The sequence below is a fragment of the Porphyromonas endodontalis genome (assembly GCF_052173515.1).
GTDB lineage: Bacteria > Bacteroidota > Bacteroidia > Bacteroidales > Porphyromonadaceae > Porphyromonas > Porphyromonas endodontalis_A.
The window spans coordinates 1-55,115 of record NZ_JBQMYL010000014.1 but is presented as its reverse complement, the minus strand read 5'-3'; the positions used below and the strand labels follow the sequence as shown (position 1 = coordinate 55,115).

Genomic DNA, 55,115 nt, shown 5'->3' with positions numbered 1-55,115 from the left:
TGTCGGCCTCTTTGGGGCTATTCTCCATTCTCTGCATTCTTTCGAGCTTGCCGCTTCGTGCGCAGCAGCTTTCGGACTTCGAGCTCACCACTACCGTTACCAATGGGGTCTGCACCAATGATGGAAAAATAAAAGCAGAGGTAATTTCGAAGAATTCGAATTATACGATTCAATCGGTTGCCTACAACTTTATCAATCAGAAAACAGGGGCACTCGTTGCTCCTGCACAGACAGTAACCCCTGAGGCTACCGGCTTAGAGGCTGGAACCTATAAAGTCGAGGCTACGATTATCATTAACCCGGGAGCCTCTACGTTGAAATTGACAAAGCAGAATATAAAAGTAACCTCTTCGTATAAAATTCCTACCATCGCTTTTGCGAGATATCGCCCCTCTTTTAAGAATAGCGCTACGGGAATGATCTCCGTGCGGGTAACCAATGGTAGTGCTAGTCAGTACACAGTAAAGCTAACGACAGTTCCTGCCGGATATACGGGATATCGGGAGTTTACTTTTGCTGCAACAACCGAAACAAAGTATTTCTACAATCTACCTGCAGGGGGATACAAGGTGCAACTCTCAGACGGGTGTAATACCTACCAAGAGCAAGACGTATATGTATCCGATGATGGATTGCCTCCTAGTGTGGAGAAGCCTTTGCCAGAACCTATTAAAGAGCATTGCGGTTGGTATAGCTTCCAGAGACCTCTTAAGGAGAATAATCCCTATATGAATAATATCGATACTCTGAAAAAGTATTTGGAGATCGGATTCGATAAAAAAGCAAATATAAACTCAGGCAATACCTCTTGGAAGACTTTTGAGAACTTACCCGCTACATTAGACGATGCTCAAGGTATTGCGTTTGACTGGTCCAAGTACCCCGGTAATACTCCTCTCTCTCTCAGACTAAAGAATGGGGATACATGGTATAAGATGGCACATGCCGCTGAAGCAGATCGCTATGTGCTCGCATATCGAGTTCGAGGGACGAATGAGATTAAAACATATGATTTGACTTTCTATGATAAAGCTCCATGGGTTTCTTCTTCTATAAATTTCGCAGGATTCCCTTGCAACGGAGAAAAATATTCGAGGAAGACTTGGCTTTCTGGACGTGAGGACGTTGCTTACTGTGCTCCTGTTACAGTTACCATAGCGGAGAAAGATAATCCGGGAGTAGAGGTTACCGCCCCTCTTACCCTTACAGCCAATAATATTGGTTGGCAGAATTGGGCCCTATATAAGGATAAAAATGATCCTTCTAAGCCCTATATGTTCGACCCTCAAAAGGAGTATATCATTACTGTAAAAGACGCAAACAATGATGTGCAGAAAATGGAGATGGGGAAAATGAATCCCAACTTGAAGTATTTTCGAAAATACAGGGTGGTGGATTATTGTAGAGGAGTAAATGAGACCAATTTTTATTTTGGTTATGGTATCCCGATCGCTAAAGTTATCCCTAACCCCGGAGATCACAATGCATACTCCGAAAGTACGGACATTATATCCCTCGCGGGTTATACAATTACCTTGATAGAAGTTCCTGCTGGTTTTACCCCTGTAGCACACTTCCTTCTTAAGTTGAATGTTCCCTATAAGGTGCCTGATAACTTTGGGAAAGAATGGTTTACCCCCTTTGGGAAAGAGGGGCTGACTGGCTATTATAATCAATTTGAATATGCCATGCTTGCTCCCGGAGATTACAAAATTAAGGTTAAGGATAAATGTGGTAATGAACGGATAGAGACGTTCAAGATTGAGCCGCCTGTTGAGGTCTTTTCACTTGGTTCGCAGTCTCCTGCTCCTAAGATTGAGGTGAAAGAATGTGGGCGTATGCGTATTTATCCTTTCTCTAAGGGGATAGAAAATCTTCTCCTTAAGAATGGTCTCTCCTATACCGAAGATGATCTCTATATACAGATAACCGAGTTGCCGGTAGGGGTGAATGCAGCCGACGTAAAGGTGGGTACCGGAGGGAATTCGCTGTGGCTACAAGCTAAAGCTGCTTCGGATAAGCTCTATTTCGACTTGCCTAGGACCAACGGCACAATGAAGATGAGTCTTAAGATAAAGAGAATAGAAAAGGGGAAAGATGTAGTGATTTACCCGGATTGTATCCAGAATGAGACCTCCGTAGACTTAGCCAATGCCGGCCTTGGCTACGATCGAGATACGTATGTAGGATACAAGTGCCCTTCCGGCAAGAGTGGCTATATCTCTTTTATGCCCATCAATTATGTGGGGAAACTAGATGTTGCCATTCGTAAGGCAGATGGTAGTGGGGCTGTTGTAATGGAGCAGAAGAATGTAACAGTGGATCCCACTAAGGGTATTGAATTTGTTTTAACGAGTACCACATCCTTAGACGATAATTATCTCCTCTATATCAAGGACCTTAAGTGTAACAACGATAATGATAAGGGCGCGCCTATTATCCTGTACGATGTTGTTTCTAAAAGTATAGTGCGTACCACTCGTATTAAGTCTAAGTATTGCGAGGGAGATCCTATTCGCCTAGAAGCTCTCACATTGGGAGGAAAGGTTGAGTACCAGTGGATCCTGCCCGATGGCACTAGATATCCATCTTCCGGTCCTTCTAAGGATGCAAGGATTTATGAAATCCCTTCTGCCACTAATGCTCATCACTCCGGGAAGTATACTTTGGTAGCGAAGAATGTATTTTGTGAAGGCGCTCCTACGACCTATACCATAGAATTTACTCTATCTGTAGCCCCCATCGAACTTTGGTGGGCGAGTGATGCCGAAGATGCCAATTGGTTCAACGTTAAGAATTGGCGCAGTAAGGATGGTGTAATGGTAAATGCGATCCCGGCTCTCTGTACCACGGTGCATATACCCTCTGAGGTAGACAATTTCTTCCCCAATTTGGATCCTGCTGTTTCGAAGTATGATCCTTCGGAGGTGACCTATGGAGAGTCTGAGTGTAACGATGTCTACTTCCACTACGGAAGCCAAATGGGGCGTCCTCAGATGCTGCGCTATAGCCACGCCTATGTGGATTACAACTTTGGGAAGGTGCAAACTGATGGCTCTCTTACACATCATGCCGAACCTCATTTCGCCCGAAGCGATAAGCGTTTGATGGCACGCGACCGCTGGTACATGCTAGCGACTCCGCTCAAGAATATCCTCTCAGGAGACTTTGGCTTGGCAGGTTATCCTATGACCTTCCAGCGCCACTTTAAGTCGGGGCTTACCGCTGCTTCGGGGCTTACAGAGGGGTCTTTTGAGAAGCCTGTGAATACGTTGAAGGAAAATATGGATTCATTTAACCATGCTATTGCCCTCAAGGTGGCAGGTTATAATACAGGTAAGGTTGGGTACAAGGACCACAAGAACCTTAATGGACTCAATGGTATTATCCGTATTCCCTTCTATCTGAATAGAACTGTGGATACCCATTATCCCCTCCATAAGTACGATAGTGGATCTACGACTTCGAAGTTCCGATACTATAGTATGAGGACCCTCGCTCCCATGACTAAGTTCGATAGTTATGTTCGTAAGCCTCAGGAGGATTTCCGTTTTGTCTTTGAGTCCGGCGTTACGAAAAAGATTGGAACTATTATGGTGGCTGGAACTTCTGTACAGGGCTATGCTTTCCAGCTTTCGGGAGATACCAATTCCGAGTTGCGCATGGTGGGTAATCCTTTTATGAGTGCGATTGACTTCGATAAGCTGGTAGATGTAAATAATACCCTCATTGAGCCCTACTACTACATCTTTACGGATAATACGTGGAAGACTTATTACAAGGGGGTTACTTCTCCGGCTAGCACCTTGCAGAAAGAGATCCTTCCGCTTCAAGCCGTTGTGATCAAGAAAAAAGCAACCGGAGCTCTTCTCTTCCCGACTGAGGGCGATAAGAATGTACTCCTCGCTCCTAATAAGGATTGGACTCTAAAAAGCCTCACGACGAACTCAAGCGACCCCGTGCGCAGGGTATCCGTAGTGGCAACGAATAGTGCAGGACAGGGTGGAGAATCTATTTTGCTCCCCGACACGGAGCTATCACCGGCACCGGCACTCTTCTATCCGACCATTGACGAAGTGCCTACGGTTTACTTTGTGGATACCGAAGTAGGTACCCCCAACATAATCCAATCGGGAGCTTCTCTCAGTGTTGTACCTATGGGGGTACATAGCTCACTGATGGGCACTATCGAATTAGACTTCTCCTCTATCACGAGCAACCTATTTACCCGCGTCTCTCTCTACGACCGCGCCACGCGTCGTGAGCATGACCTCATCGCGGATCCGCATTACACCTATCAGAATGGTGCAAACGAAGGTACTCGCTTCGAGCTTCGCATGGAGTACCCCGGGGTGAAGTCGGTAACCTCTCCTCATACAGCAGGCGATCTACTTCGCGTTATCCCCGGTGAGGAAGGCTATCGAGTAGAGAGTGCCGTAAGCGTACAGGGCTATACTCTGTATGGAGTAGATGGGAAACAGCTTACGATGGACGAAGGGGTAAATGCTCTAGAGTTCGTTGTGGATCGTGTTCATTGTCAGTCTGTAACGCTGATTAGAGTGCATTTGGCAGATGGCTCTACTCTCACACGTAAGCTCCCGGCTCTCTAAGGTTAGAAACGCCTAAACCCATATACTTTTTCTCCGCCACCTTCGCTTCTCCGAGGGTGGCGGAGATTTTTTGTACTTGTCTCTGAACTCGCCTTATCGCCTATTCAGTGAGAAACTCGTAACTTTACCGCTTGATAACAAAGTGATTAGATAATGCATAAAGACGATATAAAGTACATTGGTTCGGCTCAGATAGACTCAGCGGGTTGCAAAGGGTGTGGCAAACAGCCCCTTAATAGCTACGACTGGCTCTCGGGTTATGCCGATGATATAGACCGCAATAAATATGTGGAGGTTCAGTTTAAGAATACCCGCAAAGTAGTCTTTACGAACCCTCTAGGGCTGGAGGTACACAAAGATGATATAGTGGCGGTAGAGGGGTCTCCCGGAGTGGATATAGGGCGAGTGGTACTCACAGGCACACTGGCGGCTCTCCGATTCCGCCGCCAAGAAGCCCATAGTCGTGAGCCCATCCGCCAGCTTTTCCGCCTAGCTACCCAGAGCGACCTTGATCGTTGCGAGGAGGCAAAGCGCCGAGAGCATGGTACCATGATTGAGGCACGCCAGATAGCCGAGACGCTGGGTTTGGAGATGAAAATAGGCGATGTAGAGTACCAAGGTGATGGGAGCAAAGCCATCTTCTACTATATAGCCGATGGGCGTGTAGACTTCCGTAAACTCATCCGCGTGCTGGCAGAAACCTTTCATGTGCGCATCGAAATGAAACAGATTGGGGCGCGTCAGGAGGCCGGGCGTATCGGGGGAATTGGGCCATGTGGCCGTCCGCTCTGCTGTGCTCAGTGGATGACCACCTTCAAGAGCGTTAATACGGCTGCGGCTCGTTACCAAGATCTTACGCTCAATCCCGAGAAGCTCACGGGGCAATGTGCCAAGCTCAAGTGTTGTACCAACTTTGAGGTCAATGCCTATGTGGAGGCTCAAAAGCGGATGCCACCGCGTGATGTGGTGCTAGAGACGGAGGAGGGAAGTTTCTATTTCTTCAAATGGGATCTCCTCAAAGGGGAGGTGACCTACACTGCAGAGAAGAATCGTTCTACCAATGCATGTACGATTACAACCCGACGTGCTCGGGAGGTGATTGAGATGAATCGCCGAGGAGAGAAACCTGCAACTCTACTTGAGGAGCGGTATATAAAGAAACCTGTTTCGCTGGATATTCTAGACGAAAATCTCCTTACTCGCTTCGACGATAAGGGGCGTAAGCGTCGCAAGGGCAATGGTAGCAATAATCGAGGTGATCGTACTTCTCGCTCCCGTAATGAGGGGACAAAAGAGACTATAGAAAAGACAAATCCCGAACGTAATACGCACTCAAATCCCAAGAGAGAGACGGATACTCCCTTAGTCGAGGGGGGCGTCTCTGAACGTAATTTGCCTAGAGAAGAGGGGGCAGAAGAGGGGCGCGTAAGCAATCGTCGTCGCCTCCCCGGGGATCGTTATTCCAATTCTCGCCGTCGTTCTCCACAAGAGTCTCGCGAGGGTGAGGGCTCACACCTTGAGATTGAGGGTGGAGCTCGTAGAGAGAGGCGTACTCCAAGGATGAGTGGTAACCGCCCCGTAGGCGATAGACCGATAAACTCGGAGGGAGAATCTACAGCTCGCCGAGAGCATCGTTCGCAGCGCGATAGGCGTCCCTTCCGCCCGGGAGGGGAAGCTCGCCCTATGAGCAAAGAAGCAGATTTTAACCCGGAGTAATTGGCCTAGAGGGAGAGTTCCATACTATGTCTCAAAGGTTCTATCGGGGGATTCTGGCTCTACTTAGCCTATTTTTTCTTCTTCCGCTATTGGGTGTAGTGGGGTGCCGTCCTACACGCGAAGCCTTTATTGTGTACGAAAAAGTACCCAAGGCGAAGTGGGATCGTGGGCAACAACTTTCATATCGCTTCTTGATAACGGAGGCGCATCATCCCTACTATTTTGACCTTCTTATTCGGCATAATAACAATGTAGAGTACTGCGACTTTGAGGTGTTGGCAACGCTCAGTAATGGGGCTTTCTATGAGCGACGAGATACGTTGCACCTTCTTCTTTCGGAGCAGGAAGGCCTTTGGAGAGGATCGGGAGTCGCTCTTACTGAGCTTTCTTTTCCCTATCTACATGGGGTCCAGTTCCCAATATCAGGTATATATACCTTGACTTTAGAACCATGTAGTTTGCGCCCCTCAATCCGAGGAATCGAGAATGTAGGGGTTGCCTTTTGTAACCGAGCCAAAGTTTGTTGGTAAGGGAGGAGAGGAAAATTCCCAGCTGTTTTTCCTCTCGGAAACCAGTTGGTTTATTTCAATTTTTCACTCAGAAAGGTAGAGGTATTCTGCCTGAAAAATATTTCATTTTAGCCCTGCACTTTTCGGAGTGTAGGGCTGTTTTTTGAGAACCCTCATGGGAGGGGGTTAGGAAGCTAGGTTTTCGCCTATTTCCCATTCATGAGAGGAGGAAAGAAGAGAGGAGTGTTCGGAGATCCCGAATGACCCAAAAAGGGAGGCTTCGCTAATTGGTGCGAGGGGAAATGTTTTGTCAGAATGGGAAAAGATGTGAGACCTTAAGTGTGATCGGTCGCTAGAGAGAGAGGGGATTGGGGTTTTAAGTCACCCTAGCCTAAAGGCGGATAGCCCCCCTGGTCTATTTCTCGGCAAGGGAGAAGAGGAGTTGCCAGAGTTTGTCGTGGGGCGGTGTGGCGTGAAGTTCGATCTTTTGGTGGCTTACGGGGTGCTCAAAGACCATAGAGTAGCTTAGGAGGGAGATGCTTCCGTCGGGGTTAGAGCGCGGTGCTCCGTATTTAAGGTCACCCTTGATCGGGCAACCCATACCTGCAAGTTGAGCGCGTATTTGGTGGTGTCTCCCCGTCAGTAGCTCTATCTCCAGCATTTGGTAGCGCTCTGCCGTGGCAATTCGTCGCCAGCGAAGGTGTGCTCGCTTGGCATCGGGGTGATTCTCTTTTACGATGTAGGTTTTGTTTTGTTTGGCATTGCGCCAGAGCCAATCTATACACTCTCCTTGTGTGCCTTTGGGGCTGTTTTGTACCACAGCGCGGTAGGTTTTGTGTACTCCGCCCTCGGCAAAGAGTTTATTCATGCGTGCAAGAGCCTTGCTGGTTTTGGCAAAAAGGACCAATCCGCCCACCGGTCTATCGAGCCGGTGTACCACGCCCACGAATACATTCCCCGGCTTATTGTATTTCTTTTTAAGGTAGAGGGCGACCATGTCCTCTAGGGAAGGGTCGCCCGTCTTATCTGCGTGAACAATCTCGCCCGGCAGTTTGCTTACGACGAGAAGGTGATTGTCTTCGTATACGACTTTCATTAGCAATTCATGCCGCCACAGCAATGAATAACTTGCCCCGAAACGTAGGCGGAGAGGTCGCTTGCAAGGAATGTTGCCACCCCTGCCACGTCTTCCGGCGTACCACCACGGCGTAGAGGGATCTGCGCAGCCCACTGCTTCTTTACATCTTCTGAGAGTGCATTGGTCATATCGGTGATGATGAAACCGGGGGCAATGGCGTTGGCGCGGATGCCACGAGACCCGAGTTCCTTAGCGGTACTTTTGGCGAGACCAATCATACCGGCCTTGGAGGCGGAGTAGTTGGCTTGCCCTGCATTACCGCTCACCCCTACTACTGAGGCCATATTTATAATGCTACCGCTACGTTGGCGCATCATAATGGGAGTTACAGCATGGGTTAGGTTGAATGCGGATTTGAGGTTGACGTTAATCACCATATCCCATTGCTCCTCGGTCATGCGCATGAGTAGCCCATCGCGAGTAATCCCCGCATTGTTTACCAGAATATCGATAGCGCCAAAGTCAGCAGCTACGGCCTCTACCGTCTTGTGAGCATCGTCAAAATCGGCAGCGTTGGAGGTGTATGCCTTGGCTTTTACGCCCATAGCATTGAGTTGAGCGATGAACTCTTCTACCTCGTCTGTGATCCGAATATCTGTAATGGCTACGTTTGCTCCCTCTTGGGCAAAGCGGAGTGCAATAGCGCGACCGATACCGCGACCTGCGCCCGTTATAAGGGCAGTTTTTCCTGCTAATAAGTTCATGATTTCTCTGTATTATCGTTGTTTTGATCTTGTTTTTGTGTGGGGTAGTGGTGTATCTCTCCTCTGTAGCCAACGCCTCGGAATACTAAATACTCGGCAGCTCGGCGTAAGGAGTCGAACTCTTGGCTCCCCATGCGGCGCGTTTGCCGGTGTATGTAGGGAACTTCCAGCCCCTTGAAAGCGTGTTGTAGGATATTGGCAGTCATCTTGACATCGCGCACCGAGAAAATGCCATCTCGGTTGCCCTCCTCCAAAATGGAGGCAATAATATCCTGCTCGCGGAGGTCAAACTTATAGCGAACCCGCTCCACACGGCTTATATCGTTGAAGAATTGAGCCTTGAGAGAGCCGTTGCGCATGACTACTTGCAAGATGGTATCCATGTGGGTATAGATGAGGCTCATCAATTTCTCGGGGGCAGACCCCTTGGACTCTGCCACAGCCTCAAGCCGCTTGCAGAGGAGATCCAACTCTCGCCCTACTACGGCATAGAAGACATCGCTCTTGCTATTGAAATACATATAGACGGTACGCCTACCCCGTTTGGAGGCCTCGGCAATATCGTTCATGGTGGTTTTTTCTACCCCAAAGCGTGCGAAGAGCTGACGAGCTACGTCAATAAGCAACTCGCGAGTGCGTAGGCTCGATTGCCTTATCTTGTTCTTACTCGGCGTCTTCATCCTCTACAAAGTTATACATTATACATCATAGAGCCTAATTTTTGCCTGCAAAGTCTGAGAAAAGTCCCCTTTTATGTATGCTTTTCTCCCTATTTCTCGGGTGGCTATTACTGAGTAATTTACCTAGGGGTAGCCTCCACACAATTGGGGATTGCGTAGAAAAGAGAAGGGGAGTACCTTTGCCTTGGAGAAAAAAGTGTGCAGGAGAAGCTTTTGGGGGGTAGTAGGGAACCCAATCTCTCTTTCTCCTGTTATACACAGATATATAAAACGCATAATATGAATAGGTACATTTTACTTCTGATTTCGTTGCTGATATGTTTTGAGGCAACAGCTGTTACCCCTACTCCTCCGCCCAGTGATGCGAATATCATCGGGCACGTTGTAGATCAAGCAACCGGAGAGCATCTGCCCGGTATCTCTGTCTTTGTTAAGGGGACTAACATCGGTACTGCCACGGATGCTTCCGGGCATTATTTCCTTCGCCACCTACACCCCGGGGAGGTTACCCTTGTGATGCGAGGCATGGGCTACCTTACGCAAGAGAAAAAGGTAACCGTGGTGCGAAACAAAATTGTGGAGGTCAATTTCGAAGCTCAGGAAGATGCCGTCGCCATTGACGAAGTGGTAGTCTCCGCCAACCGCCAAACCACGCTCCGCCGTTTGGCTCCTACTGTCGTAACGATTGTGGATGAGAAGGTTTTTGGCAAAGTGAACGCGAATAATCTACTCCAAGGCCTTGTGTTTCAGCCCGGGGTGCGCGTGGAGAACAATTGCCAAAACTGTGGATTCAATCAGGTGCGTATCAATGGCTTGGATGGACGTTACTCACAGATCCTTATCGATAGCCGCCCTATCTTTAGTGCCCTAGCCGGCGTGTACGGTATTGAGCAGATTCCCACCAACATGGTAGACCGCGTGGAGGTGGTACGTGGTGGAGGTTCGGCTCTTTTTGGCTCTTCGGCTATTGGCGGTGTGGTCAATATTATTACCAAGGAGCCTAATGGCAATAGTTTTTCCATCAATGAGTCCGTATCGTTTACCGGTATGAGTAGCCCTGACAATAACCTTGGTATGAATGCCTCCCTCGTCTCCCCCGACAATAGAATGGGAGCCATGCTCTATGGTCAGGCTCGCTACCGAACGCCTTGGGATGCCAATGGCGACGGCTTTAGCGAACTTGGCAAACTTAATGCACGTACCGTGGGAGCTCATTTCTACCTCAAGCCCAGTGATTACAGCAAAATATCGGCGGATATTCATACCATTCAAGAGGATCGTCGAGGGGGAGATCACTTCGATTTGCCCGATCATGTCGCTGCCGTCTCGGAGCATCTCGGGCACAGTATCTACAGTGGCAACCTCAAGTACGACCTTTTCTCTCGCAACCTCAAGCACCACTTTCAGGCTTTTGCCTCGGGGCAATCTGTGGACCGTAATAGTTACTATGGGGGGCTCGCAGATCGTGCGGATGAGCTAGGGAAGGAGTTCGGTAAACTCGGAGCTCCCGTACCTAAAGAGCTGTATGGCGATAATTACGGAGTTACTCGCGGACGTACCTACATGGGAGGAGTGCAGTACAATTATAGTGCAGATCGTCTGCTCTTTATGCCTGCTGAGATCCTGTTGGGTGCGGAGTATGTGTATGACTTCCTCGATGACAAAATGCCCATCCGCTCGTGGCAGCAACGGAAAGACGACAAGGGAAACGACATCCTCGAAGGGGGCAAACTCCTCTCGGCATTCCCCGGTATTCATCAGCATGTGCACAATGCAAGTCAGTTTGCTCAGGTGGAATGGAAAAATCAGCACCTCTCCATCCTCTTGGGTACGCGCCTCGATGAGCATTCGATTGTGGGCAAGCCGATTTTAAGCCCGAGAGCCACTCTGCGTTACAACCCGACTAAGGAGGTTAACCTGCGTGCCTCATACGCTAAGGGTTTCCGTGCTCCTCAAGTTTTTGACGAAGACCTACACGTGAGCATCGTAGGGGGTGAAGCCAAAAGGGTAATCAATGGAGAGGGATTAAGACCCGAAACTAGCCATTCGTTCAATATGAGTGCCGATCTCTACCACCGCTGGAAGGGAATTAGCGGCAATCTTCTTATAGAGGGCTTTTACAATCGCATTATTGACGTCTTTGTGAATGAGGAGCAACCTTCGCAAAACGATGGCGTGATGCGCCTCTTGCGCACCAATAGTCAAGGAGCGCGTGTATACGGATGCAATATAGAGGGCAAGTTAGCATGGCGTAACCTCCAGTTGCAGGCAGGCTTTACCTATACTCAGAATCTCTACGACAAAGCCGTGGAATACGGTGAGTATACCGAGTTCGATGCCTCGGGAATGCCGATAATTGACGCGGATAAGAAGGTACAGAACCGTAAATTGACCGACCGCCGGATGATGCGAACGCCCAATGCATACGGTTATTTTACCCTTGGCTATGAGCCGATTCATGCCCTCTCTTTCTCCTTCACAGGTACTATAACGGGGCCAATGCTTGCACCCCATACGATAGAGTATGGAGCCGGTAGCGCCCAAAGCGATAGGGAGGCCAAGCACGATGCCGGCATATTTACCGAGCACTTCAAGAGCCATGGCGTTGCGCCCGAAGATCGGATTGTGCGTATCGACGAGCTGACGACTACGCCCACTTTCGTGGAGTTGGGTGCGAAAGTATCTTACCACTTCGATATTTTCCGCCACAGCGAGATTGAGTTGTACGGCGGTATTAATAACTTCCTAGACGCGCGCCAAAAGGATTACGACCAAGGTGCCGGTCGGGATAGTGCCTATATCTACGGGCCTACCCTCCCTCGGACGCTCTACCTAGGTTGCCGCCTCTCCTTTTAGGGCGAGCCCTGTCCCCTTCTTGCCCCTGCTCCCTTCGGCTTCGGCCGTCGGGATACGGGGCGTTTTTTCTTTTCCACCCCTCGTGTGATAAGTTCGACAGGAAGGAAAGAATTTTGTGGGGGCTCTCATTCAAATTTGCGCGCGGAGGGAAAAACATTTTCGTGCCCACGAAAATTTGAACTTGAGCGGATGTGTATTAATTTGTTTAGATACAGGTTGTTAGCATGATCGAGGGGTTGTCCCCTCCGCGCCCCTCCCCAAAAAAGTTGTTACCTTTGGGTTCGGATAAAGAATACAACCCTCTTTGCCGGAGGTAACAGCCAATGAAGCAGACTACCCTTAACCTCGGGGGACGATTATTCTCCCTCGCTCAGCCCCAAGTAATGGGTATTGTTAATGTAACTCCCGACTCCTTCTATTCGGGGAGCCGCGTCTCGGGAGAGGACGCTCTGCGCGCTCGCTTTGAGGAGATTGCGCGCGAAGGGGGTACGATGATTGATCTAGGCGGCTGCTCCACACGCCCGGGATGCACGATGCCGAGTAGTCAGGAAGAGATGGATAGGCTGCGTCCTGCCCTCAAGCTCTGGCGTGATGAGTATAGCGACATTCCCCTATCGGTCGATACCTTTCGTGCCGATGTAGCTGCCATGGCTGTGGAGGAATACGGAGCCAACCTCATTAACGATATTGCCGGAGGGTGCGAAGACGACAAGATGTTTTCTACGGTAGCTCGTTTGGGTGTGCCCTATATCCTGATGCATCTAGAGGGGCGTGTTGCGGGGATGCACCACGAGGCGACTTACCTCCCCGATGTGGAGACGGCCGTCCTCGACTACTTCGTGCGCAAGGTAGACACTCTCAGGCAACTCGGAGCCAAGGATATTATCCTCGATCCCGGCTTCGGCTTCTCTAAATCCCCCGATGATAATTACCGCCTTTTGGCACGCTGTGCAGAAGCCCTTGCGCCCCTGCAACTGCCCATCCTTATAGGCGTCTCTCGTAAGCGCATGGTCTGGCAGTTACTCGAATCCTCCGCTGCGGAGGCTCTCAACGGCACTACTGTACTTCATACCATAGCCCTACTGCAAGGGGGGGCAGATATCCTACGCGTGCATGATGTGCGCGCTGCTGTGGAGGCGATTCGCCTTGTAGAGCGGATGCGTCCCTACCTCAATTTATAATTCGCTTAGCCTCGCCCTAGAGATAATCCCCCTCCTAAAGACAATGCCCATGCCTCTACTCTGGCTCACCTTCTCCTTCAAAGACGCCATAGACGTGCTGCTTGTTGCCGTCTTTTTGTACTACACCTATCGCATCCTCAAAAGCTCCGGCTCCAAAGCGATCTTTGTGGGTCTCTTTACTTTTGTGGCCATTTGGGTGTTGGTTTCTCAGATACTGGAGATGCGCCTCATGGGGGCCATCCTCGATAAAATTGTGAGTGTAGGAGCCTTGACGCTCATCATCATTTTCCAAGACGAGATCCGAAAGTTCCTTGTGGGGATGGGCTCTACTCGCCGGTGGCGTGCCGTACGCCGTTGGTTCAATAAGGAGGCGCGCGCGGCTGAGGTGGAGGAGAAAAAATATATTGCTCCGGTGGTTCTGGCGTGCCTTAACCTTGCCAAAAAGAAAACAGGAGCCCTCATTGCCATTCAGCACGCCATGGATCTCTCCAATTACATCCATACGGGCGAAATGTTTCGCGCCGAGGTCAATGCCCGACTGCTCGAAAATATCTTTTTCAAAAACAGCCCCCTGCACGATGGAGCGGTGATAATAGCCGAAGGCAGTATCCGTGCTGCAGGATGTATCTTGCCCGTATCGGGGGTGGACGACCTGAATAAAGACTTGGGCTTGCGTCACCGATCCGCTCTCGGACTCTCCCAAGAAACCGATGCCATGGTGATTATCGTAAGCGAAGAGCGTGGCAAAATATCCTATGCCTATCGCGGAGAGATACACCAAGATATAACCACAGAAGAGCTTCGTCTAGCTCTTGAAGAAAACTTCTAATCTCCTTCGAAATATGTCTATGAAACGACTTATTCTCCTCCCCTTTCTCGCCTTTTGTCTTTTTGCCGAGGGGGGACTCTCTAGTTATGCCCAGTCTCGAAACGACAAGCAAATCTACTTCGATGCCCTACAAACAACGGGTACTATCCTCTCGAGTGTGCAGCGATATTTTGTGGATACAATAGACCTACCAACCATCCATGCTCTAGGGATGAATGCGATGCTGTCGCGCCTTGACCCCTACACCGAGTACATGACTCCGAAGGATGCTCAGGCCTTTCGTGAGGCCACTACCGGTGTCTATGCCGGTATCGGAGCCATCATCAGTCAACGCCCCGATAGCACGGTGATCATAAACGAACCCTTCGAGGGGCAACCGGCCGAGAGGGCAGGGCTCAAACCCGGAGACCGTATACTCAGGATTGATGGGAAGAGCTACGCTCGCTCCACTACGCCCGAAGTTAGCAATGCGCTAAGGGGCAAGGAGGGTACGGAGATTCACCTCGTGGTGCAACGTGCCGGAGAGCCGGCTCCCCGAGAGTTCCGCTTTATGCGAAAAAAGATTTCGCTCAATTCGGTTGCTTATGCAGGGCGATTGGCAGGCGATATTGGTATCATTAGGCTCTCTCAGTTTACTCAAGACTCGGGCAAGGATCTCCGCGAGGCACTCTCCTCTCTTACGGCGACTTCTCCCCTCAAAGGCCTTATAATTGACCTGCGAAGCAACGGAGGGGGCGTGATGCAGTCCGCCATAGAGATCGTAAGTCTCTTTGTTCCCCATGATACGGAGGTATTAAGTGTGAAGGGGCGTGACGCCTCGAGCAACAATAGCTACCGCACCACATCTGCGCCCATTGCCTTAGATCTCCCTCTTGTTGTGCTTATCAATGAGGAGAGTGCGTCCTCTTCTGAGATTGTGGCCGGTGCGCTGCAAGACCGCGATAGAGCCGTTATCATTGGCGAGAAAAGCTACGGAAAGGGGCTTGTGCAGAGTACGATACAAACCCCGGGTGAGGGGCTGCTAAAACTTACTACGGCTCGCTACTATATCCCTAGTGGGCGGTGCATCCAGAAGATTGCCTACAATCACCTGGGAGACCGCGCTCAGATTGCTGAAGAAGATAGCCTAGGAGCCGCTTTTTCTACCCTTGGCGGACGTACTGTATACGATGCCGGAGGGATTATGCCCGACCTCAAGGTGGAGGCAGATACTATGGCGAGTATGCTTGCCTACATGAGTGTAGATACCCTTGTATTCGACTACATAACGCGCTACGAAGCAACCCATAAAAACCTCGCTTCGCCTGAGCAGTTCCATCTAACGGATGCCGAGTACAACGATTTTATCACCTATCTCTCGACTCACGGATTTACCTATCAACCCCGGAGCCTTAAGTATCTCGATCAGATGCAGGAGCTGATAAACTACGAGCAGGTGCCCGAGAATGCCGCTAAGGAGATGGAGGCGTTGCGCAAAGTATTGGAGCCGGATATCAAAAGGGATGGTACGCGATTTAAGCGAGATATTAAGGAGTACATTGAGTCGCAGATCATGCTGCGTCGTTACCACAGAAAGGGCTACTTCGGATTCATTATGCCCGGAGATAAGCAGGTGAAAGCAGCTTGTGAGGTATTGGCTAATCCCTCTCGTTACAAGGGTCTCTTGGCTCCTCCAAAGGGAACCTCTCCCGCAAAGAGAAAAGTGAAGTAGAGTAAGGGGACACTTTTTCTTCCCTAATTTTTCATCAGAAAATAGCCTAAAACGATAGCAAGTTTTGGGCTATTCTTTTTTATTTTCCACCCAAAACCACAAGGCATTTCTACCCTAAATCGGAAATTTTTTCACCCAATGTTTAGAGTGTTCTCTCCTGAGGTCCCAATTCCTCCTAGGGGATGGGCAAAATGGAGTATGGGCAAAAGAAACCCCTCTTTCTGCACCTTCGCGCTCCGATGTACGGGGAGTAGAAAGGCAAAAAGAGGGGGAAATGCGAAGAATCCCGATCGCTTAGAAGGTCCACTTAAGACCTAGGGTCGGCATTACGAAGAAGCGATTTCCTGCAAAATTGTAGCTCAACTCCCATTCTGTACCTACGCTCAGACGGAAGTCGTCGTCCACGCCTTCGATCTTGTTTAGGTTGAGCCAGAATTGGGGTTCAGATAGGAATATAACGGGCGTTTTTGCCTTGCTGTCCCCATCATACCAGAGGTCGATAAAACCGTTGAAGGAGCAGAGTCCCTCTGCAAAATGGTAGTACCACGTTCCTGTTAGCTGTGCCGAATGGGGACTCTTGTTGCCGCGGATGTACTTATACATAGGGGTAACTGTAAATCCATACGAGAAGTCGGGAGCATTGAGTGCGTACGTACCCCCGAGGAGGAAGGCACTGTGGAACGAAAATTTGTTGGTTAGTCCGCCGTTGTACTCAGCGTGGATAGCAAAGGGGGCTTCCCAGAACTTAAATTCACGAGCAATCTCCCAATAAGCACCGCGTATGCCACTCCCACCGTAATCCATATCGATGAAGAAGAAGGTGTTACCCCACTTGTCGGGGCGAAACATCTCTACCGTGGTGGTGAGACGAGGACGAGCAGGAGCCTCCTTGCTGTAAATATGGCGACCGAAATCGTAATGCATTTGAACGTTTTGCGCCTTGGCAAGACGAGGTACGGCACAAAAGGCAACCATCGTTGCCATAAAGAGAAGTAGCTTTTTCATTCCTTATTATTTTCCGTTTTTGTTGTTTCGTTTGATTTCTTGGGTTCGGGTAGGATCAGGTTGAGGACAACCGCAATGAGGGCCGAGAGCCCAATCCCTGCTAGAGAGAAGTTGCCAAATTGCATGATGGCACCCCCAATCCCCGTTGTAAGCGTCACAGAAATGATGACAATATTGCGAGACGAACCGAAGTCTACCTTACTGTTGAGGAGGTTGGAGATGCCGGCTCCGGCAATGGTTCCGAAGAGAAGTAGCATAATGCCGCCTAGTACGGCTTGTGGGATGCTGCTAAGAAGTGCGCTGACCTTACCCACGAGAGAAAAGACAATACCCGTAATCGCAGCAATGCGGAAGACCGAAGGGTTGCTCACCTTGGTTAGAGACATAGCCCCCGTCACCTCGCTATAGGTGGTAACGGGAGGTGCCCCGATGACGCTTGCCACAAGGCAGGCAAGTCCATCCCCGAGCATGGTGCGGTGTAGCCCCGGGTCTTTGACAAAGTTTTTCCCCGTAACACTATTAACCACGTACACGTCTCCGATGTGCTCAATAACCGGCGCAATAGCTACCGGAATCATGAAGAGAATGGGCTCCCAAGAGATCTTGGAGGGGAAGATTAGCTTGGGAAGAGCGAACCAATCTGCCTCTGCTACTTTAGTGAGATCGACCTCACTGGGGAAGAATATGAGAGCTAAGACATACCCCACGACAATGCCACAAAAGATGGGGATGAGTTTGATAAGACCGCGGGTGTAGAGCGTTACGATGATGGCCGTCGCGAGCGATGCTGCAGCCAGCCACCAATTGGTCGATGCCATATTAACGGCACTCGGGGAGAGCGATAGCCCAATGAGCATGATTACTGGGCCTATTACGATGGGCGGGAAAAGCCTATTGAGTAGCTTAGTGCCCTGCCAGCGAACCAATGCTGCCATCACAAAGTAGACGGCCGATACACCTATCAAACCAAAGAGAGCTCCCTCCAATCCGTATAACTCCGTTGCCTTGACAATAGGGGCAATAAAGGCAAAACTACTCCCCAAGAAGATGGGGACTTTACCTTTTGTTACAAGGTGAAAAAGCAGCGTGCCGATACCTGCCGAAAATAGGGCTGTAGAGGGATCTAGCCCCACCAATAAGGGGACTAATACCGTCGCCCCAAAGGCTACGAAAAGATATTGCACACCTACAATACCCTTTCTGATAGGGGTTAAGTCGTTTGATTGGTTCATCTCTTATTTTATTTTGACAAAGCTATTCTGCCCACAAAGGTAGCAGAATCCAGCGCAATATCTTCTGCCGTGTGCAGGTTATTCTCTCTTTGGCACGCAAGATGATAGGAGAGGAAAGCGGTGTTTATACAACGAGAGGACGAGAAATTTTCCCGCCTGAAACAAAAAGGGTGAGAGCAGAATGGATCCACCCTCACCCTTTAGGAGTTGATTTCTAAAGCGGTTAAATTTATTCGCTTACGAGTAGGCGATAGGCTTTAGACCCCACGACGAGGAAGTAAGTGCCCGGGGTTATTCCCTCTAATCCAATGCGTAGAGCGCCCTGAGCATCGCACTGTATCTTACGCAATAGTACTCCATCGAGTGTTGTTAAGCGCACTTCTGCATGGGCTTTGGCACCTTGCAACTCGGTATAGCTCGAGGCAGGATTGGGCGCAACAATAAGCGAACGAGAGGAGAGGGCAGGCTCCGTAGAGGTCAGCTTTTGCACCAAAGAGTCCGAATCTTTGAGGATGAAAATACCATCATTGGTGCAGACATAGAGTTCGCCTTTCTCATTAAAACGAGCCATATATACATCTGTGGGAGTAAATCCTTCTGTAGCTCCAATTTTGTAAAAGACTCCCTCTTTGGTCATCAAATAAAACCCTTCTGTCCAGCAAGAGATCCAGCGATTGCCTTTTGCATCAATGGCAACATGATTGACATAGCTAGAGATAAAACCATTGGAGGCTCCGTAGTTGGTATATTCGTTAGTAGTTAGGTTGCGCACCTGTAACCCTGTATTCGTGCAGATATACATCGAGCCATCGGGGGCGAAAAGAATGTTGCGAACGTTATCGTCGGGGAGCTTATGTGCACTCTTTGTGAGTGAGGTGAACTTACCCCCTTTGTACTGAATGGCGCCAGCTACAGAGGAGAGCCAAAGTGATCCGTCGGCCCCCGGAGTGATACCCAAGAGTGAGTTGGTAGGCAATCCTTGCTCCTGCTTTATCGTTTCCCACTTGTTGTTTGCATATTTGGCAAGCCCTCCGGAGAAGGTGGTGACCCATGCCACCCCTTCGGCATCTACCCATACATCGGTAACGGTACCTACCGGTAGTTTGCCTTCTCCTACGCCGTGGTTGGTCCACATCTCCATAGTTGGGTTGTAAACAGAGACACCCCCATCGTAGAAGGCAGCCCAGAGTTGTCCCTTGGCATCAAGAGAGAGGCGACGAGCATTCAAGCCAATCAGTCCTCCATTCGCTTGGGTAAAGCTTTTCCACTTCTTATCGGCAGCATCGTAGTGACTTATGCCCGAAGTCGTTGCCACCCAGAAGCTCCCTCCATTGGAGAGCAGTATGTCTTTGCAGACATTGCCCACAAGTCCATCGCCCGAGTAGAGAGCCCATGTATTGTTTTCTGTCTGGTAAGCCACCCCAGTCTTGTGGGTTGCAAGATAAGCCTTGCCCTCGGAAGAAAACGTTATATCGAAGATATCTTTGGCGTGCAGGCCTTCGTTCTCTCCAATGAGTAGCCATTTTCCACCTTCTTGGTGGCATACTCCAAAGCCATCGGTGCCTACCCAAAGTCTTCCTTTTGTATCAAACATCACAGTGGTAAGGAAGTTGTCGGGTAGCCCATTTTCGGTCGTTTGGGTGCTCCATCTTGTGCCATCGAAGTGTTGCAGTCCGTTCTGCGAAGCAATCCAAACTTCCCCTTCGCGAGTCGTAATATCTTGGATAGATCCAAACGTATTAGACTCCTCTAGCAGTTTCCACTCCGTGCCTTCGAAGTAGTAAACACCGCTCTCGCAGCCTGCCCACACCTTACCATCCTTACCTGTTGCAAGCGTAGTGAAGGTGGTAAAAGGGTTGGAGGCGGGGTGATAATGGGTGCGCTCTGCTCCCTTGATGTAGGTGAGCGTAGCTCCATCGGCTACCCAATAGCCGCCCTTTCCGTCCTCTAGAATATCTTGAGTGAAGCCTCCCTCTAGGTCACCGCTCTCCGTGGTATAGAAGGTCCATTCTCCCTGTGGTGAACGTATGGCAAGCCCCTCTTCGTTGGCGGCAAGCCACATATTTTTATTCTTGTCTAGGAAGAGTTGGTTTACAGCCTTTCCCTCTAGAGAACCCATTCCTTGGAGCATTGTCCAAACTCCTCCCTTGAGGAGAGCAACCCCCTTGTTGGTGGCAGCCCATAGGGTGCCTTGGCCGTCGAACTCCAAATCGTAGACCTCATCGCTAGGGAGCCCTGAAGAGGTGTTGTCAGTACCGAAGCGTACCCACGTTTGGGCTTGTAGTGTAAAAAGGCTTGCCACGAGGGCAGCGGTGATCAGAAAAAGTCGTTTCATCAAATAGCTATTATGGTTGAATTATTGCTCAAGAGTTTTGTGTTTAGAGCTCCATGCGATAGCGGATGGGGCGCTCAAAGGGAGGTGTATTACCTTTAGAGGTAGCGGTATAAATCACATCATTCCACTTACCTAGCATGGTGCCACGCATGTCAATTGGAGCATCCTTTATAGCATCGGAGCTGTAGGTCTTGCGCTGTGTGAAGTGATAGTTTAGCACATCTTCGGCTTCTTGGCTCTCAGTATCAGCAACGAAGCTACCTGCAAGAGCCTCTTGCCACAACCCATTTTTGCTTTTTGTTATGAAGAAAATGCGGAAGTCGTCCGTGCCTACAAGCGCGCTTTTGGGCGATCCATCAGAGTTTTTCCCGTCTTCGGAAAGAGTTGTTATAAAGTAAGAAGAGTCTAGTTCTACCTCTGTTCCATCCTTCAGGATGGCAAAAGCGGAGCGATAATTGCTCTCCTCTTCGTCGCGACTTATCACATCTACAACCTCGCCTTTGGGGGCTGGGTGCCGGAGAGCCTCGAAGTCGTTGAACCAAATAGCACGCAAGAACGAAAGCACCTTTACCGTGCCATCTTTTTGGATGAAGTAGAGCATTGGGTTATCCCAGTGCTGACCTTTATTGATAAACACAATCTTAGAGCACTCATCTGTAAGCCCCGAGACTTCGTACTCGTCGTTGGCAGCGTAGAAAAAAGGTGCGAGGGGAATGTCTTGGATAGGATAGAACTCCCAGATCTTCTCTCGGAGGGATTTGGGGAAGCGCAGCCAAGCCTTGCCGTCTCTTAGGATGGCTTCAAAAGAAATTTCCTCCTCAATGAGCATAAGACCCAAGGGGCACTCTTGGACTTCCTCCTTGCCAGAAGTAGAGGATTGCTCTATATTGGCAGAGTCTTTTTGCTTATCTGAGTGGTTGCTACCGCAGGCGGGTAGGATAAAAAGTCCCAAAAGGGCTGTGATTACAATACTGTTTACGAATTTCATAGTTTCTGTTTTTATTTATATGTCTGTGTTGCGTCTACGTCGCACATTTCTGCAATTTTGGAAGAGGTTAGCTCAACAGGACTGCCCATCCCTTCCTTACGGGAGAGGGTGAAGTTGCCCGTTTCCTTGATATCAAATGCCTTTGCCTCTTGCCCATCTTCACGTTCGCGATGAAATAGATTGAAGGTGTAATTGCCTTTTTGTCCCTCATCAAGCCAATCGGGGCCCTCGAAAGTGCCTCGATAGACCTGTCCCCAAGTGCCTTCATAACGATCCATCAGGATTTGGATTTTGTAGTCCGAGGTGAGCACGATTACGAGAGGAGGATTGCCCACTTCGTTTAGTATGGGGTAGCGCAATTCGTGCTTTACCATAAAGGGGAGGATCTCAAACTCTTTGCCCGAAGCGTCTTTGGCAAAAACGGTTACGTAGGTATTGTCTACCACTTTAGACTCAAAGCTCTTTATATCCCGGAGCTCTTTGATCGGAGCACTGGCATTAAAATCTTTGTACAGCACCGCTTGGAAGATATTGAGCAGCTGTACTCGTCCGTCGCTTAGCAGCATACAGAGCATAGGGTTTGTGTCTTGACCGATGTCGCCAACAAAGATATTGATGCAGGAGCCTGCAAGGCGGGTTACTTCGAACAGGTCTTTGCCTTCGGGATTTGCCACGTCTTCGGGGAGGTATAGCGAGCTCCCGAGACTAAGCTCTTGGCGCAGTCCTAGGAGTAGGTGTAGGGAAACTCTCCCATCCTCTAGGAATACTTCGTAAGGAATATCGCCGTCTACACTAGGGTAGGAGAGCTTGATGGTGTCTGACTTTGTCGTCTCATTTGTGTCTTTTTCTTGCTGTGATGAGCCTTTTTTACCGCAAGAGAGGAGTGAGAATGAAACGAATAACAGGATAAATAGAAGTGTTTTCGTTTTCATGGATGTCGTTGTTTGGAGGAGGATAGTTGGCTAGATAAGGCAAAGTCCCTGCTCTTCTGTTCTGCAACTCTGCGAGCGGAGTGTGTGGTGAAAGGTGGGGGCTGAGGGACTTGAGCAGTCGTCTAAAAAGCCATGAAGAGAGGCGTTGAGCATTCGAAACGCTCCGCCCCTCTTCAAGTGCCTTTGGGTATTACTTCAGCGGTTTGATGTGCTGAAGATTTACGGGTTTGATCATATTTTCGGGACTCAAGATGGTGTCAAGGTCTTCCTTTGATAGGATGCCATGCTCAAGTACGAGGTCGTAAACGCCACGTCCTGTCTCCATAGCTTCCTTGGCAATCTTGGTCGAGTTCTTATACCCAATTACAGGGTTAAGAGCCGTTACAATGCCGATGCTGTTGCGGATGTAATCGCGACAAACATCTTCGTTGGCAGTGATGCCATCGACGCAAAGCGTGCGGAAGGTATCCATCCCGTTCATGAGGAGGTCGCAGCTTTCGAAGCAGCATTGTGCCATCACAGGCTCCATTGCGTTAAGCTCCATTTGGGCAGCGTCGCCGGCCATAGTCACGGTGAGATCGTTTCCGATCACCTTGTAGCAAACCTGGCTGAGCACTTCGGGGATCACGGGGTTAACCTTACCGGGCATGATCGAAGAGCCGGGCTGCATGGCGGGTACGTTGATTTCGTGTAGACCGCAGCGAGGACCCGAAGCAAGAAGACGGATGTCGTTGCCAATCTTGTTGAGTTTTACAGCGATACGTTTGAGGGCACTAGAGTAACCAATCATTACCGAGGTGTCGCTCGTTGCTCCTACAAGGTCTTCTGTCAATTTGATGTCCCAGCCTGTGATATCTGCCGTAGCCTTGATGCAAGCTTCTGCATAACCCGGTTCGGAGCAGATACCTGTACCGATAGCCGTTGCCCCCATATTGATAGTGAGGAATTGCTTAGCCGCAAAATCGAGGTATGCCAATTCTTCTTCTAGGATAGCGGCAAAACCGCCGAATGTTTGTCCTAGAGACATGGGCACGGCATCCTCAAGTTGGGTACGCCCCATCTTAAGGATATGGGCAAACTCTGCACTCTTTTTGCGCAGGGATGCGATCAGTTCTTCGAGGTGAGGACGCAGAGCAAGGTGCGTTGCATAGAGCCCAAGGTGGATAGCCGTTGGGTAAGCATCGTTGGTCGATTGGCTGCAATTGACATGATCGTTGGGCTGTAGATATTTGTATTCTCCGGCCTCGTGCCCCATGATTTGTAGGGCGCGGTTGCAGATCACCTCATTGGCATTCATATTGGTGGTAGTGCCGGCACCACCTTGGATCATATCCACAGGGAATTGATCGTGGTGCTTGCCTTCGAGGATTTCTTTGCAGGTGGCTACGATGGCGTTGTATTGCTCATCGGTGAGCAAGCCGTGGGCATGATTGGCAATAGCAGCCCCCCACTTTGTGTAGGCTAGCCCATTGATAAAAAGGGGATACTGATCTAGACGGAAACGACTGATCTGAAAGTTTTCGATGCCGCGCAGTGTCTGCACTCCGTAGAGCTTATCTGCGGGGATTTGGCGTTCGCCCAAAAGGTCGCTCTCTAGGCGGAATTTAGAGTCGGGATTCATGTTCGAGTACGCTTATTAATAGTATTGTATTTATAGAATTCTCTGTTTGTACGCCTTTTGTTTGAGGACAAAGATAGCCATTTTAGTTAGCTTTTGCCCCCTCCTGGTACATAAAGCAAGGCAAAACGGGAGGGGTGTGGGATCGGACGCTCCATCAGGGCGTTGTAAATACGCAGGCAGGCATAGGCATCGAGGGCGGCGTATAGTTGCTGTTTGAAGGAGAGGGTAGGGCTTTCCCAATTGGTCACTCTCTGAGATTTGCTAATGCGCTCCCCAAAGATGATGGCGTAGATATTCTGCAATCCGGCATCGCGTATGCCATAGGCAGGGCATAGGCTCTGCAGCTCGATAAACCCCTCAGGCTGCACCTCTGCACGGCGGCGCATTACCTTGTAGTCGTCGCGCAAACTTAGCCCAACTTTCAAGATATTGGGGTTGGCAAGAAAGGCTTTGAGGCGGGGTGTAAAGTCTGTTTTATTTACACGGATAAGGTAAGCATCCTCCAGCGTAGAGATCTGTATCAAAGCTACTTCTGCGGTTTCACCTCGGGTGAAACAGGGTTTAGACTCGGTGTCAAAGCCCACAACGGGCTGCCGTTCTAGCTGGTCGAAGATCGCTTCTGCCTCTTCTGCTGTCTCCACGAGGTGTATTTGCCCCGGGAAAAACGCGGTATGAGAGAGGGTGGCGATCTCCTCTTTTGTAATATGCTCCTGTAGGGATTCCATTTTCTTTTCGTTAAAAATCCTCTGTTGTAGGCTCTAGTGGGGTCTCTTCGTCAGGCTCAAGACTCTCGGTAAACTTTAGGTGATGCAGGGCACGTAGGGCAGCCAAGATGCGATCGCCCCAATAGGTGCCAAATTGCTCAGAAAGCTCGTAGAGAGCTAGAGGGATGAGGTCGAAGACTTCGTCGCGAAGAAGCCCAACAAAGTTGCCGATAGGTTGATAAATATCCGTAAGCGTCTCCGAGAGGCGTGCCGTAAGAGGGCGGTCGCTATACTGCATCTCGGGCGATAATGCCTCAAGGAAGAGGTCGCCTCGCCCAAATTGCTGCTCCAAACCTCGCTCTACGAGGGTGTACTCCGTCTCGCTTACGTACTCCGGGAGAAAATACTCCTCCTCTTTGTCGAAGAGAGCGGCATCGTCTCCGCCCGATTGCAGCAGGGGCAGGGTTTTGATGTAGAGGAGGGGGAGTATCCTCAGCAACTTATCGGTAAGTTCTGCCGGAGCCATCTGTGCGGCATCGTGCAAGAGGGTACAAAAGGGGACGGCTACTGTGGCAAATTCGAGTACCTCCGGCGTGAGTGCGGTTTGAGATTGTTTCATCACAAGTGGGGGAATGGGTTACTTGGCAAACCTGCCATGGGCGATAAGCCATTCGGCAATTTGCACGGCATTGAGAGCCGCCCCTTTGCGGATTTGGTCGGCAACGCACCAGAAAGTGATGCCCCCAGGGTGTGCAATATCTTGTCGGATACGCCCTACATACACGGGGTCTTGATCCGCGGCCAAAAGGGGCATCGGATAGCGGAGTTGTTTGGGATCGTCCACAACAACGATGCCCTCTTGTGCCTCAAAAGCACGACGCGCCTCTTCGGGAGTAATTGCGCGTTCGCCCTCTACCCATATCGCCTCGCTGTGCGCTCTCAGCACCGGAACTCGCACGCAGGTTGCACTCACGGCTATTGAACTATGGAGGATTTTTTGCGTCTCATGGTACATTTTGAGCTCCTCTTTGGTGTAGTCGTCATCGGCAAAAACATCAATATGGGGAATCACGTTGTACAGGAGTTGATGGGCAAACTTATTAACCTCAAGGGGTCTGTTCTCTGCCTCGTCTCGTACCTGCCGGCGTAGCTCTTCCATAGCTAGGTTGCCGGCTCCACTGGCTGCTTGGTAAGTCGCCACATGCACCTGCCGCAGAGGGGTTATCTTATTGAGGGCATGTAGAGCCACCACCATTTGTATCGTAGAACAATTGGGGTTGGCAATGATATTTCTGGGTGTGACGAGGGCGTCGGTCGGGTTCACCTCAGGCACGACGAGAGGTACATCCTCTGCCATCCGAAAGGCACTCGAATTGTCGATCATCAGTGCTCCGTGGCGCGTAATTACCTCGGCATACTTACGAGAGGTGTCTCCTCCTGCGGAGACAAAGGCTACATCCACATCGCGGAACGCATCGTTGTCTTGCAATTCTTCTACCTTGCATAGTTGCCCTGCCACCTTGTATTCTTTGCCTGCACTGCGAGAGGAGCCAAAAAGACGGATCTCTGTTGCCGGGAAGTTGCGCTGCTCAATAAGGCGCATAAACTCGCCGCCTACGGCTCCCGAGGCTCCTACAATTGCTATTTTTATACCCATATTTCTGTAGACTACTGACTAACTCGTTGATTCTATTCGCACTCACCCTTGCACGGAGAAGAGAGCCCTCGCCGTATGGTGTTGTCTCCCACAAAAGTAGTCACTTTGGGTGGATAAACATCGCCTTTCGCCTGCTTCTGTGGGGAGCTACGTCGTGTGGTGCCCCTTGACTTGCCCTTGTGGCGTGGTGCTGTCTAGAAGAGTTGCAACCCCCCTCTCAGCTAGGGGTAAATTTCCCTAAGGGAGAGAGGCTCGAATTTCTCTGGGTGAAAAATTTTCCGTTCCTGCCCAGAATTGCACTCCATTTCTACCTGAAAAATAAAAAAGTTCTGGGCAGAAGAGGAAGTACTTTCTGCCCAAGAAAAAGTAAGAATCTAGGCAGCCATTTTTTCTTCCTTCCCTTTCAGGTGAAAAAGAGTGTGTACTCGGGTTCCTTCTACCAATCCGCTGTGCAAAGCTCCTCTACGCCGTCAAGTGTGAGACCTGTGCCATCGTCCCCGGCTTTATGCCCAAGGAGGTAGCAACTTCTTCCGCTGGATTCGGGTAGACGTAATGCCCCCAATTGAGCGGATTCTTCGTAACATTTTATCCGAGAAGGGATTGTTGTCCGCCATTTTTGTAGGTTTTTGCTCTCAAGTAAAATCCCGTTTCCTCCTGCATACGTTGGGGAGGGGTTAGGCTAAGATTTGCCCGATAGCGGGATTTGTGCTACTTTTGCGTGGTCATAGATTATATAAGTGAAATAGAAATAGACAAGAGATACAAATGAACAGTACGTTTACCACAGAAGCTCCTCGCAGAGGCATCGTAACCGTCTCTATCGAAGCTGCCGACTACGAAAAGGCAGTGAAAGAACAACTCCGTAACATCCGTCAGCGTATGGATATGCCCGGTTTCCGTAAGGGCATGGTACCCCAAGGTATCGTAACAAAGAAGTACGGAGCTTCTGTAAAGATCGAAGAAATCAACAAAATGGTGGGCGACAAGCTCTTTGAAACCCTCCGAGAAAATAATGTGGAGTTCCTCGGTCAGCCCATGATTCAACCCAATGATCAAGATCTTGAGAAGGGGTCAGACTTTACTTTTTCTTTCCATCTTGCCCTTACTCCCGACTTCAATATACCTCTCTCTTCGGACGTGAAACTTCCCTATTACACCGTAAAAGTGGGAGAAAAAGATATCGATGAGGCAGACAACTACATGCGTAGAGCCTATGGTAGCATGCAACAAGCGGAGGTAATGGGAGAGGACGACTCTCTCTATGGTCTGCTCGTAGAGTTGGACGAAGAGGGGAATCCCAAAGAAAACGGTCTTCGTAAAGAAAATTGTCTCCTTCTGCCCAAGAGCTTCAAGGATGAGGCCGAAAAGGCAAAGTTCAAAGATGTGGCTCTCCACTCTGTAGTGCGTTTCAATCCCTACAAGGCAGATGGCGAGACGGATGCTATCACCAGCAATCTCTTGGGCATCAAACCCGAAGAAGTAGAAGATCACAAGGGAGACTTTAACTTCGAAGTAGAGAAGATTAATCACTTTGTAGAGGCTGAGCTCGGCGAAGAACTCTATAAGAAGGCCTTTGGCGAAGAGACAACAATCAAAGACGAAGCTGCCTACCGTGCTGAGTTGGCAAAGCGTCGTGAGATGGAGTATGCTTCCGGTTCTAACAACCTATTTGCCAATAAGTTGATTGAATACGTAAAGGCAAATATTGGCACTCCCGAGTTTGATAAGGAAACTTTCCGTCCCTTCGTTGCTAACATTCAGAAGAAGAATAACGAAGACCTTACAGAGGAGAGCTTCCAGTCCATCATAGACTATGTCTTCTTCACAACAGCTCTCCGCCAGATGGCAAAGGCACAAGGCGTAGAGGTTACAGATGAGATAATCCGTCAAGAAGCTCTTGGTGAGATTCGTCAGCAAATGGCGGCTTATGGTTATAGCGGTCTCCCCGATTCTATTTTTGAAACACTTGTAAAGTCTCACCTCGAAGACGAAAACAAGCGTGCCGAGACTGAGCTAAATGCAACAATCCGCCTTGTGGCTCTTGATGCTCAGAGCAAGGTAACTCTCGAAAAGAAAGAGGTTACTTCCGAAGAGTTTGAGAAGCTCTTCCATGGCACAAGTGAAGAATCTGCCGAAGAAGCATAAGGTAAACTAAGGAGAGAGACTGCTCTCCCCATCCATAGTTGCAGCACTCTTCTCCCCTTGGGCTGGGAGGGGTGCTGCTTCTTTTTTAGTAGCAGGAGAAATAGAAGAACCCTATGAATGTACGTATAGAAGAGGGCTGGAAAAAGGTGCTCGCCCCTGAGTTTGATAAGTTTTACTTTGAGGCTCTGACCGACTTTGTGCGCAAGCAATATCGGCAAGGTGCGGCCTATCCTCCCGCCGGACAGATCTTTAGAGCCTTTGATTGTTGCCCCTTCGATCGGGTGCGCGTTGTGATATTGGGGCAGGATCCCTACCATGAACCCGGGCAAGCCGAGGGACTGGCTTTTTCTGTCCCCGAGGGGATTACTCCGCCTCCTAGTCTACGCAACATTCTGCAAGAGATTGCAAGTGACTTGGGGCATCCCTCCATCATACAGGGAGGGCACCTAATGCCCTGGGTAGAGCAGGGGGTATTGCTTCTCAACGCCACGCTCACGGTGGAGGCACACAAGGCTGCTTCGCATCAAGGGCGGGGCTGGGAGACTTTTACCGATGCCGCTATAGAGGCTCTTGCCAAGCAGCGCGAGGGGCTTGTCTTCATGCTTTGGGGTAGCTCTGCACGGCGTAAGGCCGCCATGATACCCCAAGGGAAACACTTTGTACTAGAGGCTCCTCATCCCTCTCCGCTTTCGGCACATCGTGGCTTCTTAGGCTGTCGCCATTTTAGTAAAGCCAACGAATATCTCCGCCGTCGTGGGCAACAGCCCATTGAATGGTAGAGCAACGCCCTCTATCCCCATTGACTAGGAGATAAGGGCGTGTGGTAGCAATGAAAAAGCCTAGAAGGCTAAGATTGTAGTATCCGAGCTTAGCGCATCTTGAGTGTCGCCAGAGAGAAAGCGGCAAGTAGCAGGGCTATAATCCAAAATCGAACAACCAACTTATTCTCCTTCACGAGCTTTTTGGGTACATCAATAAGCACTCTTGTATCGACATTTTGCACCGCTTTTTGGAAGTGATGGTGCAGCGGAGCCATCCTAAAGATACGTACAGGCCCTCCTGCTCTTCGCTTTGTGTGCTTGTAGTACGCCGTCTGGATCATCACAGAAAGCCCCTCTACAACGAACAATCCGCATAGGATGGGCAAGAGGAGCTCTTTGCGTACTAAGATGGCAAAAACCGCAATGATTCCGCCCAACGTGAGGCTCCCCGTATCGCCCATAAAGACCTGTGCCGGATTGGCGTTGTACCAAAGGAACCCAATAGTGGCACCAACAAAGGCTGCCGCAAAGATCACCAGCTCTTCCGCCCCCGGTATATACATGATATTGAGGTAGCTAGCCATGTTGATATGGCTGGATACGTAAGCAAAAATAAGGAGTACAACCCCCACCGGTGCCGAGGAGCCTGCCGCCAGTCCATCCAGCCCATCCGTAAGATTAACGCAGTTGCTGATAAAGGTCACGATGAGGGTGGCAACTACGATAAATAGAATCCATCCGACAACCTCTTTGTGCTCAGCCTTGACGGGGAGGAGGTCCGCATAGTCGAAGTTATTGTTCTTGACAAAGGGGATGGTGGTCTTGGTGCTTTTGGTTTCTACGTTGGAATAGGTCACATTAGTGATCTTGCCTTCGTGTCGTACCTCCCGATTCTCGCGGATCGAAGTCTCGGGGCTAAGGTAGAGTACAAGCCCCAAAACGAGACCGAAGAGAGCCTGCCAAACTAGTTTGTACTTGCCCGATAGTCCTTTTTTGTTGTGCTTAAATACTTTGATATAGTCGTCAATAAAGCCAAGAAGCCCCATCATCACCGTGGTGATAAGCATCAAGATAATGTAGATATTGTCGAGGCGAGCAAATAGGAGGGCAGGTATAAGTATCGAGATAATTATGATAATTCCCCCCATGGTGGGTGTGTTTTTTTTGGATTGCTCCCCCTCCAACCCTAGCTCCCGGATCGTCTCTCCAATTTGTTTCTGACGCAATTTGTCGATAATCTTGCTCCCTACAAGTGTGGCAATAAGGAGCGAAAAAACGAAGGCGAGTACGGCTCGAAAGGAGACATAATGGAGTAGGCGCGCTCCTGAGAGTTGCCAATCTTGCATTAAATCTGCTAGGTAGTAAATCATATGAATAGAGGCTGTATTTAATTTGCTTGGAGGGGTGTGTTGCGGAGGGCTAGGCGGAGTTCCTCGCGGTCGTCGAAGTGATGGCGCACCCCATGGATCTCTTGATATGTTTCGTGCCCTTTGCCGGCAACGAGTATTACATCGCGTGGGGTGGCAAGACGGCAAGCGGTGGCAATGGCGCTGCGTCTATCCACATTGGTAAGGCATTGAGCCTGTTCTTCGGGGGTTAGTCCTGCCATCATTTCGTTGATGATGGCTTGAGGGTCTTCGTCTCTGGGGTTATCGCTTGTAAGGATCAGTAGGTCACTCCTGCGGAATGCCTCCTGAGCCATGATGGGGCGTTTCCCTCGGTCCCGATTCCCTCCAGCTCCTACTACGGTGATCACTCGCCTCCCCTGAGGTACTAAAGGACGGATGGTTTCTAAGACTTTGATAAGGGCATCGGGGGTGTGAGCGTAGTCTACAATACCGATTCTCCCCCCCTCGGAGATGACCTCAAATCGCCCTTCTGCCGTTTCAATCGTGCTGAGGGCTTGGAGCAAAACGTCTTGCTCGAGATCTGGCAATAGGAGCCGTGCTGCGGCATACACTAAGGTGATGTTGTAGGCATTAAACGCCCCTACAAGGGGAATCCATACGGAGCGGTTGTTGAGGAGTAGCTCTGTGCCTCGGAAGTCTCCCTCCACTACTTTGGCTTTGAAGTCGGCAAAACTCTTGAGTCCGTAGGTGTACTTCTTGGCGGAGGTGTTCTGCAACATTACAGAGCCGTTGCGGTCGTCCGCATTCACAAGAGCAAAAGCGTTGGGAGAGAGTTGGTCAAAAAACAGTTTCTTCGCACGTATATACTCCTGCATTGTGCCGTGATAATCGAGATGATCACGAGTGAGATTGGTGAACAATCCACCCACAAACTCCAGCGAACCTATGCGCCGCTGATGCGCCGCGTGGGACGAAACCTCCATAAAGACATGGCTACACCCGGCTTGTTGCATCCGGTAGAGCAACTGGGCTAGGGCTATCGGATCGGGGGTTGTGTGCGTAGCTGGGATAATTTCGTTCCCTATTCGATTTTCGACCGTGCCGATCAATCCCGATTTGTAGCCTAGTCGCTCAAAAAGACGATGGAGCATAGTGGCGGTGGAGGTCTTGCCATTGGTCCCCGTTACCCCCACTAAACGGAGATGTTTGCTCGGGTAGTGCCATAGGGCTTGAGCTAGGGCGGCAAGAGTTTCGTGTGCCGAAGAAACTGCAATATACGAGGCATCCGCTTGCTCGAATAGCGTCTTCTCTTCTTGCGAGAGCACGTGCTCCCCTACAATGTATTTGGCCCCTGCCGTTAGAGCTTTGGGCACAAATTGCCAGCCATCCAGCTCTGCGCCCGGGATGGCAACAAAGAGACTGCCTGAGGTTACCTTGCGAGAGTCGTTGGTAATATGCTCTACAGAGGGGGAAGTCCCTGCCTCAAAATCCTGTTGGGGCAGGTGCCAAGAAGCAACGGCTTCGAGCAGCATCTCACGGGATAGAGACGCCGGTTGTAAGGAGGTATTGAGGGGTTGATCAGATTTCATGAGGGAATAATTTAGCAAAGATCATCCTTTGGGCACAACAACCCAAGAGGACTTGTTCTAACGTTTTTGTGGGGTTTCTGCCTCTGGCTCCGGGGTTGCAGGCTTTGGCTGGGCAGCTGTGCGATACCCCAAGGTGAGCACGATGACATCGCCTTTTTGGAGGGGCATCCCATAAGCGCGAGACTGTGCAATTACGTGCCCTTGCCCCATAAGTCGCACTTTTGCTCCGCGGATTTGGAGTTGATATAGCGCCTCACTAACCGAGAATCCTACGAGGTTGGGCATAACGTTTTTGGGGACATCGGTATGAGCGCGTACCCTCCATTTCCCTTCGGAGATCTCTTCTACCGAAACCGGAGTCTCGTGTTGTATCTTCTTGTCTATCTCTAAGTCGGCTTTCTCTTGTGCCGCAAATTTGGAGATGGCACCTAGTCTGCCGGAGGTGATATGTACCCCCTTGAGTTTATCCTGCTTCGGTACCATTTCGGTTACGCTGCGGGCTGTCCCACGACTGGCTACCGCCTCGGCAATGGCACGAACTACCGCTCCGGGTTGCTGCCCTGCCGAGTAGACCGCTCCGGGAGGCAGCATGACAGTAGATATCACAGAGTAGCGAGGGTTGTCGCTGGGGAAGTATCCACAAAAAGAAACATAGTGCCCACAGTGCTCGTAGGTTCGTGTTTTAGGATTAAGGGTTTGGGCTGTACCTGTCTTGCCACTAATGGAGACAAGAGGAGAATTGACCGCCTTACCCGTCCCATCTACGACTACACCGCGGAGCATGTGGCGTAGTTGCTCGATAGTTCTGTCGCTACAAATGGAGTCGCGCAGCACTTTGGGTTGAGCAGAATAAATTACTCTTCCCGATTTATCCACGATACGATCGACCAAATAGGGGTTCAGCATTTTCCCTCCGTTGGCGATGGCGTTGTAGAATGATAGTATGTTGATGGGTGGGTGGCGCGATACATAGCCAAAGGAGAGCCATGCCAAGGTGGTTGCGTCCCACGTATCTACTGGTTTGATTCCACTCTTTTGTGCTCCGGGGATCTCTTGGCAGCAAAGTTCGTCGAAACCAAGGTCTAGGAAGGCTTTGCGGAAGTCGTTGGGCGAGTCGTGGAAGCCGCCTACAATCATTTTGGCGATACCCACATTCGAAGAGTACTTCATCACCTCTTCGTAACTAATGGTGCCATACCCTCCTCTATTGGCGTTGTGGTCGCGAACGAACCTTTTTCCATATTCCCAAACTCCGTTCCCAACGTCTACCATTTGCTCCGGAGTGACGATACCCCTGTCTAAGGCAATCATCATACTTACCGGCTTGATGGTACTCCCGGGCTCTACAAAGTCGATGCAAGCCGAGTTGTCGCGCTCTTTGTAGGTGGGGTCTTCGGCTAGTCGCTTGAGGTTGCTGATGGCAACAATTCGCCCCGTAGATGCCTCCATTAGGATGGCGGTGCCGTAGAGAGCATTGCTCGTCTCCAGTACCTCGCGGAGGGAGTTGGTGGCCACACGCTGCAGCTCCGGATCTATCGTAGTGTAGATGTCGCAGCCATGGATGGGGGCTGTGGTAATGATACGAGTGCCCTTGCGTGAGGCATAGGCTACCTGAGAGCGTCCGTCAGCTCCCGAGAGCACATCGTCGTAATAGGCTTCGAGCCCACTTTTTCCTATCCCGGTTTCTTTGTTTATTGAGCCTATTGTGGCATCGGCTAAGTGGTTGTAAGGGCAGGCGCGTACGTAACGATTTTGAGACTTGAAGCCTCGATAGTAGGGACTTCTCTTCTTATTCCCTTTCCTGTCGTAGCGGTACATTACAAGCGAATCGGTGAAAAACGCATTGTACTCGTAGTAGGTGATAAGGCGACCAATGGGGTCTACGATAGGGTGTGCCTTGCTATTTCTTGTCTTCTGTATCTTCTGGCTCCATTCGTTAACGAGCTGATTGTGCGATTTTTTTGCTTTTATATCGGGGAAGTGACGCAGCACAGCATCGGCAAGGGTGTCGAGTACTCTTCGCTCGCCGCATTGCTCATACAGATTCTTGAGCCCCTCAGCTTTTAAATCTAAATCAATCTTGTAGTAGGCAACGGTTACACGCAGAGGCTCTCCCGTGGAGGCATAGATATTGCCTCGTAGTGCGATCTCCTTTTTCTCGCGAGGCCCATCCAGGGTTTTGCTAACGGCGACCCACTTATCTCCCTCTACACAGCCCGTCTTTGTGGCACTGATAACGATCGCAAAGAGGGAAAACAAAGAAAAGACCACAAAGAGGGTATGCCAAATACGCATGATGGAGCGTTTGCGCTTCTCTTGAGCATGATGCTCCCGCCGTTCTTGCACAGAACGTGGCTCTCGTTTGGCCTTAGATGTGCTTTCTTTGCCGCTGGGGTGAGTCTGTTCCATAAACAATGGTAATCGAGATAAATTACTCCTCCCTTAGATCATTGGGGATTGGGACGTATATAATGTAGGGGGCAGAGTCTGCAGGCGCTAGCGTGATGCCCTGCTGTCGGAGTCTCTCCAGAAGATCTTCTTGAGTGAGGGCATGGGTAAGCTCCGATGAGATAAATTGCTGCCGCTTTGTGTAGTCGTCCATTTCGGTTTGGAGCCGTTCTTCCTCTTTGAGCTGACCGGCGAGGATGTAGTGCAGCGTGATATTAAAAATAAGACTAAACAATATAGTGACGAAGACCAAGCGATAGGGACCTGTCAATATGGATACAAATCGATCGCCTTTGAAACCCATGAGGGAGCGACCGAGGAGGCGTCCGATGTTGCTTGCTACGGAGCCTTGCGAAGATTTTTTCTTCTGTTGGGGTGTGGATGAGGGTTGGGATTGTGCCTCTTCTGGGGTTGAGGAGACTTTCTCTTGGGGCTTAGACGAAGACCTGTCTACACCGATGCTCTCTCGAGTAGACGGCGCGGAGAGTATCGGCTCCTCCTCTTGTGATCCCTTTCCTTCCGGAGCTACTTCTCCCCGAGAGAAAGACTGCTCAGGAGCCTCTTCTTCGTCCTCTTCTATAAAATAACTTTCGCGAAAATGAGTCGCTCTCTCGGGGGATGACTTAGTTTCTCCATAGGAAGTCTCATTAGAATCCCCCATGATTGGACTCTCATCTCTATTCGGATTGTCTCTATCCATCCCTATAATTCCCCCTAAAAATAACTAGACAAAGGTACTAAATAAGATTTGAAAGATCAAGATGTATGGACGCGTAGCTGAGGGAACGCAAAGCCAATGCCCTCTCGGTTGAAGACCATATAAATCTCCCGATTGATGTCCCAATACAACTGCCAATACTCTTCGGTGTGGCACCACCCTCGTAAGAATATATCTACGGAGCTGGCACTCAGTTTGCTAAGAGCTACCTGATGGGCCGGCTCGGGTAGGATGCGTCTTTCGTTAATGGCAATTTGTTCTAGGAGCGCGCGTACTCGTTCGTAGTCGGTGTTATACTCTACATTCACCACCCATTCGCAGCGTCTCAGTTTCATTTCGCTGTAATTGAAGAGGGCGTCGCTTGTGATTTTGGCATTGGGGATATAGATGGACTTATTGTCCACTGTAGTAAGAGTGGTAAAGAAGATGGCGACACGGCTTACAATCCCTTCTACTGTACCCGTAGAGATGTAGTCGCCTACCCGGAAGGGGTGCGTAATCAATATGATAACGCCGCCGGCCAGGTTTTGCAGTTGCCCACTGAGCGAAGCCCCGATAGTAACTCCGGCAGCAGCCATAAGAGCGGCAAATGATACGGGGGCTACCCCTAGGGCATTAATGGCGGCAACCACTACGGCAATGAGTAGGATTACCTTGAGAATAGAATGGAGGAATCCACGTACAGCAGCTTCTAGTTTACGGCGTTCCATGGCACGATCTGCCACCCGAAGTAGCCACTTTACAATGAGGCGTCCTACATAAAATATAAGCACCGCGATTAGGACGCGGACGCCAAAATTGATGGCTTTCTCTAGCCAGTCTGAGAGAAGCCCCCCGTAGTCGATGTTTGTCAATTTATCGGGAGTTAGCACCTCTGTAATGGGAGGAGCCGCTGTGGCAGTTGTGTCTATAATGGGTGGAATAGCGGGCATATCTAACGTTGTTTAGAGGTCAGAAGGAGGGGTATTACTAATGGTAATGGCAGCAAGACGCGCTTTTTGTCGGGGTGTAATGTGGGCAGGGAGACAAGAAGCCGGGAACAAAAGAGTGTGACCACATGGCAGCTCTACTTCGTAGCCGGAGCAGTCTCTGACCGATACACTTCCCTCTAGAGCGACAAAAACGACGCACTCGTTCTCTCCCGAGGGAGGCATGTAGCATAGGGGTTGGGTGAGCGGAAGGGTGGAGAATACGAAGTAGGGAGTTTCTAGCAGTACATTGACTTGGTTAGGCTCCTCGTGGTAATCAATGCGATAGGGCGGGGTGGCATCGAAGTCGAGAGCTCTCTCTGCGGCTTTGAGGTGTAGAGGACGTTTCTCTCCGGCACTATCTAGACGATTGTAGTCGAAGATGCGGTAGGTTACGTCCAAGGCTTGTTGCACCTCTAAAATAAAAGAGCCTGCCCCGATGGTGTGAATGCGCCCTGCCGGGATATAAAAGAGATGACCGCGAGCGATGGGGTCATAGCGGAGAAGGTCCGTAATACAGCCGCTTTTAATGGCTTGTTGGTACTGCTCTTGAGTTGTAGAGGCGGCAAATCCTGCCGAGAGACGAGCTCCTTTTGTTGCATCTACAATGTACCACATTTCGCTTTTCCCGTGAGGGAGCCCAAGAGAGGGGGCTAAAGCGTCCGACGGATGCACCTGTACTGACAGATCCTCACGGGCATCAATAAACTTGATGAGGAGGGGAAAGCGCGTGCCGTAGCGGCTGTAATGCTTTTCTCCTAGGATAGAACGCCCGGCTTGTTGCATCAGTTCTGTGAGAGAAACTCCTGCCAAAGGGCCCTCTAGTACCACAGAAGTATGCCCCTCCATGGGTGACAGCTCCCAACTCTCTCCTATCGCTCTGGGCTCGCTTAGGATGCCTTTGTAGGGCGCAATGCGGTAACCACCCCACAGTACGGGGCGGAAGATCGGGGCAAAGCGCAGAGGATAGAGAGGAGTATTCATCCAATCAAATAGGAAAATTTAGGTGTCGTACACCTGTTTATGGATTGTTTTCGCGCGGATTGTTGGCGCCATTAGTCCGATTTTTAGCTTTAATGGCATCGCGCTTTCGCAGTACAAAGTAAAGTACGATAGGGAGGAGCAGTGAACCTCCGAGGATAAGGTAAAAATCCCAAGAGGGGACAATACGCTCTTTGAGCAGGGCATAGAGGGCAATCCCTATTACCCATAACTCTAATCCTATGACGAGTAGGAGCGTGCGTTTTTGGGAAGGTAAGGATGACTTGACCATAACTCCTAAAGCTAAAAGGGTTTAGCCGCGTATTTTGTGTTCCATCTCAAAGGGGATAATCATAGACAGCTCTACAAAGCCCATGTATTTTCCTTCTTCGTACCAAGGAATTTGATAGATGAGCTTTTTCTTTCCCTTCTTTTCTATGGTGTACACATGCTTCTCGCCGTTCTCCATCATACGCACGAGCAGAGAACGTGCGGGCTCGGGGTGGCAGTCAAGAATGTTCTTTCCCATCAAGTCTGTCCCGGGCTTTTGGTTTACCTCTTTGCTTTGGTTATTCATGTAGATGATGCGTCCCTCGCGGTCGCATACGGTCATCGCAATGTCTGCTTCTTTTAGGAAATCTATCATAAGGCTACTATGGCTCTCTATGGGTTTTGTCTTAATTGTGGTGGTAGGGTTCGTTGTTTAGTATAGTAAGAGCACGATAGAGTTGCTCTACGGCAAGGAGGCGAATCATATTATGAGTGAAGGTAAGGCGACTAAGAGACAGACGCTGAGGGATGGCGTTGTACACCTCTTGTGAAAAACCAAAAGGCCCTCCTACCACCCACGTCCAACGCTTGGCGCCGGAGAGCATCTTCTTCTCAAGCAAAGTGGCTAGCTCTTGACTCGTGGGTTCTTTGCCCTTTTCGTCGAGTAAAACCACCTCGTCGCTGGGCTTTATCCGTCGTAAGATTTGCTCGCCCTCTAGCTGTTTGAGTCGTGCTAGGTCATAACGAGTTTGCCCTCCCGATATGTTGGGGATTACCTCTATTTCAAAGGGGATGTAATGAGAGATGCGCCCACAATACCCCTCAATGAGAGAGGAGAGTAGACGATCTTCTGTAGGTCCCACAACGAGGAGGCGCACTTGCATATACTCTCTCTATCTAGTATACTCTAAGCTAAAAGAGGCAATGCCCCATCTCGTACTGAGTAAGGGCTTGCCTTTTTGTGATGTCTCTATTTTCTTCTCCCTCCGGAGAAGCATTTTCTTTTTTCCTTCCCTGCCTTTGTCGTGGAGGTTAGAAAGGAAGATCGTCGCCTTCGGCAGGAGCGTTAAACTCGCTCTGTGTCTGGGGAGCTACCTGCTGTGCCTGAGAGAATGAGGGGGCTCCTCCGGAGATCCCTTGGGCACCACTGTATCCGTCCATGGGGTTCATAGATGGCTCTGCACCACGCTCTACGCGCCATGCGCGGATGTCTGTATACCAACGGCCATTGAACTCACGGCTCTCAATGTCTACGGAGACGGTAAGGGTTTCTCCCTCTTGGATGGCAAACTCGTCCACCTTATTACCAAAGGCATTGAAGCAGATCTTTTTGGGGTATTGGTCGAAGGTTTCCAATACATATTCTTGCTTTTTCCACTGATTGCCAGCCTTGCTTATCCCTGAAACTTCGGGGAGGACGGCTATAATGCGACCTTGAATTTTTAGATCCATATTCTGTATCCTATTTGTATGAATTTTAGCGAATTGTGGGCATGAAGCCAATGATATGGCGTACTTCTTCGAGTGTCTTACGGGCACTTTCTCGAGCACGTTCTGCTCCCTCACGAGCCACTTTATTAAGGAACTCTTGGTCGCTACTTAGCTCTAGGATGCGTTCGCGGATGGGAGTTGTGAGGGCAACGAGATCCGCAGCGAGCTGAGCTTTGAGGTCGCCATAACGGATAGAGCAATCGTTGTAGGCGGTAAGATAGTGCTGATAGGTCTCTTCGGACGAGGCGATTTTGAGTAGCGTAAACAGATTGGCAATAGGCTCCGGCATTGTGCTATTAGGCTCCGTGGGTCCGCCGTCTGTTACGGCACGTTTCACTTTTTTGGTAAGGGCCTTTTCGTCGTCGATGAGGTAGATGGCGTTTCCTTCGCTCTTGCCCATCTTGCCGGATCCATCGAGCCCGGGTATTTTTATCGCCTTATCTCCAAAGTGCCAGGAGGCCGGTTCGGTAAAGTATTCGGTCTGGTATATCGTATTAAAACGGCGTGCAAACCGACGCGCCATTTCCATGTTTTGCTCCTGGTCTTTGCCTACGGGCACCTTGACGGCCTTGTGGATAAGGATGTCGGCCGCCATCAAAGAGGGGTAGGTGAGTAGCCCTGCATTTACGTTGTTGGGTTGCTGGCGCGCCTTGTCTTTGAAGGAGGTGGTGCGTTCTAGTTCCCCTAGGTAGGCATTCATGTTGAGGTAGAGATACAACTCGAGTACCTCGGGTACATCACTCTGCCGGTAGATGGTTACTTTGTTGGGATCGAGCCCACAAGCGAGGTATTCGGCAAGTATCGTATTGGCACCGCGTACGATGTCTCCAGGGTGGGGATGGGTAGTAAGAGAGTGCCAGTCTGCGATGAAGAAAAAACAATCGTACTCATGCTGCATCTCCAAGAACCCTCGCACAGCCCCAAAGTAATTCCCCAGGTGGAGGTTCCCCGTGGGTCTAATACCACTTACTACTCGTTCCATTATTAGTATGTATTATTCTACAATCTCGTGCAAAGGTAGCAAAATTAGGTGCGTTGTACAATGTTTTCTTTTTCCCTTTTTGGAGAGACCTGAATACAAAACACCCTCAAAAGATCTGCTCTCTTGAGGGGGGCTCACTAAACAACTATATAACAACTTTTATTTGGAGCGGAAAACGAGACTCGAACTCGCGACCCTAACCTTGGCAAGGTTATGCTCTACCAACTGAGCTATTTCCGCAGGTAGGAGACCGTCAAAAGTCGTGATGCTCTCCGTATTGCTGCTGCAAAGGTAATGCAAATAAATTCTTCTGACCAAATTTTGAGCAAGATATCTCGGTTTAAAAGAGGTTGTGTTCCCATTCGGTAGCGGACTATTTCAGAAGTCCTTCGAGGGAAGCCTTTGTAGCCTGCTAGATGGTTTGGAAAATCCTTCAGGTGAAAAAGCAAAAAAACACAGCTAAAAAGTACTTCCGTTTTTGGCTGAGAAATTTTTGATTTTAGGCTAGAAGTCAAAAATTTTTTGCCCTGTGGATTTTTTATTTTCGGGCAACGTTTTTGCCCCCATGGGGGAGGCTGTCGATTTTTCCCAAGGACTGCCTTTTGGTCGGGCTGCCTGTGGAGTATCGGCAATATGGCGAGTTATTACTATTTTTGCACGAGATATACTACAACGTACAACTGAAGATAGAGATGACTAACGACCCTTCTACAAAGAGATTTAAGCGTACCCTTGTTACAACTGCGCTCCCTTATGCCAATGGACCTGTGCATATAGGTCACCTTGCCGGTGTGTATGTTCCTGCGGACATCTACGTGCGCTACAAACGAATGCGAGGAGAGGAGGTGTTGTTTATTGGGGGGTCTGATGAGCACGGAGTGCCCATCTCTCTCAAAGCCAAAGCCGAGGGCATCACACCTCAGCAGGTGGTAGATCGCTATCACACGCTCATCAAGGAGTCGTTTGAGCAGTTCGGTATCGATTTCGATATCTACTCTCGCACCTCTAGTCGTGTGCACGCCGAAACGGCATCTCAGTTCTTCCGCACTCTCTACGATAACCATAAATTTATAGAGCGTACGAGTGAGCAGTACTACGATCCTAAGGCAGAAGCCTTTTTGGCCGACCGCTATATCGTGGGAACTTGCCCCCATTGTCACAAACCCGGTGCCTATGGAGATCAATGTGAGTCTTGCGGTACATCTCTTAACGCGACTGACCTCATCGATCCCCAAAGTACCATCAGTGGAGCAAAGCCCGAGCTGAGAGAGACGACCCATTGGTACCTGCCTTTGGATCGCTACGAAGATTGGCTTCGTGAGTGGATACTCGATGGACACAAAGAGTGGAAGAGCAATGTATATGGTCAGTGTAAGAGCTGGATTGATATGGGGTTGCAGCCACGCGCGGTGAGCCGAGACCTTGATTGGGGAATCCCCGTTCCCGTGGAGGGAGCCGAAGGTAAGGTGCTGTACGTTTGGTTTGACGCCCCCATCGGTTACATTAGCAATACAAAAGAGCTTCTTCCCGAGACGTGGGAGACGTGGTGGAAAGACTCGGAAACTCGCCTTATCCACTTCATTGGTAAGGATAATATCGTTTTCCATTGCATCGTCTTCCCTGCCATGCTTAAGGCTGAGGGGAGCTACATTCTCCCCGACAATGTGCCGGCTAACGAATTCTTGAACCTCGAAGGGGACAAGATTTCCACGAGTCGGAATTGGGCAGTTTGGCTGCACGAGTATTTGCAAGAGTTCCCCGGCAAAGAGGATGTTTTGCGCTATGTGCTTACGGCTAATGCGCCCGAGACAAAAGATAATGACTTCACTTGGCGAGACTTCCAAGCCCGTAACAACAATGAATTGGTAGCCATCTATGGCAACTTTGTGAACCGTGCCGTTGTGCTTACCCACAAGTATTTTGAGGGGAAAGTGCCCGAGATGGGAACGCTTACAGAGTATGACCAAGCAACTTTGCAGGAGGTGGCCGATTTGGTGCCGCACCTTGAGCGTCATCTTGATGAGTTCCACTTCCGCGATGCTCTGCGTGATGCGATGCAGATTGCACGTATTGGGAATAAATATCTTGCCGATACCGAGCCTTGGAAGGTGGCAAAAACGGATCTCTCGAGGGTGGCTACTATTTTGCATGTTGCCCTCCAGATCTCGGCGAATCTGTCTATTGCTTTTGCGCCTTTCCTCCCCTTTAGTACCCGTCGTTTGCTCGATTTGCTTCGTGTTGTTCCCTTCGATTGGAGCAGTTTGGGGCGTGCCGATTTGCTCGCGCCCGGGCATCAGCTGGCCGAGCCTTTCCTCCTATTCGAGAAGATAGAGGATGCCGCTATTGATGCCCAGATGCAGAAACTTGCTGCCGCCAAGGCTGCCAATGATGAGGCCAAGCGTAAGGCTGAACCCATTGCCGAGAACACAACCTTCGACGATTTTATGAAGATGGACCTTCGTGTCGGACGTGTTTTGGAGTGCGTTAAGGTGCCTAAGAGCGACAAATTGCTCCGCTTCCGCTTAGACGATGGACTCGAAGGGCGTACCATTGTTTCGGGCATTGCCAAATATTACGAACCCGAAGAGTTGATGGGTAAGAACCTTGTTTTCATTGCCAACTTCCCCCCACGTAAGCTCATGGGGATTGAGTCGCAGGGGATGATCCTCTCGGCTGTGGATTATAAGACAGAACGCCTCCAAGTAATGATTGTGAGCGATGATATTGCTCCGGGTAGTCGCTTGGGGTAAGCACTACTCGGCTCTAAGTTGTCTCTCCAAGTTTAAGCTTTTATTCTTTTATGCAGCTGTCAAACAGATATATTGCACGTCTCGTCTCTTTGGGAGTTTTGCTCCTTTCTCTTGTGGCTTGTAGCCCCAAAGGGGAGGAGACGATAACGTTACACATCTTGCATACTACGGATGTGCATGGCAATTTCTTGCCTTTCGACTATGTGAAGGAATGCCCCACGACCGGCTCTATGGCTCGTCTTGCTTCTTATGTGGGAGCCTTGCGAGCTGAGGGAGAGCAGCCTATCCTATTGGATGGGGGAGACCTATTGCAGGGAGAGCCTATTACCTATTACTACAATTATGTAGACACCACAACAAAGCACGTTGCGGCTCGTATGCTCGACTACTTGCAGTACGACGCGATGGCTGTGGGCAACCACGATGTAGAGACGGGGCACCGCGTGTACGACCGCTTTGTAAAGGAGACTACATGTCCTCTCTTGTCTGCCAATATTTTACGAGACCCCAAAAATCCTGAGGCAACCTACTTTACGCCCTATACAATGGTAGAGCGTAGTGGAGTACGTATTGCCATCCTAGGGCTTACCACTCCGGCTATCCCTCAATGGCTCCCTAGTGAGCTTTACGAAGGGATGTACTTTGCCGATGGGCTAGAGACGGCGCGCCATTGGCTCCCAATTATCCAAAAAAAGGAAAACCCCGATGTGGTCATTGCCTTGCTACATGCGGGGCGCGTGGATAAAGAGGGGGAGAGCAATGAAAACTTTGCTACTGCTCTTGCGGATTCCGTTGCAGGTATCGATCTCATACTCTATGGGCACGATCACCAGCAGCACGCCGAGCAGCGTGTAAACCCCAAGGGTGATTCTATTTTCATCATCAACCCTGCTAATCATCTCGATAGGGTGAGTGATGTCTCCATTACGTTGCACAAGAAGGATGGCAAGGTGGTCAGTAAGAGGGTCGAAGCTCGCTTTACGGAGCTGGATGCCTACGACCCGGATGAGGAGTTTATGAAGCAGTTTGCTCCCGATGCTACAGCTCTTGAGCACTTCGTTAAGCAGCCTGTTGTCAACCTCCTTACGGCGATCCGCACGGAGGATGCTCTGTTTGGCTTTTCGGATTACCTTGCCTTGATACATGATATTCAACTCACCATTACAGGGGCAAAGATCTCCTTTGCAGCTCCCCTCTCTGTTACCCAAACGCTTCCGCGAGGGGAACTAACGATGGGGCGGATGTTTGCTTTCTACCCTTATGAAAACTACCTCTATGTGATGAAGTTATCGGGGCAGGAGATCAAAGATTATCTGGAGTATTCTTATAGCCACTGGGTGAATCAAATGAAGTCGGCAAGTGACCATATCCTTCTATTGGAGGAAAATGCGGATTCTTCTTCCCGATTCAAAACAAAATACCCCACGTTCAATTTTAGTAGTGCTGCGGGGATTGACTATACAGTGGACGTGAGTAAGCCCGCAGGTCAGCGCGTCAAAATAGAGAAGATGTCGTCGGGAGAGCCTTTCCTTTTGGATGATATTTACACAGTCGCTCTCAATAGTTATAGAGGGAATGGCGGAGGCGGCTTGCTTACAAAAGGGGCAGGTATCCCCAAGGATCAGCTGGCAGATCGCATTCTCTGGTCTACGATAAAAGAGGTGCGTACCTATATGATCGATATTTTACGCTCCAGAGGCTCAGTTCTTCCTCCTCTTGCTGCTCGTCCTAATTGGCACTTTGTTCCGGATTATTGGGCTGAGAGTGCCATCGTTGCAGATCGGCAATTCCTCTTCGGTAAGCAGTAATTTTTTTTTCCATTGCGCTGTGGCTAATGCACTAAAAGGTCTGGTAAAAGACACTGCCGTATATGGTTTGTCCAGTATTTTGGGGCGCTTCCTCAACTGGGCTTTAACCCCGCTCTATACCCGTGTTTTGGTCTCCACAGGAGAGTTTGGTGTGCAAACCAACCTCTACGCCTGGACGGCTCTTCTTATGGCTATCCTTACCTATGGTATGGAGACCGGCTTTTTCCGATTTGTAAATAAGGAGCCCAATCCTCAGCAGGTCTACTCTACAACCCTTATCTCGCTGGGGACTACCTCCTCGCTCTTTGCCCTCTTGTCCCTTCTCTTTTTAGCCCCGATTAGTTCGCTATTGGGGTATGCCAATCGGAGCGACTTGGTGGCAATGCTCATCTTTATTATCGCCACAGATGCCTTTATGGCAATCCCCTTTGCCTACCTTCGTTACAAGAATCGCCCTTGGCGTTTTGCTACCATAAAACTGACTTTTATCGTTCTTTCCATTGGGCTTAACCTCTTCTTTTTCTTGGTTTGCCCTTGGATTTGGAGAGTCGCTCCCGAGTTGATCTCTTGGTTTTATGACCCCGAGTTTGGCGTTGGGTACATATTTGTTTCCAATCTCATCGGAAATGGCGTTATCTTTTTGATGCTGCTGCCGTATATATTGCCCGCAGGATGGCATTTTTCATCACCCCTGCTCCGTCGGATGCTTGCCTATTCGTTGCCTCTTCTCCTCTTGGGAATTGCCGGGATCTTCAATCAAATGGCAGACAAAATACTCTTCCCGATTATTCTTACTGACCGCGTGGAGGCTGAGGCACAGCTCGGAATCTATAGCGCTTGCTTCAAGATTGCTATGGTCATGGTGATGTTTACACAGGCCTTTCGCTACGCATACGAACCCTTCGTCTTCAACAAAAGAGAGGGAGATGAGGCTGAGAGACGACGCTCGTACGCCTTGGCTATGAAATACTTCCTCATCTGTAGCCTATTCGTTTTTGTGGGCGTAATGGCGGGGATGGAGGTCTTGCAGTATCTCGTGGGTGCCGACTATCGGGAGGGCTTGAAGGTAGTGCCTCTGGCCATGTGGGGCGAACTGATGATGGGGGTTTACTTCAACCTCTCGCTCTGGTATAAGCTCGTAGACAAAACTTGGTGGGGGGCTCTAATCTCCTCTTTGGGGTGCCTCTTTACCATTGTCATCATCTGTTGGGGGGTACCTCGCTATAGCTATATGGCTTGTGCTTGGGCAAGTGCCATCAGTAATACAGTGATGGCTGTTGTATGTTATTTGCTCGGACAGAAATATTATAAGGTAGAATATGAACTAAAAAATGCTCTATTCTATTTTATAATAGCAGGTATTGCAGTAGCTATCGTTGCCCTGAACCATCGCTATATAGCCCCTGTGATGCCGTGGCTCATGTGGGCTGTGAATATAGCAGTAGTGGGAGCTTTTCTTTTTATCGTTATCAAAAAGGATGTGCCCCTTAGGGCTATCTTACAACGGATTAGGAGATAATTATGACTAATGAACCCAAAGGGCGAGACGACGAAGATCTCGACGAAATTTTCCCCGATAAGACTCCGGAGGCTCCCAAAGATAGGAGAGAAGAGATACGAGAGTATCTTGCTAATCTTTTTGACTTCCGCTCCGATAAGGAAGACGACTTCAACACCCTAGAAATGGTGCGTGCGGACGTGGACTTCCGGGGTACGAAGCTTTGGATTCTCATTTGTGCCATTTTTGTTGCCTCTCTTGGGTTGAATACCAACTCCACGGCGGTGATCATTGGTGCGATGCTTATATCGCCCCTTATGGGGCCGATCATTGGCTTTGGTACAGCTCTTGGTATCTACGACTTTGAGTTGCTCAAGAAGTCTCTTCGCAACCTAGGTCTAACGACCCTCTTTAGTGTACTTACTGCCACTATTTATTTTATCCTGACTCCTATTACCGACTCGGGGAGCGAGCTCCTAGGACGTACCCAACCCAATATCTATGATGTGCTTATCGCCTTCTTTGGTGGTGCGGCAGGGATGATTGCGGCAAGTACCAAAAGCAAAGGGCAAGTGCTCCCAGGAGTGGCTATTGCTACGGCTCTTATGCCTCCGCTCTGTACCGCCGGATATGGTATTGCCACATGGCAGTGGCACTTCTTCTTTGGGGCTTTTTACCTGTTCCTCATCAACTCTGTTTTTATCGCATTGGCTACCTATCTCATGGTGCGACTTTTGCGTTTCCCCAAAAAAGTTTTCCTTGATAAGGAGCGTGGACGCAAGGTGCATCGCATCCTCATTACTATTGCCATTTGTACCATTCTCCCTTCGTTGTATTTGAGCGTTGGCTTGGTGCGAGATAGCATTTTTACGCGCAATGCCAAGTCGTTTGTGGAGAAAGAGCTTTCACTCACGAGCACACAAGTGGTTAAGTATAACCTCGGAACGCAGGATGGGGTGAGGGTGCTAGATGTTGTCCTTTTGGGGCAACCCCTAGAGAATTCTGAGATAGATAGTTTGCAAGGTCGCCTCAAGGATTACGGACTTGCAGGCACTCAGCTTCTGATCCATCAGGGCTTTGAAGATAAAACAGACCTAGGAGAGTTGAGGAGTACCGTACTCAAAGACCTCTACGAAAATAGTGATGCCATTATACAGCGGCAGCGGCAGGAGATCGACTCCCTCAAGCAAATTATTGCAAGAAGGGACTACTATGATGAGCTTGAAGGCTCGGTAGTAGAGGAGATGAAGTCGCTCTTCCCCGGCGTGGAAAAGGCCTTTTTGGTGGTTCCGGTTCAGACGAAAAACTCGGTTGATAGTACGCTCAATGTGGTAATACGTCCTCGCATGGGTAGCGTCCTCTCCGGAGCTGAGCAGCAAAAGATGATTGCATGGCTCTCGGCTCGTACTAAGGCCAAATCCATCGATCTAATCATAGAAAGTCGAAAGAAATAATCGTTAATAATAAATTCTCATGAAGCTAAAAAGAATTCTACTCTCAGTAGCTCTTCTCTGTGGCATCGGCACAACGGCGATGGCAGACAAGGGGATGTGGCTACTCAATGAGCTCAATCAGCAGAACTACGAACGCATGAAGGAGCTGGGCTTTAAGTTGTCTCCCGAGCAGCTCTATAGCCTTGGTCAGCCCAGTGTGGCAAGTGCTGTCGTGATATTTGGTGGGGGCTGTACAGGTATTACGGTATCTAACGAAGGTCTTATCTTCACCAACCACCACTGTGGTTTTGGTGCTATCCAGAGCCAAAGTACGGTAGATCATGACTACCTCCGTGATGGTTTCCGCTCTAATAATCATGCTGAAGAACTCCCTATCCCGGGGCTTAGCGTTCGCTATCTCCGCGAGATTGTGGATGTAACTCCTCGTATCGAAGCTGCCGTAAAAGGAGCTAAGAGCGAAATGGAGCGTATGCAGATCATCGAAGAGTTGAGCCACAAAATCAATGCAGAGTACACCAAGGGCTCTACTGTAGTGGGTGAGGTAACACCTTACTATGCAGGCAACAAGTACTATGTGGTTGTGTACAATGTATTCCAAGACGTGCGTCTTGTAATGGCTCCTCCCAGCTCTGTGGGCAAGTTCGGTGGTGATACCGACAACTGGATGTGGACACGCCATACGGGCGACTTTAGCGTCTTCCGTGTGTATGCTGATGCCAACAACAATCCTGCACTTTACAGCCAAAACAACAAGCCCTACAAGCCTATTTCGTATGCACCGGTTTCCCTCAATGGCTATCGTGAAGGTGACTATGCTATGACTATCGGCTTCCCCGGAAGCACAAACCGTTATCTCACTTCTTGGGGGGTAGAAGATGTAGTAAATAACGAAAACTCTCCCCGTATTGAGGTGCGTGGCATCAAGCAAGCTATCTGGAAAGAAGCCATGGAAGCCGACCAAGCAACACGCATCAAGTACGCTAGCAAATATGCCCAAAGCTCCAACTACTGGAAGAACTCTATTGGGATGAATCGTGGGCTGAAGAACCTTGACGTAGTAAACCGCAAGCGTGCCGAAGAAAAGGCTTTCGAAGCATGGATTGCCAAGAACAATTCGCAAAGCACCTATGGCCATATCCTTCCCGGTCTTAAGGCTGATTATGCTAAGAGTGCTGCTATCTCCAAAGACATCAACTACCTATACGAAACACTTTGGGGCGGAACGGAGATTGTTCGTTTGGCTCGTGATGTGAATTCTGTAGGCCGTATCCAAGCAGCAGACATGCCTAAGTATAAGGGCCGTCTCGAAGAGCTTTACAAAGACTATCTCCCCTCTCTCGATGTGAAGGTACTCCCCGCCATGCTCGACATTGTACGTCAGCGTGTAAGTGCAGATTGTCAGCCCGATATCTTCAAGTTCATCGATAAGAAGTTCAAGGGTAGCACAGAAAAGTATGCTCAGTACGTATTCGAGAAGAGTATCGTACCCTATGCTGATAAGGTAAAAGACTTCCTCAACCTCCCTGCCGACAAGCAGAAAAAGATCTTGGATAACGACCCCGCTGTTGCTCTTTTCAATAGCGTACTCCCTGCCATTATGCAGGCACAAGGCAAAGCTGAGGAGATGATGCTGAATATCGAGAAGGGTAAGCGTGAATACTTCGCTGCCTCTCGCATTATGGATCCTAACCGTCAGATGCCTTCTGATGCGAACTTTACCATGCGTATGAGCTACGGCTCTATCAAGGGGTATGCTCCCAAAGATGGTGCTTGGTACAATTACTATACAACGGAACAAGGGGTATTTGAGAAGCAAGATCCTACAAGTAGCGAATTTGCCGTACAACCCGAGATCCTCTCTCTCCTCCGTAGCAAAGACTTTGGTCAGTATGGCGTTGGTGATCACCTCCGTCTCTGCTTCCTCTCAGACAACGACATTACCGGTGGTAACTCTGGTAGCCCCGTCTTCAATGGCAATGGCGAGTTGATCGGTCTTGCTTTCGACGGTAACTGGGAAGCTATGAGTGGGGACATTGAGTTCGAACCCGACCTACAACGTACCATTAGCGTAGATATTCGCTATGTACTCTTTATGATCGATAAGTGGGCTAAGATGCCTCACCTTATCAAGGAACTCAACCTCGTAAAGGGTGCACAACGCGATCTAATGCCTGCGGATAAGGGCGGCAATTGTTCCCACAAGAAGGCTCAGACTTGTGCTAAGAAAGAGGAGTGCAGCAAGGAAAAGAAGAGTGCTGAAAAGTCGGCTGCTTGCACCACTGCAGTGAAAGATGGCAAGGCCTGCAAAACTGAAAAAGCTTGTGCTACCGGTCAAAAGTCCGCTGAAAAGAAAGCGAATTGCTGCTCTACGATGAAGGATGGTAAGCCTTGCACTGCCGACAAAGATTGCGCTAAAACGGGTAAGCCCTGTTGTGCTACAGGTAAGGCAGCCGCTGAAAAGAAAGCGAATTGCTGCTCTACGATGAAGGATGGTAAGCCTTGCACTGCCGACAAAGATTGCGCTAAAACGGGCAAGCCCTGTTGTGCTACGGGTAAGGCAGCCGCTGCAAAGAAGGAAAATAGCTGCTCTACGATGAAGGATGCTAAGCCTTGTGCCGGTGACAAAGATTGCGCTAAGTCTGGTAAGGCTTCTTGCGAAAAGAATAAGGCAGCTGCTGCAAAGAGCACAAATAGCTGCTCTAAGATGAAGGATGGTAAGCCTTGTACCGGTGACAAAGATTGCGCTAAGTCTGGTAAGGCTTGTTGCGAAAAGAATAAGGAAGCTGCTGCAAAGAAAGTGGCTAAGAAATAATCATCTTACTCTCATAGCCTGAGGGCGAGACGATTAAAGATAAGGGGTGATAGGCATTGCCTATCACCCCTTTTTTGTTCCCAACGCCCGCCTAGGGGGCTTTCCTTCACCACGTCGTCCTTTCTTGTGAAGGTAGTGGTGAAAGTATATATGGGTTTAGGTGTTTCTAACCTTAGAGAGCCGGGAGCTTACGTGTGAGAGTAGAGCCATCAGCCAAATGCACTCTGAGTAGCGTTACAGACTGACAATGAACACGATCTACAACGAACCCTAGAGCATTTACCCCTTCGTCCATCGTAAGCTGTTTCCCATCTACTCCATACAGAGTATAGCCCTGTACGCTTACGGCACTCTCTACTCGATAGCCTTCCTCACCGGGGATAACGCGAAGTAGATCGCCTGCTGTATGAGGAGAGGTTACCGACTTCACCCCGGGGTACTCCATGCGAAGCTCGAAGCGAGTACCTTCGTTTGCACCATTCTGATAGGTGTAATGCGGATCCGCGATGAGGTCATGCTCACGACGCGTGGCGCGGTCGTAGAGAGAGACGCGGGTAAATAGGTTGCTCGTGATAGAGGAGAAGTCTAATTCGATAGTGCCCATCAGTGAGCTATGTACCCCCATAGGTACAACACTGAGAGAAGCTCCCGATTGGATTATGTTGGGGGTACCTACTTCGGTATCCACAAAGTAAACCGTAGGCACTTCGTCAATGGTCGGATAGAAGAGTGCCGGTGCCGGTGATAGCTCCGTGTCGGGGAGCAAAATAGATTCTCCACCCTGTCCTGCACTATTCGTTGCCACTACGGATACCCTGCGCACGGGGTCGCTTGAGTTCGTCGTGAGGCTTTTTAGAGTCCAATCCTTATTAGGAGCGAGGAGTACATTCTTATCGCCCTCAGTCGGGAAGAGAAGAGCTCCGGTTGCTTTTTTCTTGATCACAACGGCTTGAAGCGGAAGGATCTCTTTCTGCAAGGTGCTAGCCGGAGAAGTAACTCCCTTGTAATAAGCCTTCCACGTATTATCCGTAAAGATGTAGTAGTAGGGCTCGATGAGGGTAGTATTCACCTCTACCAGCTTATCGAAGTCGATCGCACTCATAAAGGGATTGCCCACCATGCGCAGCTCAGAATAGGTATCACCCGTAAGTTGGAAGGCATATCCCTCTACAGAGGAACCTGCCACCGTGATTGCCCCGATTGCCTTATTGCTACTCGTCTCGAAAACAAAGCGGAAATCCTCCTCCGGGTTACGAACATAACTATCTACCCTACCCATAGGCGCAAGAGTAGCCATATAGTAGTAGCGGAATACTGAAGTGCTGGATGCATCAATGTATTTGTGGAGGGGATAATGAGCATCCACGTTTCTATTGAGATAGTAAGGAATTCGGATAATCCCATTGAGCCCATTAAGGTTCTTGTGGTCCTTATACCCCACCTTACTTGTATTATAACCTGCCACCTTGAGGGCAATAGCATGGTTAAATGCATCCATGTTTTCCTTCAACGTATTCACAGGCTTCTCAAAAGAGCCCTCAGTAAGACCGGAAGGATCGGAGAGCCCGGACTTGAAGTGACGCTGGAAGGTCATAGGATAACCTGCCAAGCCAAAGTCGCCTGAGAGGATATTCTTGAGCGGAGTGGCTAGCATGTACCAGCGGTCACGAGCCATTAAACGCTTATCGCTTCGGGGGAAGTGAGCTTCGGCATGATGTGTAAGCGAGCCATCAGGTTGCACCTTCCCAAAGTTGTAATCCACATAGGCGTGGCTATAGCGAAGTAATTGAGGACGCCCGAGCTGACTTCCATAGTGAAAGTAGACATCGTTACACTCTGCTGCTCCATAGGTACCTTGTACCGAAATTGCAGGATCTAGGTTGGGATAATAGTTATCAACTTCGGAAGGAATATGTACCGTAGTACAGGCGGCAGGGATGGCATTAACAGTAACACCATTGACGTTCCTCCAATTGTTTTTATCATACCAATTACCATTGGCAGCATCAGATGCCCACCAAAGAACGGGAGGAGCAACCGAGAGATCAAAGTCTATGGTAATGGTAGTGGGTGCTCCCTCACAAATCACATTAGTAGCCTCGAGTCTGTAGTGTCCTGAGTGCTTTGTTGCTTCACTATGAGCAATCTCGGCTACACGCCCTGTAAGAGTAGAACCATCTGGCAAATGCCATGTATAGACAACTAAGCCTCCCAAAGAGATAGCTTCGAGCGTAATAGGCTCCCCTTCGCAATACTTTGTCTTGAGACGTGTAGTACGTACAACACTCGTCGAACTCAAGTCATAGAGAGAGATGGGCGTGCCATTCTTATTATCATTAAGACACTTACGGTCTTTGAGGTAGAGTAAATAGTTATCCTCAGTAATAGGAGTAGTTGGCTTTAATTCGATGGCAATAGTCCCTCCAGAAGCTGCGAGGTCTACATCTTGCAAAGAGGCTACAGGGGCACCTCCACTAAGCGGGCGAATCTCTACATCTAGATGCCCTACATAGTTAAGAGGCTCAATATTGAAGAAAGCATACGTACCCGATGGACACTTATACCCCACATAAGTATCTCGATTATACGAAAGATTCGCATTGTTAAGGTCGACTACAGATGTGGGGAGACAGGTCTCACTAGTATAATATTGATGCCAAGAAACTTTAAAAGTTAGCTCTCCCTGGGCCAAAGGCATGTCAAAATAAATATCCTCAGGCTTGACCGTGCTCGTACTAACAGGTGCTTGTAGATAGTCAGACTTTACGTAAGAAGAACCATTAAATACACGTACATCGCTTGAATTTAATCCGCTGGGGTACTTTGTGATCTTAACTAGGGGGGTATCATACGAAACTCCATTTTTAAGAAGAATGTCCGTATGCCCCCCTGCAAATGGATAGATACGTATGCGGCCACACTCTTTAATAGCAACCTTAGGCTTCAGTGTCTTCGGGCCTGCAGAATACTTATCGACTGTACTGACAAGGGTAATCTTAAGTTCTTTTGTACGCCCACAAGGATCCTTTATGTCGAAGAGATATTCTCCCGCCGGTAGAAGAATGTACTGAGTGCTTCTATGAGGGAATGCCTGATGGGTAGGATTTTCGGATGCAAAAGGCCAAAAGAAATTTTTCCCAAAGCCCTCGGGAACCTCAAAAGGAACTCCAACTCGCAAGGAGTGTATAAAGGGCGGCGTATAACTATCCGGAGCCTTTTTCAGAGTGATTGTATAGCCATCTAATGCAATAGTCTGTGTAGTGGTTCCTGTTCGTACGATTGCCTGGATATAGACCCTATTCATCCGAGTCCCTTCACAATAATTCTCAGAGGTCTGTGTGTAAATATAGGTCTCTGGAAGTAAGGATGGAATATTGTATTTGATCTTATCTCCATTACCATCTTCGTAGGTGAAGACATAGTCTTTCCCGCGAGAAAAAGTTGTTTGTAGTTCTATTGCAGTATTGCTATTCTTGTTTTCAAGAGCAAGGGTTATCGTCTCGAGGATTACATTAGGATGGTCTTTCTCTGTAACTGTCACTTTTATGGGAGGACAAAAATCATATTGATAATAATCATTTAAATAGAGCTTGCGCTTATAGTCAACGCAAGGCCCTGCAGACTCGTCAATGAGATGAGTAACCCAAGCATCATTTCTAAAATAATCTAAGGCATAAGCTTGCATCTGATTCGTATTCTTCAGACGATAAGCAAACCAAAGCTTATTTCTACTATCTCCTCTAGCCATCTTATACCAGGAGCTACCCTCGGGGACCTTGAAGCACAAGGGATAAGATCCTGCTATAAAAGCGACAACGTTAGAACCATCTAGCGTCCTAGGGATTGTTCTGATATCATACCAAGTAAGAGAATTATTGGCATCTAAATCGGCCTTTGTCGCAAATGTGAAGTCGTAATACTTGGCAATGGTATCTATCGAAGAGTAATAAGGGAAATTACTATTGGTCGGATTCCAAACTCGATACCATCCACAATGGTCTCGTATAGGGATAAGGTCGTTATCCGCAATATTGGGATAGAAGCTTGTAGCCGTAGTTGTCACCTTGATCTCCACAGCGGGATAAGAGATACACTCGTCTGATAGCTGTACTTGATATTCTCCGGCAGGAAGATCGTAAAAATACATCCAAGAGCTAGTCGCGGGATAAGTAAACTGTGTGTAACCAGTATAACCACTAGGAGTTTTAAGAAGCTTCGCAGTATAATGCTTTGCACTCCCGTTAACAGCTCGCAAACCTATCATTCCCGTAGGAGAAGAATAGTCTTTAAGAGTAGGTCGCTCTTCTTTAATGGAAATTGCGGGCATGCGATAGCTTGAGATCACTTTGATCCCCGGATGACTCACCACTACTTTATTCCCATTAGTAAAAAGCACTTCTACTTTAAGAGTGTAACTCCCCGCAGGTAGCCCTGTTACGATGGGTTGCGTGGTATTTTGACTCGTTACGAGACTATGTGTTTCTTCATTCTCGTAGGTATATACGCAACTCTGTATTGTGTAAAGCGTATTAGTGGAAGTTACCGTACATGTAATCTCGCCGTTACTCTCGCAAGTAGCATGCGTAACTTTAGGTACGATTTTAATATCCGAAGCTTGTTGTGCACGGAGCGGCAAGCTCGAAAGAATGCAGAGAATGGAGAATAGCCCCAAAGAGGCCGACA

The 55,115-nt window shown here is 49.4% G+C and carries 37 protein-coding genes, 1 tRNA gene and 1 pseudogene; 14 read left to right on the top strand and 25 right to left on the bottom strand.

From position 1 onward, the window contains the following. The 3 genes from ACTTHR_RS07355 to ACTTHR_RS07345 form a co-directional block, all read left to right on the top strand. Nucleotides 1-4,610, top strand: a 4,610-nt coding sequence (locus ACTTHR_RS07355) for a hypothetical protein (RefSeq protein WP_442605705.1), incomplete at its 5' end; no start/stop codon positions are given. Nucleotides 4,611-4,763: 153 nt separating this feature from the next. After that, on the top strand, nucleotides 4,764-6,326 hold the full coding sequence (ricT, locus tag ACTTHR_RS07350) for a regulatory iron-sulfur-containing complex subunit RicT (RefSeq protein ID WP_442605704.1): 1,563 nt from the start codon (nucleotides 4,764-4,766) through the stop codon (nucleotides 6,324-6,326). A 26-nt stretch (nucleotides 6,327-6,352) separates the two neighbouring features. After that, nucleotides 6,353-6,856, top strand: coding sequence for a hypothetical protein (locus tag ACTTHR_RS07345; protein ID WP_442605703.1), 504 nt, complete (start codon nucleotides 6,353-6,355; stop codon nucleotides 6,854-6,856). 394 nt (nucleotides 6,857-7,250) lie between these two features. On the opposite strand, the gene ACTTHR_RS07340 is transcribed toward ACTTHR_RS07345, so the two are convergent. Genes ACTTHR_RS07340 through ACTTHR_RS07330 form a run of 3 tightly spaced genes read right to left on the bottom strand, consistent with a single transcriptional unit; the run spans nucleotide 7,251 to nucleotide 9,357 of the window. Then, a complete protein-coding gene (locus ACTTHR_RS07340) occupies nucleotides 7,251-7,931 on the bottom strand; it encodes an RluA family pseudouridine synthase (protein WP_311551828.1) in 681 nt (226 codons plus the stop codon). Beyond that, the gene (gene fabG, locus ACTTHR_RS07335) at nucleotides 7,931-8,677 is read right to left on the bottom strand and encodes a 3-oxoacyl-[acyl-carrier-protein] reductase (RefSeq protein WP_004333645.1); all 747 of its coding nucleotides are present in this window, start codon (nucleotides 8,675-8,677) and stop codon (nucleotides 7,931-7,933) included. The genes ACTTHR_RS07340 and fabG overlap by 1 nt, the downstream gene beginning before the upstream one ends. Continuing rightward, the gene (locus ACTTHR_RS07330; RefSeq protein WP_442605702.1) at nucleotides 8,674-9,357 is read right to left on the bottom strand and encodes a TetR/AcrR family transcriptional regulator; all 684 of its coding nucleotides are present in this window, start codon (nucleotides 9,355-9,357) and stop codon (nucleotides 8,674-8,676) included. The genes fabG and ACTTHR_RS07330 overlap by 4 nt, the downstream gene beginning before the upstream one ends. 279 nt (nucleotides 9,358-9,636) lie before the next feature. Here ACTTHR_RS07330 and ACTTHR_RS07325 point away from each other — a divergent pair, with 279 nt between their 5' ends. The 4 genes from ACTTHR_RS07325 to ACTTHR_RS07310 all read left to right on the top strand — a co-directional run bounded on the left by ACTTHR_RS07325 (nucleotide 9,637) and on the right by ACTTHR_RS07310 (nucleotide 15,934). Beyond that, on the top strand, nucleotides 9,637-12,213 hold the full coding sequence (locus ACTTHR_RS07325; protein WP_442605701.1) for a TonB-dependent receptor: 2,577 nt from the start codon (nucleotides 9,637-9,639) through the stop codon (nucleotides 12,211-12,213). Nucleotides 12,214-12,536: 323 nt separating this feature from the next. Continuing rightward, nucleotides 12,537-13,394: a dihydropteroate synthase gene (gene folP, locus ACTTHR_RS07320; RefSeq protein WP_442605700.1), complete on the top strand. Its 858-nt coding sequence runs from the start codon at nucleotides 12,537-12,539 to the stop codon at nucleotides 13,392-13,394. Nucleotides 13,395-13,443: 49 nt separating this feature from the next. After that, nucleotides 13,444-14,223 carry a diadenylate cyclase CdaA gene (gene cdaA, locus ACTTHR_RS07315; RefSeq protein WP_004333631.1) on the top strand — a complete coding sequence of 260 codons (780 nt, stop codon included), beginning with the start codon at nucleotides 13,444-13,446 and terminating at the stop codon, nucleotides 14,221-14,223. A gap of 19 nt (nucleotides 14,224-14,242) precedes the next feature. Next, nucleotides 14,243-15,934 (top strand): S41 family peptidase, encoded by a 1,692-nt coding sequence (locus ACTTHR_RS07310; RefSeq protein ID WP_442605699.1) that lies wholly within the window; start codon nucleotides 14,243-14,245, stop codon nucleotides 15,932-15,934. Nucleotides 15,935-16,228: 294 nt separating this feature from the next. Here the strand turns inward: ACTTHR_RS07310 and ACTTHR_RS07305 are convergent, their stop codons facing one another. The 9 genes from ACTTHR_RS07305 to ACTTHR_RS07265 form a co-directional block, all read right to left on the bottom strand. Further along, nucleotides 16,229-16,939, bottom strand: a complete 711-nt coding sequence (locus ACTTHR_RS07305) for a nucleoside-specific channel-forming Tsx family protein (protein ID WP_442605698.1) — start codon at nucleotides 16,937-16,939, stop codon at nucleotides 16,229-16,231. After that, entirely contained in the window at nucleotides 16,936-18,171 is a 1,236-nt protein-coding gene (locus ACTTHR_RS07300) for a uracil-xanthine permease family protein (protein WP_442605697.1), read from the bottom strand. Before ACTTHR_RS07300 ends, ACTTHR_RS07305 begins: the two co-directional genes overlap by 4 nt. Before the next feature lie 229 nt (nucleotides 18,172-18,400). Next, entirely contained in the window at nucleotides 18,401-20,506 is a 2,106-nt protein-coding gene (locus ACTTHR_RS07295) for a ligand-binding sensor domain-containing protein (RefSeq protein WP_442605696.1), read from the bottom strand. Nucleotides 20,507-20,549: 43 nt separating this feature from the next. After that, nucleotides 20,550-21,494 (bottom strand): hypothetical protein, encoded by a 945-nt coding sequence (locus ACTTHR_RS07290; RefSeq protein ID WP_304284947.1) that lies wholly within the window; start codon nucleotides 21,492-21,494, stop codon nucleotides 20,550-20,552. Between the two features lie 11 nt (nucleotides 21,495-21,505). Beyond that, the gene (locus tag ACTTHR_RS07285; protein ID WP_442605695.1) at nucleotides 21,506-22,426 is read right to left on the bottom strand and encodes a hypothetical protein; all 921 of its coding nucleotides are present in this window, start codon (nucleotides 22,424-22,426) and stop codon (nucleotides 21,506-21,508) included. A gap of 190 nt (nucleotides 22,427-22,616) precedes the next feature. Continuing rightward, nucleotides 22,617-24,047 (bottom strand): aspartate ammonia-lyase, encoded by a 1,431-nt coding sequence (locus ACTTHR_RS07280; RefSeq protein WP_004333506.1) that lies wholly within the window; start codon nucleotides 24,045-24,047, stop codon nucleotides 22,617-22,619. Nucleotides 24,048-24,133: 86 nt separating this feature from the next. Next, entirely contained in the window at nucleotides 24,134-24,772 is a 639-nt protein-coding gene (locus ACTTHR_RS07275; RefSeq protein ID WP_442605694.1) for a 3'-5' exonuclease, read from the bottom strand. A 10-nt stretch (nucleotides 24,773-24,782) separates the two neighbouring features. Further along, nucleotides 24,783-25,370, bottom strand: a complete 588-nt coding sequence (locus tag ACTTHR_RS07270; RefSeq protein ID WP_314812924.1) for a DUF5063 domain-containing protein — start codon at nucleotides 25,368-25,370, stop codon at nucleotides 24,783-24,785. An 18-nt stretch (nucleotides 25,371-25,388) separates the two neighbouring features. Then, nucleotides 25,389-26,402, bottom strand: coding sequence for an aspartate-semialdehyde dehydrogenase (locus tag ACTTHR_RS07265; protein ID WP_442605706.1), 1,014 nt, complete (start codon nucleotides 26,400-26,402; stop codon nucleotides 25,389-25,391). Between the two features lie 771 nt (nucleotides 26,403-27,173). On the opposite strand from ACTTHR_RS07265, the gene ACTTHR_RS07260 reads away from it, so the two are divergent. Further along, entirely contained in the window at nucleotides 27,174-28,553 is a 1,380-nt protein-coding gene (locus ACTTHR_RS07260; RefSeq protein ID WP_442605693.1) for a trigger factor, read from the top strand. Between the two features lie 113 nt (nucleotides 28,554-28,666). Beyond that, nucleotides 28,667-29,332: a uracil-DNA glycosylase gene (gene ung / locus ACTTHR_RS07255; RefSeq protein WP_442605692.1), complete on the top strand. Its 666-nt coding sequence runs from the start codon at nucleotides 28,667-28,669 to the stop codon at nucleotides 29,330-29,332. A gap of 89 nt (nucleotides 29,333-29,421) precedes the next feature. On the opposite strand, the gene mraY is transcribed toward ung, so the two are convergent. The 12 genes from mraY to ACTTHR_RS07195 form a co-directional block, all read right to left on the bottom strand. Beyond that, a complete protein-coding gene (gene mraY, locus ACTTHR_RS07250; protein WP_314941839.1) occupies nucleotides 29,422-30,684 on the bottom strand; it encodes a phospho-N-acetylmuramoyl-pentapeptide-transferase in 1,263 nt (420 codons plus the stop codon). Between the two features lie 17 nt (nucleotides 30,685-30,701). After that, nucleotides 30,702-32,252, bottom strand: a complete 1,551-nt coding sequence (locus ACTTHR_RS07245) for a UDP-N-acetylmuramoyl-L-alanyl-D-glutamate--2,6-diaminopimelate ligase (RefSeq protein WP_442605691.1) — start codon at nucleotides 32,250-32,252, stop codon at nucleotides 30,702-30,704. Nucleotides 32,253-32,309: 57 nt separating this feature from the next. Continuing rightward, the gene (locus ACTTHR_RS07240) at nucleotides 32,310-34,661 is read right to left on the bottom strand and encodes a penicillin-binding protein (RefSeq protein ID WP_442605690.1); all 2,352 of its coding nucleotides are present in this window, start codon (nucleotides 34,659-34,661) and stop codon (nucleotides 32,310-32,312) included. A 22-nt stretch (nucleotides 34,662-34,683) separates the two neighbouring features. Next, nucleotides 34,684-35,361, bottom strand: a complete 678-nt coding sequence (locus ACTTHR_RS07235) for a hypothetical protein (protein WP_442605689.1) — start codon at nucleotides 35,359-35,361, stop codon at nucleotides 34,684-34,686. Between the two features lie 95 nt (nucleotides 35,362-35,456). Further along, complete coding sequence (locus ACTTHR_RS07230; protein ID WP_442605688.1) at nucleotides 35,457-36,350, bottom strand: mechanosensitive ion channel family protein; 894 nt, start codon at nucleotides 36,348-36,350, stop codon at nucleotides 35,457-35,459. Nucleotides 36,351-36,362: 12 nt separating this feature from the next. Beyond that, entirely contained in the window at nucleotides 36,363-37,370 is a 1,008-nt protein-coding gene (locus tag ACTTHR_RS07225; protein WP_442605687.1) for a type I phosphomannose isomerase catalytic subunit, read from the bottom strand. A 37-nt stretch (nucleotides 37,371-37,407) separates the two neighbouring features. After that, on the bottom strand, nucleotides 37,408-37,659 hold the full coding sequence (locus ACTTHR_RS07220) for a hypothetical protein (RefSeq protein ID WP_281677524.1): 252 nt from the start codon (nucleotides 37,657-37,659) through the stop codon (nucleotides 37,408-37,410). A 21-nt stretch (nucleotides 37,660-37,680) separates the two neighbouring features. Then, nucleotides 37,681-38,013, bottom strand: a complete 333-nt coding sequence (locus tag ACTTHR_RS07215; protein ID WP_315599247.1) for a PAS domain-containing protein — start codon at nucleotides 38,011-38,013, stop codon at nucleotides 37,681-37,683. A 31-nt stretch (nucleotides 38,014-38,044) separates the two neighbouring features. Next, complete coding sequence (locus tag ACTTHR_RS07210) at nucleotides 38,045-38,521, bottom strand: 23S rRNA (pseudouridine(1915)-N(3))-methyltransferase RlmH (RefSeq protein WP_442605686.1); 477 nt, start codon at nucleotides 38,519-38,521, stop codon at nucleotides 38,045-38,047. Between the two features lie 148 nt (nucleotides 38,522-38,669). Further along, nucleotides 38,670-39,089, bottom strand: a complete 420-nt coding sequence (locus tag ACTTHR_RS07205; RefSeq protein ID WP_004333644.1) for a DUF3127 domain-containing protein — start codon at nucleotides 39,087-39,089, stop codon at nucleotides 38,670-38,672. 25 nt (nucleotides 39,090-39,114) lie between these two features. After that, entirely contained in the window at nucleotides 39,115-40,110 is a 996-nt protein-coding gene (trpS, locus tag ACTTHR_RS07200; protein WP_442605685.1) for a tryptophan--tRNA ligase, read from the bottom strand. Between the two features lie 164 nt (nucleotides 40,111-40,274). After that, nucleotides 40,275-40,350 (bottom strand) — tRNA-Gly (locus ACTTHR_RS07195). 452 nt (nucleotides 40,351-40,802) lie between these two features. Between ACTTHR_RS07195 and metG the strand changes: the two genes are divergently transcribed. From metG to ACTTHR_RS07170, 5 genes and pseudogenes are all read left to right on the top strand, one after another. Continuing rightward, nucleotides 40,803-42,860, top strand: coding sequence for a methionine--tRNA ligase (metG, locus tag ACTTHR_RS07190; protein WP_442605684.1), 2,058 nt, complete (start codon nucleotides 40,803-40,805; stop codon nucleotides 42,858-42,860). 50 nt (nucleotides 42,861-42,910) lie between these two features. Further along, nucleotides 42,911-44,668, top strand: coding sequence for a bifunctional metallophosphatase/5'-nucleotidase (locus tag ACTTHR_RS07185; protein WP_442605683.1), 1,758 nt, complete (start codon nucleotides 42,911-42,913; stop codon nucleotides 44,666-44,668). Nucleotides 44,669-44,687: 19 nt separating this feature from the next. Then, entirely contained in the window at nucleotides 44,688-46,187 is a 1,500-nt protein-coding gene (locus ACTTHR_RS07180; RefSeq protein ID WP_442605682.1) for an oligosaccharide flippase family protein, read from the top strand. 2 nt (nucleotides 46,188-46,189) lie between these two features. Further along, nucleotides 46,190-47,620 carry a DUF389 domain-containing protein gene (locus ACTTHR_RS07175; RefSeq protein WP_424777810.1) on the top strand — a complete coding sequence of 477 codons (1,431 nt, stop codon included), beginning with the start codon at nucleotides 46,190-46,192 and terminating at the stop codon, nucleotides 47,618-47,620. A gap of 19 nt (nucleotides 47,621-47,639) precedes the next feature. Further along, nucleotides 47,640-49,769, top strand: a pseudogene (locus ACTTHR_RS07170) (S46 family peptidase); the annotation flags it as partial. Between the two features lie 835 nt (nucleotides 49,770-50,604). Here ACTTHR_RS07170 and ACTTHR_RS07165 read toward each other — a convergent pair. Then, a partial coding sequence (locus tag ACTTHR_RS07165) for a hypothetical protein (protein WP_442605681.1) occupies nucleotides 50,605-55,115 on the bottom strand: 4,511 nt, incomplete at its 5' end.

What these genes read in the sequence shown, in the direction of transcription:
- ACTTHR_RS07290 (WP_304284947.1), bottom strand. Translation starts at nt 21,494, where the DNA reads ATGAAATTCGTAAACAGTATTGTAATCACAGCCCTTTTGGGACTTTTT.
- ACTTHR_RS07280 (WP_004333506.1), bottom strand. Translation starts at nt 24,047, where the DNA reads ATGAATCCCGACTCTAAATTCCGCCTAGAGAGCGACCTTTTGGGCGAA.
- metG (WP_442605684.1), top strand. Translation starts at nt 40,803, where the DNA reads ATGACTAACGACCCTTCTACAAAGAGATTTAAGCGTACCCTTGTTACA.
- ACTTHR_RS07205 (WP_004333644.1), bottom strand. Translation starts at nt 39,089, where the DNA reads ATGGATCTAAAAATTCAAGGTCGCATTATAGCCGTCCTCCCCGAAGTT.
- ACTTHR_RS07230 (WP_442605688.1), bottom strand. Translation starts at nt 36,350, where the DNA reads ATGCCCGCTATTCCACCCATTATAGACACAACTGCCACAGCGGCTCCT.
- ACTTHR_RS07310 (WP_442605699.1), top strand. Translation starts at nt 14,243, where the DNA reads ATGAAACGACTTATTCTCCTCCCCTTTCTCGCCTTTTGTCTTTTTGCC.
- ACTTHR_RS07215 (WP_315599247.1), bottom strand. Translation starts at nt 38,013, where the DNA reads ATGATAGATTTCCTAAAAGAAGCAGACATTGCGATGACCGTATGCGAC.
- ACTTHR_RS07245 (WP_442605691.1), bottom strand. Translation starts at nt 32,252, where the DNA reads ATGAAATCTGATCAACCCCTCAATACCTCCTTACAACCGGCGTCTCTA.
- ung (WP_442605692.1), top strand. Translation starts at nt 28,667, where the DNA reads ATGAATGTACGTATAGAAGAGGGCTGGAAAAAGGTGCTCGCCCCTGAG.
- ACTTHR_RS07340 (WP_311551828.1), bottom strand. Translation starts at nt 7,931, where the DNA reads ATGAAAGTCGTATACGAAGACAATCACCTTCTCGTCGTAAGCAAACTG.
- ACTTHR_RS07185 (WP_442605683.1), top strand. Translation starts at nt 42,911, where the DNA reads ATGCAGCTGTCAAACAGATATATTGCACGTCTCGTCTCTTTGGGAGTT.
- ACTTHR_RS07275 (WP_442605694.1), bottom strand. Translation starts at nt 24,772, where the DNA reads ATGGAATCCCTACAGGAGCATATTACAAAAGAGGAGATCGCCACCCTC.
- ACTTHR_RS07220 (WP_281677524.1), bottom strand. Translation starts at nt 37,659, where the DNA reads ATGGTCAAGTCATCCTTACCTTCCCAAAAACGCACGCTCCTACTCGTC.
- ACTTHR_RS07225 (WP_442605687.1), bottom strand. Translation starts at nt 37,370, where the DNA reads ATGAATACTCCTCTCTATCCTCTGCGCTTTGCCCCGATCTTCCGCCCC.
- ACTTHR_RS07325 (WP_442605701.1), top strand. Translation starts at nt 9,637, where the DNA reads ATGAATAGGTACATTTTACTTCTGATTTCGTTGCTGATATGTTTTGAG.
- ACTTHR_RS07175 (WP_424777810.1), top strand. Translation starts at nt 46,190, where the DNA reads ATGACTAATGAACCCAAAGGGCGAGACGACGAAGATCTCGACGAAATT.
- folP (WP_442605700.1), top strand. Translation starts at nt 12,537, where the DNA reads ATGAAGCAGACTACCCTTAACCTCGGGGGACGATTATTCTCCCTCGCT.
- ACTTHR_RS07300 (WP_442605697.1), bottom strand. Translation starts at nt 18,171, where the DNA reads ATGAACCAATCAAACGACTTAACCCCTATCAGAAAGGGTATTGTAGGT.
- ACTTHR_RS07210 (WP_442605686.1), bottom strand. Translation starts at nt 38,521, where the DNA reads ATGCAAGTGCGCCTCCTCGTTGTGGGACCTACAGAAGATCGTCTACTC.
- mraY (WP_314941839.1), bottom strand. Translation starts at nt 30,684, where the DNA reads ATGATTTACTACCTAGCAGATTTAATGCAAGATTGGCAACTCTCAGGA.
- cdaA (WP_004333631.1), top strand. Translation starts at nt 13,444, where the DNA reads ATGCCTCTACTCTGGCTCACCTTCTCCTTCAAAGACGCCATAGACGTG.
- ACTTHR_RS07285 (WP_442605695.1), bottom strand. Translation starts at nt 22,426, where the DNA reads ATGAAAACGAAAACACTTCTATTTATCCTGTTATTCGTTTCATTCTCA.
- ACTTHR_RS07235 (WP_442605689.1), bottom strand. Translation starts at nt 35,361, where the DNA reads ATGGGGGATTCTAATGAGACTTCCTATGGAGAAACTAAGTCATCCCCC.
- ACTTHR_RS07305 (WP_442605698.1), bottom strand. Translation starts at nt 16,939, where the DNA reads ATGAAAAAGCTACTTCTCTTTATGGCAACGATGGTTGCCTTTTGTGCC.
- ACTTHR_RS07240 (WP_442605690.1), bottom strand. Translation starts at nt 34,661, where the DNA reads ATGGAACAGACTCACCCCAGCGGCAAAGAAAGCACATCTAAGGCCAAA.
- ACTTHR_RS07345 (WP_442605703.1), top strand. Translation starts at nt 6,353, where the DNA reads ATGTCTCAAAGGTTCTATCGGGGGATTCTGGCTCTACTTAGCCTATTT.
- ricT (WP_442605704.1), top strand. Translation starts at nt 4,764, where the DNA reads ATGCATAAAGACGATATAAAGTACATTGGTTCGGCTCAGATAGACTCA.
- ACTTHR_RS07260 (WP_442605693.1), top strand. Translation starts at nt 27,174, where the DNA reads ATGAACAGTACGTTTACCACAGAAGCTCCTCGCAGAGGCATCGTAACC.
- ACTTHR_RS07270 (WP_314812924.1), bottom strand. Translation starts at nt 25,370, where the DNA reads ATGAAACAATCTCAAACCGCACTCACGCCGGAGGTACTCGAATTTGCC.
- ACTTHR_RS07295 (WP_442605696.1), bottom strand. Translation starts at nt 20,506, where the DNA reads ATGAAACGACTTTTTCTGATCACCGCTGCCCTCGTGGCAAGCCTTTTT.
- trpS (WP_442605685.1), bottom strand. Translation starts at nt 40,110, where the DNA reads ATGGAACGAGTAGTAAGTGGTATTAGACCCACGGGGAACCTCCACCTG.
- fabG (WP_004333645.1), bottom strand. Translation starts at nt 8,677, where the DNA reads ATGAACTTATTAGCAGGAAAAACTGCCCTTATAACGGGCGCAGGTCGC.
- ACTTHR_RS07330 (WP_442605702.1), bottom strand. Translation starts at nt 9,357, where the DNA reads ATGAAGACGCCGAGTAAGAACAAGATAAGGCAATCGAGCCTACGCACT.